We start from the raw sequence: 45,152 nt of genomic DNA, 5'->3' as shown, positions 1-45,152 counted from the left end.
TATCTTTTTTTGTTTCCCTCCGTTTCCGTTGGGACTGCAAAGGTAGAAATCTTTTTTGAACTTCCAAAAAACTTTTGAAGTTTTTTTTCTTTTTCTTTTTTCCGATTTCAGCGCTCAACTCTCGTTAAACCCTTCTTTTTTTCATGATCTCTTCTTTCGAAGTAACCGTCCCTCCCTTGCGGAGTGGTGCAAAGATAGGGAGTTTTTATAATCACTTCCAAGCCTTTTGTTCTTATTTATTTCATTTTGCCGCTAACTCGCTGTGAACTTGGCGGATTCTTTTTGTGAAACAGCATCACGGAGGGCTCCGGGGGACAAAAAAGGCTGGTTATGCGTGGGTCTGTGGTGGAAAGGGAACGGGAAAGCGCGCGCGGATAGCGCTGAAAGGCGGGAGAATGCAGTGGAAAGTCCAAGTATGCGTGGAAACGCGGCGGAAAGGGAGTGGCAAGATTGTGAAAAGGGGCGCAAAAACAGCATCCGCAGGGGCCCCCTACTACCACACCGCAGTAGGGACAGAAAGCGGATATGCACACAGCAGCGCCCCCCCTAAAAAACAGTCGCCCGGAACAGAAAAAAATCCGAGGGGACGGTCTCCAAGTCGGGATAACGGACAGGCGGCGAATAGACAGGCCTAAAAACCGCAGCAAACAAACCCCACCACCATAGAAAAACAGCCCGAAAACAGGGGAGCATCAAGGAAAGGACAAATCCAGAGTTTAGTTAGGGTTTGTTTAGGTTTAGTTTAGGTATTACTTAGGTTTTGTTTAGGTTTTATCTAAACTAAACCTAACTAAATGCTAGCCTAATCGTAGACTACTACTACGTTAATATTGGAACTATCCTTAAAAAATACCGGAAGTGATATCCCTGAAGGCAAAAGCATTCTGTTTCGGAGCCGACCGCCGGCACAGAGAATAGACCCCGGGACTCGGCTGTATCTCAGTCGGACTGCTTCGATACCTGTCTATGCTGTATTCGCGGTGAGTCCGCCTTAAGTCCACGTCTTAGCATGGAAACAGAGGTTTGCAATCCGGAATTACATCGCCCAAGTCTGCACTCAGACACCTTCAAAGCGCGATTTAGGTCTAATTCAGGGGTCGCCAAAAACCGAACCGCAGCGCCAAAAAACACAAAAAAATGCTAAACATGTGGACCAACTCGCTGGAAACGTAGTTTTTTGAAGCAAAAGCATCCAAAAAACTACGGATCAAAAAATATAAATTGAGCTGTTTACTTGGCATAAAAAGGAATATATGCCACTACGACCAATAGCTTTGAATAGTATCCCAAATAGAATTTAAGATATAAACAGAATTAAGAAGAAAATGCATTGAGCCCTGTAATATCCTGACCAGTAATCAATAAATGGATATCGTGAGTTCCTTCATATGTAATAACCGACTCAAGATTCATCATATGTCGCATAATTGGAAAATCTCCGACAATGCCCATTCCTCCCAAAATCTGCCGGGATTCACGCGCAATCTGCAAAGCCATATGCACATTATTCCGTTTGGCCATCGAAATTTGCTGTGGAGTTGCTTTCCCTTCATTCTTTAAAAGCCCCAAACGCCAAGCCAATAACTGTGCCTTCGTAATTTCTGTCAGGAATTCAGCCAATTTTTTCTGTTGCAACTGAAACCCACCAATTGGCCGGTCAAATTGTTGACGCTCCAGAGCATATTGAACAGCCGTTTCATAACAGTCGATCGCCGCTCCTATCACACCCCAAGATATTCCATATCGTGCAGAATTCAAACAAGACAGCGGCCCACGCATCGAATTTACCTCAGGCAATACATTTTCAGCGGGAATAAAGACATCATGGAAAACCAGCTCGCCAGTTTTAGAAGCTCGTAAAGACCACTTATGTAATGTTTCCGGTGTTTCAAAACCATCCATCCCACGTTCAACAATTACCCCTCGCACTTTTCCAGCCTCATCGCGTGCCCACACTACAGCAAGATCACATACTGGTGAGTTTGTAATCCACATCTTAGCACCGTTCAATAAAAAACCACCATTACTCGCTGTCAATCGTGTTTCCATCCCTCCGGGATCAGAACCGTGGTTCGGTTCGGTTAAACCAAAAGAGCCCACAAGTTCCCCGGAAGCAAGTCCTGGCAAATATTTACGGCGTTGCTCCTCGCTACCATAGGTATATATCGGATACATCACCAAAGAAGATTGCACCGAAGCCGCAGAACGAACCGCAGAATCACCGGCCTCCAGTTCCTGCATAATCAAACCATAAGAAATCTGATCTAATCCAGCGCCACCATATTCTACTGGAATATAAGGACCTAAAGCACCTATTGCACCAAGTTTGGGCATCAACCCTTCTATGGCCTGATGTGCCTGTGCTGCATCTTCTATGACTGGTTTTATCTCTGACCGAACAAAATCCCGGACAGCGCGACGGACAAGCTTGTGCTCCTCCGATAAAAGGTCATCCACTTGAAAATAATCAACATTTATTTGTTTCATAATCGTATAGTCTACATTAGCTTCTCTAAGATAATAAAATATTTTCAAACTGAACAATATTCATACATAACTTGTTTAACAGAATTTTATTCCCTATATTTAACATATTCCACGAATAAAATAAACCATTATGATAAAAAAAGAACTTAAAATACTCGGCATAACATCCCAGAATTTAGGCTCGTCAACAGGCCAAAAGTGGTTTTCTGGTGGTGAGGTATTCGAATCTCTATCTCCTGTAGATGGAAAACTCATTGCAAAAGTATCAGGTAGCAGCCAGAAGGATTATGAGGCAGTCATCGGTGAAGCCCAAAACGCGTTCAAAGCGTGGCGACTTATCCCCGCTCCCAAGAGAGGAGACATTATCCGTCAACTAGGCGATAAATTACGAGAATTGAAACCGACACTCGGAAAATTAGTATCCTATGAGATGGGGAAATCCTATCAAGAAGGTATGGGGGAAGTACAAGAAATGATTGACATCTGTGACTTCGCGCTGGGGCTATCCCGACAACTCTATGGCAATACCATTCATTCTGAACGTCCCGGCCATCGCATGTATGACCAATATCATCCTTTGGGTGTGGTTGGTATTATTACCGCCTTCAATTTCCCTGTAGCCGTGTGGGCATGGAATACAGCCATCGCTTTGGTTTGCGGAAACACAGTCGTATGGAAACCCAGTGAGAAAACGCCACTATGTGCCATTGCCTGCCAAAAACTATTAGCAGAAATCCTCCATAACAATGGATTACCTGAAGGCATCTCCAACTTGGTCATGGGCGACAAAGAAGTCGGTGAATGGCTTGCTGCAGACAACCGCATCTCCTTGGTGTCGGCAACAGGATCAACACGGATGGGAAAAGAAGTTGCTGTTACCGTCGCACAACGGCTGGGTAAAACGCTACTGGAACTTGGTGGCAACAATGCGATTATTGTTACCCCAGATGCGGACCTCAATATGACAATCATCGGTGCCGTATTTGGAGCCGTAGGGACAGCAGGACAACGCTGCACCAGCACACGACGACTGATTATCCATGAGAGTATCTACGACAAAGTCAAGAAACAACTGACAAAAGCCTATGGTCAATTAAAAATTGGCGACCCTTTGGATACAAAAAATCATGTAGGACCATTGATTGATAAAGCCGCCGTAAAATCATACTTAAACGCACTAGACAAAATTAAAACACAAGGGGGGAAACTTCTTATTAAAGGAAAAGTACTAGAAGGCAAAGGTTACGAAAGTGGTTGCTATGTACAGCCCGTTATCGCCGAAGTCGAAAATCATTATGAGATCGTACAACACGAAACTTTCGCTCCCATTCTATATTTAATAAAGTATCAAGGCGACATCGACAATGCTATCGCCTTGCAAAATGGTGTCAGCCAAGGCCTGTCCTCAGCTGTGATGACAAACAATCTGAGAGAAGCCGAACTATTTCTCAGCGCCGCCGGATCGGATTGTGGCATAGCAAACGTCAATATCGGTACCTCAGGTGCAGAAATCGGAGGGGCCTTTGGCGGAGAAAAAGATACCGGAGGTGGTAGAGAATCTGGTTCGGATGCATGGAAAGCATATATGCGTCGCCAGACAAATACCATTAATTACACAACAGACTTACCATTGGCACAAGGTATAAAATTTGATTTATAAACCACTCAGATTCTAAATTATGAGCAACGTACATGAAAGACTAAGTAAACATATATTGGCAGACGGGTTTCCACTGGTCATGGATATGGAAAAATCACATGGCTCTTATGTTGTCGATGAAAATGGGGACGAATACCTGGATATGTTTAGCATGTTTGCCTCTATGACTGTTGGCTATAACCATCCCCATCTGGTTAAGCATCGTGAGTTTCTGGGCAAAATGGCAGTCAACAAGCCTGCTATATCGGATATCTACCCCAAAGAATTCGCAGATTTTGTGGATACCTTCGACCGTGTGGCAATACCAAAAGAACTCCCCTATGCATTTTTTATTTCCGGTGGAGCACTGGCCGTGGAAAACGCACTGAAAGCAGCCTTTGATTGGAAAACTAGACTTAATTTCGCTCAGGGCATACAAAAAGAAGCGGGTCAGGTCATCCATTTTAAACAGGCTTTTCATGGTAGATCGGGCTATACGCTCTCCTTAACAAATACGCAGGATCCCCGAAAGTACATGTATTTTCCAAAGTTCAATTGGCCACGTATTGTAAATCCCAAATTAACGTATCCATTAACGCCAGAAAATATCAGCCAAACAATAAGCGTAGAGGAGAAGGCAATCGCAGAGATCAACCAGGCCATCCACGACAATCCCAACGATATTGCCTGCATTATCATTGAACCAATACAGGGCGAGGGTGGAGACAATCATTTTCGGAAAGAATTTTTCCAGCAACTGCGTCAGATCTGCGACAAGAATGAAATTCTCCTGATTTTCGATGAAGTACAAACAGGGCTGGGTATTACCGGAAAAATGTGGGCTTATCAACATTATGATATTATACCGGATGTACTTGCTTTTGGTAAGAAAGCCCAGGTTTGTGGCATATTAGCGAGCAAGGAAAAATTTGATCAAGTGGAACATCATGTGTTCAAAGAATCCAGTCGGATCAACTCCACCTTTGGGGGAGATTTTATAGACATGCTCCGCTTCAAACTAATTCTTGAAGTGATCGAACAGGAAAATCTCTTGGCGAATGCTGCTGAAAAAGGAGCTTATCTTAAGAGTAAACTACAGGAAGCTATGAAAGATAGGCCGCAACTCAGTAACTTAAGGGGGGAAGGATTATTTGTAGCGCTGGATTTTGATTCTGCAGATTCCCGTAACGAATTTATCAAAAGGGCTTATGCCAATAAATTGATCATGCTGGGCTGTGGTGAAAAAAGTATACGATTCAGACCGCATCTTAATATCAGCAAGGAAGATATTGACAAAACGATCATGATCATCGAAAACAGTCTATAAAAAAATGCAGTACTATCGGTGACTAATCCACAAATAGTACTGCATTTTTGAACAATATAGACCAAGGTCATTATTTTCTACAAACATTTGGACGATCTATGTCCACAAGTTCTGATATTCCATATTCATCAAAAAGATCCAATAGGGCATCTGTTCCTTCTTCTAGTTTGAAATCCATCTCTTCCTTATAAACTGGAATCATTGCATAGAAATTAATGATATTACCATCTTTTGTTTGAAGTTCTAAAAATTCCTCATCAAAGCTCAACATTGGAGGCAATAAGAGCATACAGCCAAAACCGGTATTTGCTATTTCTTCGGCCTCCATCCCATTAGGAATAGTATGACCATAGCCTAACCATGTTTTATACTCATGTGGAAAACGCGCTAACCTTTTCAAAAAGTAAACTGGCCAGTAGTTGTTATCATCCTTAAACTCTTCATCTCCTATTTTCCAATCAGCAGGTAGAACAACCATTAACTCGGCACGCTCATAGGCTTCCTTATCGTCTATTTCCTCTGGAACGTTCATGGGAAGGTCGCTCATACCAGAAGTTACCAGGATATTGTATGGATAGTCCGCACTAGGCTTGATCCAGTGTACATCAATATGCACCAATTCGGATATAATTTCGTGAAATACCAGATCTGGTTCAGCGATATATTTTGTCAAATGCTCTTCTATCTCTTCAAGATACACACATTGTACTTCAGGGAATAGATCTTTCGGATCTTTTTCCTCAGGCTGATTTTCATAACGATATATGGTCGAACCGCCGGCGGTAATTTCAACATCTTTCTTTTCAGTGGAAGATTCGTCCTCTCCCCCGCTCATGATTTTTTTGACTTTATCCCAAAATGACATATGAAGTGAATAAATGGTTAATTTCCTAAATTACATTTGCATTTCAATTATTCAATAACAGCAACTACTGGCTGCCGAAATTTTGTTTTGACAGGCTTTCCCTTGACTAAAGCTGGCATCCACTGTGGTGATTTCCGCATTGCCGCCAATACGGCTTTCGCAAATTCGGGGCTTACCTTCTCCCGATTCTCAATTTCAATATTACAAATAGCCCCATCCTCACAAACGATAAAATTAAGAATCGCAGTCTGTTTGGAGCCATATTTTGCATACGCAACACTATCCATAGCTCCGACAGTTCGTGTCAAATCGAGATTATTCTGTAAAAATCTGGACCAGGCCACCACCCCGCCCTTAAAATAAGGAAAATCATCTACCTTTTGGGCTAGACTATCAGCAGGTATGTTACGAACAGCAGCAGTCTGCGCCCGTGAAGTCAAACAAACGATAAAAAGCAGAACTGTTGAAACAGTAATTTTAAATTTTGGTGAATACATACCTGATCCTATCCATAATCATACCATTTTAACGCGTATTTGGAGCAACTTATTACTTTATTTTCTTCAGATTCAATTTATAGGCATATCAACATCCGTGATAAAAGCTCCTTGATCATCCAGTAAAAAGCTAATTGGTTGTTCTGGATTTTTAATAATTTCGAACAAGGTCAAACCCCAAGGTTTCCAGAAATTTTCCAGTACCTGACCGTAGGTCTTATTCTGCCAATGATCGAATATAGGCTTCATAGACATATCCGCTAACGGCATAGGTTCAACATATACTTTCTGAGGAGTATTTAAATAGGTGTAATCCGGCAGGCGGTTAAAAAGGTAAGCAGAGTAGAAATAGCGCGCACACAACTCTTCAAACTGTATGGGGTGAAGCTTTTTCCCTGCAATTGTCTTCAATATGTCTTCATGATAGATATTGTTTGTTGCATTATCCTGAAGGCAGGCAATAACCGCAAAATCTTTCATTCGAATAGAAAAAATCAAGGTATTTATTTCATCGCGATACATAAAAGTATCAGGCGCATTTTCTACTGGTACTACAACAAGGGAAAATGGAAAAGTATTTTCAAATTCCATCGGAACGACCAACGACTGCAACATGGCGTGCAAGTTAGTAAAACGCTGTGCCAGCGCCTGCGAAAAGTTCATATCCTCACCTGAGGCTTTCTGTTGGCGGATTCCAGCAAGAATTTCGTTATAGACAACGCCATAGATAATTTTTGTCATCCATTGAAAAAGTAGCAAAGGATCTAATTGGCTGACCGCTTCGTAGCCCTGCTCAAATGATTGCTCAACGGCGCGCTCCATCTGCTCTATTGCTTCAGCTGTATCAATCGAACATGGAAGCTTGAGTGACTTATAAGTCACTAGATTCTCATCCAACATTTTGAAAGGCTTATCTTCCAATTGAAAAGATTTCATCATCCAAACAGGAAAGACCTGGATGCTCTCCTCCTCAGACTGAAGTTTATTGCCTGTTAAAAAACAAATAGCTGGATCAAACTGAAATTGTTTGAATGGATTATACAAAGTTGTTGCCATAATGCCAGCAAAGTTAATACAAATCAAAAAGGACACAAGAAAAGGAAAACCTTATTACGATATGGTGACTTGTTTATTGAATTTATTTTATTTTCAGAAATTTTTGAAAATTCAAAAACTATATATAAATTTGAGTAAGAAATAAAAATGAAGATGGAATTACAAGAAGCAAAACAGCAATTTATAGATACTTGGGGAGCGTTGGGTTCCGAATGGGGGATCAACAAATCCGTTGCTCAGGTACATGCATTACTCCTTTCTGCGAGCAATCCTATGTCTACAGACGAAATCATGGAGAAGCTGGTTATCTCCAGAGGTAATGCCAACATGAGTATCCGTCAATTGGTCGATTATGGTATTGTTTACAAAAAACATATTGCAGGAGACCGAAAGGAATATTTCGTTGCGGAGAAAGACGTATTAAAATGGGCGATGAAAATTGCTGTTATGCGCAAGCAAAAAGAACTTGATCCTGTCATGGATATTCTCAGAGAAATCAGCAAAAATACCGAGAAAGATAAAACGCCAGAAGGCAAGGAGTTTCATAAGACGGTAAAAGATATCCAGGTATTAACGGATCAACTCGAAACCATCGCAAACAAACTATTCAATACCAGCGGCGGGGATCTGTTACTAAAATTGATCAAACTAATGATGTAATCTTATGAACTTTAATATCCTTGCTTACGCGATATATGGCTTGCTAACCTGCTACATTATCCTTTGGGTAGGTCGCTTGTTTCACAAAAATGGTCGGATTTTTATTCTTTCGTTGTTTAAGAACAACGTTGCTCTAACTGACACGACAAACAATCTATTGCTTATGGGATATTATTTGCTCAATATTGGCTATGCCGTCATTCAATTCAGTTACTGGAAACAAATCCAAACATTTGAGGATCTGATCAGCAGTATTGCATTAAAAACAGGAACATTATTATTTGTACTTGTCTGCATGCACTACTTTAATATGCTTGGCATCTATTTCTTCGCTAAAAAGACAAATTCATTCACTATTAAATCATAATATCATGGGAAATTTAACAGTTATCGGGTATTTTATTTATCTACCCATTGCAATTGCACTGACCTATTATGTTGCGTATGTGCTTTTCAAAAATAGTATCGTGTACATGAATGATATTTTTGCGGGGCGACCGGAAGTCGCCAATGCGACAAACAATCTTTTCCGGATTGGTTTCTACCTCATGAACCTGGGATTTGCTTTGTATATCCTTGAGATCAGCTTATATGAACCGAGTGTACAGGAACTCATTGAGCGGCTCAGTTATAAAATCGGTGGATTCAGCATTTATTTAGGTGTCATGCTTTTTCTGAATATGTTCCTATTCTTCCGGGGCAAAAGAATCGCAAAACAAAGAAGAAATATGCCAGCAACAATTAACGAGTAAAACAGATCTCTAAAAATGGTATTATCATGCCTAAAATAGTTATTGCAGGTGGAACAGGTTTTGTCGGACAATATCTTTCCAAAAGATTCCAAAAAATGGGATATCAGGTGATCCTCGTTGGCAGACAGCAAGGAAATATACCCTGGACCGATACGGATGGTATTTCAGCCGCACTTGAACATGCTGAAATGTTGATCAACCTCGCGGGCAAGTCCGTCAATTGTCGCTACAATGCCAGCAACAAAGCACAAATATTTTCTTCAAGAACAGAGACGACAAGTATTTTAGGTAAGGCAATTGAAAATTGCAGCCATCCTCCTATTCTTTGGTTAAATGCAAGCACCGCAACCATCTACCGTCATGCAGTCGATCGACCAATGACTGAAAGTAGCGGTGAGATCGGAACGGGATTTTCTGTCGAGGTCGCAAAGAAATGGGAGAAGACATTTTTCGATTTCCACTTACCCCATACCAGACAGGTGGCTCTTCGGATGGCTATTGTCCTAGGCGCTGATGGTGGTGTTATACAACCTTTTAAAAATCTTGTTCGCTTCGGTTTAGGTGGAATACAAGGTAACGGTGATCAATATTTTAGCTGGATACATATTGAAGATCTATTCCAGATTATCTTATTTATACAAAAACATCATGAAATAGATGGCATCATAAATTGTGCTGCCCCCAATCCGATTACGAATAAAACCTTTATGGGGACTTTTCGAAGCGTCATGCATCGAAAAATTGGTCTCCCTTCACCGAAATGGTTGTTGGAAATAGGTGCTTTGTTGATCGGGACGGAAACTGAACTTTTATTGAAAAGTCGTTGGGTAATACCAGAAAGATTAACGGAACTTGGTTTTACATTTCAATTTCCAACGATTGGAAAGGCTTTAGACGATATTCTAATCCTGAAATAAACAGCTACGATGTTAGCAACAACGTGGGATAGGCCGACCTATCCCACGTTAACTTTAAAGTTTTCGAATACCAGTGGAGCATTTACAATAACGCCCTCACTGTTTTTAACACCTTTAAACTCTGAGGTCTTCCCTTTTTCCAAAAGATTCTTCATCTCTTTTTCTTCCAGAAAAATACCGTTCAATGTTCGCCAGATCTTAAAATCACAACCGCGGGCATAGTGATCACATTGTGCCACCCGATCATAGAGAAGAATTAAGCCTTTCTCACATTTAGGGCATTTGATTTTCCCCTTTTGTTGTGGTTTGACTTCCTCTTGCGCCAATGAAATTCGCAGTGTCAATAATTCTTTGGTAATTTTCGCCGTGTAGTCCTTTATATGTTTCATAAAAACATCATAAGAAACCTTATTGGCCCGCATTTCCTCCAGCTTTTGCTCCCATTTTCCAGTCAATGTTACCTTCGCAATCGAACGATCTTTGACTAGGTTATACACAGCCAGTCCTTTTTCAGTCGGAATCAGTTTTTTCTTATCCCGTTTGATATAGTCGCGCTGAAATAGTGTCTCTATCGTGGCCGCACGGGTAGCTGGTGTTCCCAAACCGCAGTCTTTCATCGCCTGACGCATTTCATCGTCTTCAATTTCTTTACCGGATGTTTCCATCGCTTTTAGGAGGGAGGCTTCGGTATGGATCGGACGTGCTTTGGTAAAACGCTCCGCAAGTTCCAACGTCAATATTTGCAGTAATTCCTCAGCCAGTAATTTAGGTAACTGCGCATTCTCATTGTCTTGGTCATCGTTGTTCTTATCTTCATCTGGGGCTTCGATCTGCTCGGCAGAAAGACGCCAGCCGTATTGTTTGATGACCGTCCCTTTTGCGATCAGCTCGACACCTTGCGCATCTATCATAACTGTGGTGATATCCTTGATACAGACTTCCGAGAAACTCTCGACCATACGCTTAGCAATCATGTTGTAAATATTTTGCTGTTCTTTCAACATGTGGCCTGGCTTCTCATCAGTAACCAACAACGCATGGTGATCGGTTACCTTTTTATCATCGACAGAACGCTTATTTAACTTTGCCCCGATTAAATTCTTGGCAATAGATGCAATAGATTCCTCTGCATGATCCGAGAGATGCTGAAAAAGTGCTTCTATCTGTTCGAAAACATCCTCGCCGATGTAACGGGATCCTGTACGGGGATAGGTAATAACCTTTTTCTCATAAAGCGTCTGCGCAATACTCAGGGTTTGGTCGGCTGAGTAGCCATATTTTTTGTTCGCATCCTGTTGCAGGGAGGTTAAGTCAAACAATAAAGGGGGTTGTTCCTTTGTCTCTTTGGCTTCTACTTTCGCAACACGCGCATTTGTCCCAACAGTCAATCGGGCGATTGTCTGTTCGGCAACATCTTTTTTATCTATTTTATTTGAAGTAGCTTTAAAGCTTATATTATCTTTCTCAAAGCCTGCCTGGATTTTATAAAATGCCTGCGGCTTAAAATCTTTATTTTCGAGGTATCGCGAGCAGATCATCGCCAAAGTAGGCGTCTGTACCCTTCCCAAAGACAGAAGACCTTTGTTGCCTGCAGCCAAAGTGATTGCCTGTGTGGCATTGATCCCGATCAACCAATCCGATTCTGATCGCGATCGGGCAGACATGTATAAACTATCGTATTCAGTACCCTCTTTTAAATTTGCGAAACCTTCTTTAATGGCCTTATCCGTCTGACTTGAAATCCAAAGCCGTTTAAATGGCACCTTTGAACCCAAGAAGTAGTAGATATTACGAAAGATAAGCTCCCCTTCCCTTCCGGCATCCGTCGCTACAATAATTTCTTCTGCCTGTTCTAATAGTGACTTTATCGTATTGAGCTGTTTGACCGCCCCGGTATCATCCATCTGCTTTCCATCCCGTTTGACTTTCTTCGATTCCAGTTTAAAATTTGCAGGTATGATGGGAAGATTGGAAATCGTCCAGCTATTATAACCGTAAGCCTGAGGTGTACACAATTGAACCAAATGACCAAAAGCATAGGTAAAAGCATAGCCATTTCCGGCGATATAGCCATCTTTGACTTCCTTCGCTCCCATCACACGGGCCAGATCACGAGCCACGGAGGGCTTTTCAGCTATTACAACCTTCATTTTAGCGTATTGAAATTTGAATATTGAGATTTGAGACGCTACCTATACAAGCCTATGGCTTATCAAGCATTTTCATTTTTACTTTTGACAAGACAACTTACAAAAGTAAGCATGATCTTAACAAATCGATAACCAGGATCACTAGTTAACAAACTAAATTGTTCGCAAACCTATTCGATACTCGGAATTGTTATTCCTTTAATCTTACGATAGAGTTCGATGGCATATACATCGGTCATTCCAGAAACAAAATCCAGCACACAACGGATTTTGGAATAGGAGTCCTGTTTGTCTGTATAAAACTGCTCCGGAATCAAAGCAACTAATTTCTTGTCGTAATTATTTTTATTCTTTTTGAGGTATGCTGGTACAAACTCTTTCAACAGGGCATCCATAACACGGTAGCCTGCAATCTCAATCTGGACTACCGTTGGCGCATTATAGATCTTCGCTATAGAAATTTTCGAGATCTTGTTCATTTGCTTTACAATACTGTCATCCAGTGCATCCATCAATGCGGATGAAAAAGTTCCCGATAAAAACTGTTCTTGCTCACGAACAAATACATCGACACAACCTTTGATCAGGGTGTTAATTGCCTTAGCCCGTAAAAGCGCCACACGACTCGGTGTATCAAGCAAACCGTCCAATCGGTCACGGAGATTTTCGGAACCACATAATGGCAACAAAAGTTCTTCTACTTCTTGGTAGGATAATATTTTTAAATGATGCGCATCTTCCAGATCAATGATATTATAACAGATATCGTCGGCCGCTTCGACAAGATACACCAAGGGATGTCTCAAATAACCCTTGGGATTGGAAGGATCTCTTAGTAGCCCTAACTCGTCCGCAATTTTCTCAAAAGCTTTTTGCTCCTCTGTAAAAAAACCATATTTTTTGCGATGATGGCTTTTTTTGACATGCCCATCAATAGCTAAACAAGGATATTTCACAATAGATGCCAATGAGGTATAGGTCAAAGCAAATCCTTTTGGATCTTTTCCCTGAAAAGCGTGAGTCAAAATCCGCAGGGCATTGGCATTACCTTCGAAATGAGTCAGATCTGCCCATTCTTCGGCTGTTACCTGTTCCTGATATTTCCGTCCGTCTCCATCGGTGAAGTAGGTAGATATCGCAGACTCCCCTGAGTGTCCAAATGCAGGGTTCCCCAAATCATGAGAGAGACAAGCCGCTGAGATAATATTTCCAACCTCTTGTAGGAACGGATATTCGGTATCTATATTTGGGTTTTCTTCCTTTACCTGTGCATAGAACATACGGCCGAGTGAACGACCTACACTCGCTACTTCCAAGCTATGTGTCAGCCTATTGTGTACAAACACGGCCCCTGGAAGCGGAAAAACCTGAGTTTTATTCTGTAATCTTCGAAATGGGGAAGAAAAAATCAACCGATCATAATCCCGTTGAAATTCCGATCGAGCCACAAGGTAGCTATCAGCTGTTCTATCTTCATACCCCCAGCGTTTTGCAGAAAGCAAATCTTTCCAGTTCATTTTTTCAGACATAGCGCAAATATACCATTTCTCCAATAATTGGTTTGAACCAAATCTCAAAATGACAAATTTTACAGGCAGCTGTTACCGAGGTCATTTTTATACAGGTTATATTCTGTATCTTTAACTTTCAATACCAATAGGAACAATCATGACTAAATATCAATCACTTATTCCAAAATATTTTGAAGGCATTATAGAGGAAAAAAACACCCATTTACTTTTGTTAAAAAATGAGGGTGGTATGCAGGTGCTCTTAACGGATTATGGCGCGCGCATTGTCAGTATCTTAGTCCCCGACAACAAAGGTAATCTGGTTGATGTAGCCCTAGGCTTTGATTCAATACAGGGCTACCTGGAATCAGACGAAAAATACCATGGCTGTACTGCTGGCCGTTTTGCAAACCGTATTGCAAATGGCAAATTTGAAATTAATGGGAATCAGTATACACTTCCTCAAAATAATGGGATCAATTGTTTGCATGGCGGTATCTCAGGCTTCCACGATAAAGTTTGGGATCGCAGAGTCACCTACCAATCCCATGTAGAATTTTACTATGTTTCCAAAGATGGTGAAGAAGGCTTCCCTGGGAATATAAAAGTAATGGTTTCTTATACACTAACCAGAAACAACGAAATCGTCATCAAATACCACGCGCAATCAGATGCTGACACACATGTTAATTTAACAAATCACACTTATTTCAATCTTGATGGGGAAGGAAGTGGAGATGTATTGCAACAGGTGCTTCAAATAAATTCAGATGAGGTGCTATTTGTTGATGAAAATCAAATACCCAACGCGATCGTACCCGTTGAAGGCACTCCTTTTGACTTTAGAACCCCAAAAAAGATTGCGCAGGATATCACAGAAAATGATGAGCAGCTCATCTCGGCCAAAGGCTACGATCATTGTTATGTCAATAATAAACCAATCTCGCAGCCCTGTGCAACGGTCTATTCAAAAAACACAGGAATACAGCTAGATGTATTCACTACCGAGCCAGGCGTGCAACTTTATACAGGGAATTGGATGACAGGAAACGACATCGGTAAAAGAGGAAATAAATATTTACCCTATGCGGGATTTTGTCTGGAAACACAACATTTCCCCGACAGCCCCAATCAAGGGGAATTTCCTTCAACCTTGTTAAAAGCCGGAGCGCAATTTGATTCAGAAACGCACTTCAAGTTTTCAATAAAGAAATAACAAGAAAGGGTCAAATTCTTAAAGAATTTGACCCTTTCTCCTTGTATTTAGGAGCGTATTCCACTCAGCAAACATGTATCAATTTCATTCGTATACTCAAGGACACAACGCCCCTATTTCACCAATTCTTCTAGGGCCTTTTCTACTTTTTCGAATTCGAAAGTCGCTTTCACCTGCTGAAACATGCGCTGAATCTGATCATTACATAGATTCCCGATACTACCTTCATGTGTATGATTTACTTCTTTCGATGGTTTGAAACGTCCCTCATCAATATCAATACCAATAGTCCGATACGCTTCGCGGAAAGGCACACCTTTGAGCACCTCATTGTTTACAACCTCTACCGAGAATAGATAATCGTATTTGGGATCATCAAGAATATTGTCTTTTACAGAAATATTTGCCAACATAAACGTAGCTATTTCAAGACATTCATTAAGTGACTTAAATGCTGGGAATAGATTTTCTTTCAACAGCTGGAGATCCCTGTGATAACCTGAAGGAAGGTTCGTTGTCATCAAAGCGATTTCATTCGGTAAGGCCTGAATTTTATTACAACGGGACCTAATCAGCTCAAATACATCAGGGTTCTTTTTATGTGGCATTATACTGGACCCCGTTGTCAAATGTGCCGGAAAGGATATAAAACCAAAATTTTGATTGATATATAAGCAGACATCCATCGCAAATTTAGCTAGGGTTGCTGCAATAGAACTCATCCCCTGTGCCAGAATACGCTCGGTCTTTCCTCTCCCCATCTGTGCATAAACCACATTATAATTCAAATCTTCAAAGCCCAATAACTGAGTTGTCATCGTTCTATTTAGTGGAAAAGATGAACCATAGCCAGCGGCAGATCCCAGTGGGTTCTTATTACAGACCTTCCAGGCCGCTTTCATCATTTCGAGGTCATCCACTAAACTTTCTGCATAGGCGCCAAACCACAAACCAAAGGATGAAGGCATCGCAATTTGAAGATGTGTATACCCCGGAATCAAAATATGCTTATAACGCTCACTAAGCTGAATCAATTCATTGAAAAAAGACTCTGTATTCTGAATAATATTTTGGATTTCGGAACGGAAGTATAATTTCAGATCTACGAGTACCTGATCATTGCGGGATCGACCCGAATGAATTTTCTTTCCCGCTTCACCAATACGCTGTGTAAGTAACATTTCAACCTGTGAATGTACATCTTCTACAGAATCTTCAATCTGAAAATCTCCAGCTAAAATTTCTTTATAGATATTTTTCAATTCCTGCTGTACCACAACCAGATCTTCATCTGTCATGAGGTTGATACTATTTAACATACGTGTATGTGCCAAAGAGCCCAATACATCCGCTGCTGCAAGTTGTAGGTCCATTACACGGTCATTACCTACAGTAAATGATTCCACAAATGAATCAACATCTATATTTTTTTGCCAGATTTTCATTAATATATTTTGTTTTATGATAACGAAATTATGATGAGCCAATTATTCATTTCGGTTTAGCTGCTGATCATAGCCCATAATAATTTCCTCAGAATATTTATTTGTATGTCATTACATCCCCGCGTTAAAGACATTTATATGCCTTACAGCGATATTTTCTTCTATCCATCACCCGATCATATGCTATATCCGATTTGTTTTTTGCGTATGAAACAATCATAAGGATCATTATACTATCTGCTGTTCTAAACGATCGATTTGATTACGGATATGTATATATATTATTAACTTGACAAAAATACCAATTGCAAATGGTTATATCAATGCCAAGCTGTTTTAGGTTCAACATTATTCATGGAAAGGGTAAAAAGTAGAATTTTTGACGTAGGAAAAACCCTGTTACAAAAAAAAAACAAATGTTAAAAGTTTGTTAAATGGCGATAAACACATTTTATAAGTAACCACTCACTTTATTTTTAAAACTTATTTTGTCAGTTTTTTAAGTATTCCTATGTTTGTAGTGTAAGGGAGATGAAAAAATAAAAGCCGGTAAGGTTAGTAAATACTTACCACTTTAAATACACCGAATTTTAGAACCAAATATGATAGACCCCAACGTCTTAAAACTTGCAAGAAATTACCTAACCAATTGTGAATCGAAATTTAAAGGCACGTCAAACCAAGATGTGCCTTTTTTCTTATTCATACCACTGGAGTTAGTCAACATGTAGCATATATTCTTGCCTAAAATACTTATCTTTGTGTATCATATTGAGAATATTCAACATAAAACGTATACGATGGGAACAGAAAGCAAGAGACAGCAACGTTTTGCTGGGGTCATTCAACAGGATTTAGCAGCATTATTTCAACGCGATGGCAAGGCATGGGCTCCAGGGGCATTCATTACGGTTACACGTGTTCGAGTTACTCCTGATCTAGCTATCGCACGTGTTTATTTAAGCTTTCTAAACACAAAGACTGCACAGGAAGATATTAAAGCTATCCGTACCAAAACATCTGAGATACGCTATAAGTTGGGATCAAAAATTAAAAACCAGGTAAAAATTGTCCCTCAATTGGACTTTTTCCTTGATGACACCAATGAGTATGTGGAGCACATGGACAAATTATTTGAAGAAATAAGTAAAGAGCCACGCCAACCAGAAGAATAATGTACCTTAAACTGGCTGATCTAAGAATCAATGATATTTGAACTGGATAGCAAAAAGCTTGATTTTCCACATCCGAGCTACGCCGAAAAAGATGGTCTATTGGCCATCGGAGGTGACCTTTCGGCTGAACGGCTATTATTAGCTTATAGCAATGGTATTTTTCCTTGGTTTAGTGATGATAGCCCAATATTATGGTATGCACCTGATCCACGCTTCGTCATTTATCCATCCAAGATAAAGATCAGTAAAAGTATGGCTTCCTGTATACGGAAGAATACATTTTCGATCTCCATAGACCAAAACTTCGAAGAAGTCATCAAGTCCTGTTCTTCGATCAATAGAAAGGATCAAGATGGAACATGGATCACAGAAGACATGATCAGGGCCTATACAGCGCTATATACCATGGGCTACGCCCATTCTGTTGAAGTGTCGCAAGAAGGCGTACTTGTAGGCGGGCTTTATGGCGTTCTGATCAATGGTGTATTTTGTGGTGAAAGCATGTTTTCCAAAGTACCAAATGCATCCAAAGCGGCATTGATCTATCTCGCACAGGAAATAGACCTACAATTGATTGACTGCCAATTCCATACAGCCCATTTGGAGAGCATGGGTGGTGAATACCTTCCCTTATCAGATTATTTAGCAATACTAACAAAAGACCTAAGATATGAACAGTCCCTATAGCAAACATTTCGATATCGACACAGCGATAACTTACTTGACTACACCTGGCTCAGGTCTACTTTCACGTGAAACAAAGCAATGGCGTGCGCAACGGGATCAAGAATTCCATGATTCAAACACAACACTTCGTGAACAACAGGGGGCTGCATTGGATTCCTGCCGAAATACACTTGGACAATTCTTCAATTGTCCGGGAAACAACGTGTTTCTGTCAAGCTGCTTTTCTTTTGCATTCAACGCATTGTTAGCGGGTCTACCTAAACATTATAAGGTCCTACTTTTAAACAATGATTATCCGTCGGTAAATTTCCCGACAATAATCACGGGGTTTGAACATAGCTTCGTCACTATGGACGAGCAGCTTGAGGCTAATATATTGGATGCCATAGCTACTTTTAAGCCAGATGTGCTTATTCTGTCCATTGTTCAGTATATCTCTGGCTTAAAAATAGACCTCTCTTTTATACAGGAATTAAAACATCAGCATCCTGAATTGCTAATTATTGGCGATGGCACACAATTTTTAGGAACCGATTTATTTGATTTTAATACGTCAGGCTTCGACGCCGTGTTAAGTAGCGGATATAAATGGCTTATGGCTGGATTCGGAAATGGTTTTATTCTGTTAAACGATCGGCTTAAAGAAATCCTCTATGCTGACGTACAGAAAAACTACAGTTATCTCAACAATCAATGGATGAATAAATCTGTCGTTCAACTTTGTTTTGAACCGGGGCATTTGGACACTTTAGCTCATGGAACCCTACAACAGTCTCTGATGCAGTTTGAACAATGGGGTTATGCTGAAACAGTTTCATACACACAAGATCTAGTGGCGCAAGCGCGAGTTGAACTGGCCAATAGAGGGCTACTCCTGGATAGCATTATCAATAGACGTCCACAAAGCAATATCTTCAATATACAGATTAACCCAAACAATTTTCAACTCCTGATGGATGAGGGTATAAAATGTTTTCCTCGCGGCACTGGTATCCGTGTTGGATTCCACCTCTACAATGACCATGCAGATCTTGAAAAACTATTACATATTATAGATACAAAAACAAATTAAACATGAAATTTAGAATAGGCGATTTAGTCAGGTTTGTGGATGAACCCATTGAAGGCCACATCACCTCCATGCAAGCCAACAATATTGTAGGAGTAACAGATGAAACTGGGTTCGAAATTCCTGTTCCTATGGACAAGATAACCCTCGTTTTTGGAAATATGCGGCGAGCGGATGACGAGCTTGATCAGCATGCCACGCCATTGACCCCAAACCGGTTTATAGAAAAAGGGATTTTACTGGCCATTTCCGGCGATCACAAAGATGGATTAGCCAAGTTACATATCATCAATGAGACAAGTTATGAACTCCTTGTATCGGTTTCCGAAGCTACAGCAAATAAAGTGAAAGGACTTTTTAGCAATAAAATACCACCACATGATTCCATTCAGTTCTATACAGGAAACTTTGCCAATGTGGGAAAATGGCCGACATTCCGTTTTCAAATCATTAGACATAGCAGCAGTTTGCAGGAACTGACTAATCCGATCAATAAGGAACAGCGTGTCCGTCCAGTGGACCTGACCAATCCAAAGGTGCTTCATGAAATTTTGGATGCAAAAATCTGGTCTTATGAATTGGACAAAATCGAAGAGGATTTAGGACTAGATAAATTAAAGACGCATTTTATACCGCATCGTCCAAACAAAAAATAAGCTAGATAAATTATCTAGCTTATTTTTTTGATGCCTTACTCATTTGTTGCCCCAATCTTCTTTGTGCTCAACAACAACAACAGGATCCCGATTAGGTATACTATCCAGCCCCAACGCATATGGAGTGATTTGGAAAGCAGTTTGTCCGCAAACCCCCAATCAAAATAGTTGTTGATTTTAAACCATACCGCAGAAACACTCACTAGATACCAAACTGCTGCCAACCTGGTCATCCATTGATAGGCGCGTACTGCACGAACAAAAAATAACAATGCTGTTATTCCCAAAATCAGCATAGTGATAAAAAATAAATAGGCGTCCACCTGATAAAGGTTCCAGTTACCTTTAATAGGAACTTTTAAAAATGGAGTCATACTGGACAAAAAACAAATGATAAGTCCAACAATGGCAAAATACTTCCTAATGATGACCATGGTTCAAATTACTTTAAAATTGATACGAATATAAGTTGAATATTGCCACTTATATAACTTGTCCCCAATTTTCTGAAAAATTAATCTATTTTTAAAACGAAATTCTCGTACAGAATTCCGAACAAGGAGCCATACTTCAAAAGATAACAGTAAAGCGAACAATTGAAAGGAATTCGTACCTGAAAGTTTATTTTAAATTTAAGCCGGATATTGAACATGAAAAGAGCGTTTGAAGAAACTGCAGCGGAGCAGGTAACACCGCCAAAATCAAAGAAAAATAGATATATCATTATTGGAATAGTCTTGCTATTGGCCGTACTTGCCGGTGGAGGATATTATACTTTTGTCCTGCGGCAAGACCTTGATGCCATACCTGTAGATAGTGCAGCAACAGCCGTGGACGGATTTGAGAATGCAGATCCAAAAGATCTCGAAGAGGCTGATGGCTGGAGCTCCATTGATGACTACGCCCATTGGAACAATGCCATCTTTACAATCCCTGAATATGATAATATTCCATTACGTTACCGCAGGGGTATTACAAAAATCTTTATGGGGAATAGCTACCTGGAACCTTCCGGTGATAAACCCATCTATAAATTTACCCGCATAAAGGATCGTGCAAAGTCGGTATTCTGTTACGGTAATTTTACTGATCGTCATGACGCAGATAATTGGAACAAAGAAATGGCATTTCTTGTGGAAAAAAATGACTATCAAAGCAGTGCGATCTGGATTATATCAGCAAAAGGAGATATCTTATTCTGGAAAGAATATTCCAGTGAACTTCCCTTGATCAATAGTTTTAAAAAAGGGCAGCAGATTTTTATGGATGAGATGAAATTAGTGCCCGCTCCAGCCGATGGAATTATTGTTAAAAACAAAAGTTCTAAATATGCCTTAATTTACAATAAAGGAACAAAAACTTTCGATACCTATTATCAGTATAGTGACAGTGAAATTAAAGAAGCAACCACTGCTGAAGAGGCCCCTTATATGGAGGAATTGGAAGACATAACGATAGACTCAGCACAAACAAATACAGGCAATAGTGAATAGTTTAATACCTTCGATAGACCGAAATTTTCATCACGCATCAACGTGATGAAAATCATCTAATCGAAAAATAAAATATAACACACTAAAATACAATATATTAACAATAAAAAACATCTATTTAAAATCTTTCTAAATTAATCCCTTTGACAGATTTTTGACACAAGCACAAAGCATTTAAGCTACATTTGTACCGTTAAATATAAGCGAGGGATTAGAGCTTTGAAAAATCTTAAAGTATTAGCGTTTACTCATAAACATGTCGAATTAAAAGATCTAGGTAATCTAGTGATCTGCAATGAGGATTTAGAAAGTCGCCTCATTAGCTTAAAACACAGCCTAGATATTCCGGAGATCTTTTACATTGGTACTTGTAACCGGGTAGAGTTTGTATTTTATGGAGCTCACGAATTGACCAACGAATTTATTGCGGAGTTTATGGGAAAATTGAACTTCTGTGTTCCGCAAGAGCGACTTCAATGTTATTTGGGTCAGGTCAACAAATATGAAGGAATGGATGCCTTACATCATTTACTTCGAATGTCCTGTTCACTTGAAAGCTTGGTTGTTGGAGAAAAAGAAATCTTAGCGCAGGTACGTAGAGCTTATGACCGCTGTAGAGAGGCCGGTTTTACGGGTGATTTCCTTCGTCTAATGATGGACAGATTGGTAAAGACAGCAAAAGAAGTTTATACCTATACTAAAATTTCCAGAAACCCAATTTCTGTTGTCTCCCTTGCCTACCGTAAACTACGTGAATTAAAGTTGGTTGAAAACCCGAGGATCGTCATTATCGGATCAGGGGAAACAAACCAAAACTTAGCGAAATATTTCCAAAAAAATCAAAAAGCCAAATTTGTCGTTTTTAACCGCACGCTTGAAAATGCAAAAGCATTAGCTGAGGAGTTAAACGCTGAGGCTTATCCGCTTGCTAGCATTGGCGAATACAAAGAAGGTTTTGATATTCTGATTACATGTACCGGTGCACCAACATCAATTATTGATAACACGTTGTACCAATCACTATTAAATGGTGAAACCGACAAGAAAATTATCATTGATTTAGCTGTTCCAAATGATATTGATGCCGAAGTAATCAAAAATAACCCAATTCATTACATCGAAGTCAGCAGCCTGCAAGCTATTGCGGAGAAAAATATCCAAGAACGTTATAACGAATTGGACAGTGCAGAAAAAATCATTCAAGACAATATCCAGGAATTCTTACCACTGATCAAACAGCGTCGCGTAGAGGTCGCCATGCGTGAAGTTCCTGAAAAGATTAAAGAAATCAAATCATTTGCTTTAAACGAGGTCTTTGCACAAGAAGTACAGGCATTGACACCTGAAGCAAGAGAAGTATTGGAAAAAGTCATCAACTATATGGAAAAGAAATACATCAAAGTTCCAATGGTAATGGCGAAAGAGATTTTGGTTAAAACACCTGAGACCGAGAAAAACTAATTGCAATCATATCATTGCAATCATTTCCTGACAAAATATAGCTGCTACTTTCTTAACATACGACCAACAATGGTATTCGTATGTGGCTTTCTTTTTGTCGTAGCCCTACCGCTATTCTAATTTTCGGTTTATCAATCATTTCCTTTTAGATAATGACAGTAACGTGTCAACATATTCCACCTATTTATTTATTTTTGCTTCGATAAATGGTATTAAACACATTTTAATAGGTAAAGTAAAATAACGTGAATAGAAAACTAATTATTGGCACCCGGGGAAGTGTTCTTGCAATGTGGCAGGCAAATTTTGTGAAAGACCGACTACAGGAAATCGGTATCGAAGCAGAGTTAAAAGTCATCAAAACTCAAGGTGATATTATTCAGCACCTCCGTCTGGATAAATTGGAAGGTAAAGGATTTTTCACCAAAGAGCTTGAGGAGGAACTTTTGAATGGGACCATTGATTTAGCTGTACACTCACACAAAGATTTACCTACAATCAATCCGCCGGGATTGATTATTGCGGCTGTTTCCGAACGGGAGGATCCTTCCGAATTATTGATTATCCACAAGGATTGTGTAGATATCAAGAAGCGTCTATCCCTAAAACATAATGCAACTGTCGGAACATCTTCCAACCGTAGAAAAGCACAAATATCGGCTTTGCGCCCAGACCTAGAATTCGACGATCTAAGAGGTAACCTCCAAACGAGAATGCAGAAGCTGCGGGACGAGCAATACGATGCGATTGTGCTGGCAAAAGCTGGTATCAGCCGTATCGAAATGGATATCACAGACTTTCATGTCGAAGAAATTCCACCGGTAGAAATTATCCCTGCTCCAGCACAAGGTGTCTTAGCTATTCAGATCCGTGAAGTCGATAAAGAACTCTTTACTGCATTGCAACCATTAAATAACAATGAGGTCGCTAAAACCATTGCAGTAGAACGATTGGTATTGAACAAATTTGACGCTGGATGTCATGCGCCACTCGGATGTTATTGCCGTAAAAGTGGTGATGAATATGAAGCTTGGGCTTCCATTGCCGATACAAGTGAAGACTTTCCCGACCGTGTATACTTGAGAGATACTGATCCAACCCGATTGGCTGAACGTATTTTCAGCAAGTATGCAAAAGATCGTAAGTTGCCGCAATCTGTCTTTATTTCCAGGGAGGTAGACGAAAATTCCTACTTCGCTCGTGCAATGGCCAAACATAATATCACGATCGAAGGCCGTTCATTGATCAAAATATTTCCGATCATCAATAAGTTGGATCCTTTTATCTTAAAACATGTCGATTGGATCATATTTTCAAGTAAGAACGGGATTGAGCATTTCTTCAATCTGGAGCCGCGGTTAAGTAAAAAGACCAAAATTGGCGTTATCGGCCGTGGTTCGGAAGAAATATTACGTAAGTACGATCGCGTAGCGGATTTTTCCGGTGACAGCGAAGGTATTAATATGGATGAAATCGCCAAGAAATTTGCCGAATTGGCAAATGGAGGAACGGTACTTATCCCGCGTGCAAAGGAATCGCTTGAGACTATTCAGAAAGCATTAAGTCCAGAAACTAAAATCATTAATATCCCAGTCTATGAGACTGTATTGGAAGAGGACGTCGATCCATCCAATGCAGAAGTACTGGTATTTACAAGCCCTAGTAATGTAGAAGCTTATTTTGCGGACAATCTTTTAGAACCGGGACAAAAAGTCATCTGCATCGGTCGTTCGACCGGAGCCAAGTTTGATGAGATGAATGTTCCTTATACACTTCCCTATTCACCAGACGAGATCGGTCTCTCAGAGGCTGTTTTTGGCTTAGAATATTAAATAGTATTGCGCAATTAGTATTGAGTAGTTGGCAAACGCATTTACTGCCTTTGCAATTGAACAACACTGGATCACTAGATAATAAATAAATTAAATATAATGTTACAACGTCCGAGAAGAAATCGTAAATCTGCCGTGATTCGCGACATGATTCAAGAGACACGTTTAGACGCGTCGAATTTGATTTTTCCACTTTTTATTGTAGATGGCCAAAATCAAAAAACCGAGGTTAAATCTATGCCGGGTATCTACCGCTATTCAATAGATAATTTATTGAAAGAAGTGGAAAGCTGCCTCAAATTAGGCTTACGTTCATTTGACCTATTTCCCAATATCGAAGAATCATTGAAGGACAAATATGCGACGGAGAGTTACCGCGATGGAAGTTTGTATTTACGCGCCATTGCAGCGGTAAAGAAAAATTTCCCTGAAGCCTGTATTGTTACCGATGTAGCGATGGATCCTTACAGCAGCGATGGTCATGATGGAATTGTCGAAAATGGCGAGATCCTAAACGACGAAACATTGGAAGTATTGGGCAAGATGGCACTCGCACACGCGCAGTCCGGTGCAGATATTATCGCACCATCAGATATGATGGACGGACGCATCGGGTATATTCGTGAACTATTGGATCATAATGGTTTCACAAACGTGTCTTTAATGTCCTATACGGCGAAGTATGCATCAGCATATTATGGTCCTTTCAGAGATGCTTTGGGTTCTGCTCCTAAACACGGGGATAAGAAAACGTATCAGATGAACCCTGCAAATGCAAAGGAAGCACTTATCGAGGCCCAGTTAGACGCGCAAGAAGGTGCAGATTTTCTAATGGTTAAACCGGGGCTTCCATATTTAGATATTGTGAAACTTCTCGCTGATAATTTTGATCTCCCAATCGCGGTGTATAATGTCAGTGGTGAATATGCTATGTTAAAAGCTGCCATTCAAAATGGTTGGCTGGATGAACGTGTGATCTTGGAAACGTTATTAAGTTTCAGACGTGCGGGCGCAACAGCAATTTTATCCTACCACGCCAAAGAAGTTCTGGAAAAAGGTTTTATTTAGGCAAATAAGATCAGGTTTTCGCGCTAAAAACAGCGAATTGCTCAAAGACAAAAGTAAATATTAAAAAGGTTCGAAATTAAATTTTCGAACCTTTTTTGGGGCCACTACTTTTAAACTATTTGACCCCAACATAGTCAAACGAATTATTATAAACATCCATATTATGTTAAAAAGTATTCTTATTAGCAGTTTTTTACTGTCGGGTTCTGCTGCCCATGAGCATCCTATTTACTCACTTCTGGAAGGTGTATGGATCGCCGAGGACGCAAAATTAAAATCGGTAGCATTTAATAAAAATGGTGATGCTTTCTTTACGTTTACAAACTCAAAAGCAGGAAGTCTTAATACCTCAGTACACCAGAAAATCGATAGCCTCATGCTATTAAACCAACAGAAATTTAGTGGTTACCTATTTAGTCCCAATCTATTTGGAAAATACAACGACAACAAAACTCCATTTGAGATTCAAATAAACTCAACAAACGAGATCACTTTATTTATCAATAAACAAGAAATACTATTGCGAAAAAAAGAGGATACCCCAACCTTTAAATAAGGAATATCACTGAATTCTTGATTCCTTACGTTTCCATGAGACTTATCTTGGCAAAAAAAGATAACTTCGCATTCAAATATAATGACTATGCAAGCACCTGATATTTCAAGAGCAAAATCTGCTGAATTATTTGAAAAAGCAAAACAATATTTCCCCGGCGGTGTGAATTCTCCGGTTCGGGCTTTTAAATCTGTATTTGGTACCCCATTATTTATAGAACGAGGTGACAAAGCACGTCTTTGGGATGCCGACGGCAATGAGTTCATCGATTTCTGCTGTTCGTGGGGTCCTTTGATTTTGGGACACAATAACGATCAAGTTCGCGAGGCCGTTGCCGCACAATTAGGTAAAGGGTTGAGTTTTGGCGCACCTACTGCTCTGGAAAATCAACTTGCCGAATTGATTATTGAAAAAAATAAGTATATCGAAAAAATCCGCTTCGTCAGTTCAGGAACCGAGGCTGTGATGTCTGCAATCCGCTTGGCAAGAGGATATACCAAACGCGATAAGATTATCAAATTTGACGGATGTTACCATGGTCATTCGGATTCGCTTTTAGTGAAGGCTGGTTCTGGATTGGTTACTTTCGGAGAAACTTCTTCGGCAGGCGTTCCCAAAGCTTTTGCAGAGGAAACAATCGTCATCGAGTTAAATGACAAAGACGCGCTGAGAGCTGCTTTTACAGAATTTAAAGATCAAATTGCTGCAGTAATCATTGAAGGTATTCCAGCCAACAATGGTCTATTAATGCAATCCAAGGAATACATGCATTTCCTACGTGATATCACAAAAGAAAATGGGAGTATGCTAATCATGGATGAGGTAATCACCGGATTCCGGATCGGTTTTGAAGGGGCTTCTGCATACTACGAAATCCAGCCAGATATTATCACCTATGGCAAGATTATAGGCGGTGGTATGCCAGTGGGAGCCTATGGAGCATCCAAAGAGCTTATGGCATGTATATCACCTGACGGTGCCGTTTATCAAGCTGGTACCTTGTCAGGGAACCCTGTAGCCATGGCGGCAGGTATTGCAGCCTTGACTATTTTGGCGCAAGATGATTTCTACACAAACTTAAATGCGAAAACCGCGGCATTCGTTCAGGATCTTCGTGATTATATCGCTGAAAAAGGCTATCAAGTACAGTTATTCCATGTTGCCTCTATTTTCTGGTTTGCATTTACAGAGCAAGAAGATATCAAGAAAGCAAGTGAAATTGATCACGCTTCCATGGAATCATACAAAATCATGCACCGTGAACTCCTGAATAGAGGGGTTTATTTCGGTCCTTCGGGCTATGAAGTTGGTTTTGTTTCCGCTGCACATACCGACGCGGATTTAAATACCGCCAAGAAGCATATTTTCGATGCCTTGGACATCGTCTTTCATTCATAAAAGGAAAGTATAATAAACGATGCCCCAAAAACTATTTTAGTTCTTGGGGCATTTATATGCTGTTTAATCAAGAATCGCTGTCTGAGCTAAAGCTCCTGTTGAACTACAGTATGGGTATCAGCCAATTTAGTGGCGAGTTTTTTATCCTTCGATTTTATCTTATTCAATCCCTGAACAAGCTCATCCAGTGAAAACTTACCTTTTATATCCATAAATACACTTTCATCTCCTTCATCATGGACCAATAGCGAAACCCGGCTGATCACATTATCTTTATCAATGCGCGCATTAATCGAGATCTCCTCCCCTTCACTGTTGATCACCAGTAGTTCCTCAAATTTGTTCTTCTTTAAAAACTTATGGTAATCTTCCAATATCAACATATTCTTTTCACGATCATTGTTTGATAATGTCATCATCCTGAATTTTTTCAACTTTTTGACGATGCCCGCCATGACCTGTGCATCCTCGTCGTTCTCATCCTGCAATGCCTTTTTGATAAATGGTTTTGTCAACCACATCGGCAAATTAATGGCAACGATCTCTGCATTATTCGAAACATTGGATCCCCTGACGAAATCCATGTTGGAGCCTTTTTTGATGATGCAGGATTGCAATGAAAATAGCACTCCAATTAGGCATAACAATGTTAGTAATCTTTTCATAATATCTACTTTTTATTGTTATTCTGTTTGTCCTTATTCACTTTGTTGTTTCCCTCATTAACCAAGTTAGTCACGTCTTTCAAAGGTATTGCCCCATCAAGAATCATAAATAAATTTTGTCCATCTCCATTTATTGTAAGCAACAAATTGTTTAGGATATCTGCATTCGCAGACATATTCTCCACCATGAATCGAATATCTTGACCTTCACTGTTGAGCGACATAAGTTCCTCATATTTTAAATTTGAAACCGCACCACGAATGATACCTGTCAAGTCCTTATCTTCACCATCTTCTACAATCAACATACGTAAAGATTTAACATTCTTGAGTAGTGGCGTAATCGTTTCCATATCCTCATCATCAATTTTTAAATTCCCCAACAATTTGAACATAGGGGCGCCAATTTTAAGCGTCGTTACTCCTTTTTTCCCTTGATATTGCTCGAAAAGTTTATCTAACTTGGAAATCTGTGCGTTTGCCATACTTGCTACAAGTAATAGGCAAGCTATTAATAATCCTTTCATACTATTTTAGTTAATCGATATTGACATTTGTTTTATATTCATTGCTTTATCTACTCCATTTTCCAGATTATTTGCCAATAATCCCAATGAACGGAGCGTCAGTTCTACAGCCTCCTCTTCGTTGGCAACAGGTTTACCGTTCAATACAACATAATCCGCTTGATAGCCTTCCTCCATTTGTTGTAAAGATTGAATAACCTTCTTCTTTTTCGCCATTATTCTATTTGATCGTACACGCTGATTGGAACGCGTCGAAGTATTTGCCGTGAGCATTGCACTTCGTTTCCTGTCTCTGCTTGCCACCGTCTCCACATCCGAATGAACTGTTGCTTCACTGTTCTCCGTCACCACCTTCGTCGACGGTCTTTGAGGCTCTTTCAGTTCTTTATTAGCAAGTACCGACGGCTGTGTTGCTGGCTCTTGATTCAGATAAAAGGTTAATCCCATAACCGCCAGGAGAATTGCCGCAGCTGCATATTTTATCCAGATATTGTCTCGCCATCGGATGATTTTCTGATCTGCTTTGACTTGATTTTCAAAATCCTCAAACGACCAATCCATTTTCACATCCTTTTCCTGATCCAATAGCTGAAAGAACAGTTCATCCGATTTTTTCAGTTCCCTTTCTTCCTCCGATGACGACTTGCCATCAAAGTATTTATCTTTCAATTCCTCTAATCTTCTGTTTTTCATCATTACAAATTTGAGTATCACTATTAATGATAGCTATTGGATCTATTTTTTATTTGAATAAATCCGGGAGCTTTCATAATCAAATAATTTTGTCAACTGTTCCTTTACTTTCTGTCTGGCCCGCATTAGATTAACTCTAACAGCAGACTCCCCCATTTCCAGCACTTCACCGATCTCCTCTATATCATAATCCTCCACATCGCGTAGGTGCATTACAAGACGCTGCTTCTCAGGCAGCGAGTTGATCATCTCTAAAATTATTTCTTTCGTATTTCCAACAGCATTTTCTGTTGTTGAAATAATCTGATGGTGTTCGGCAAAATCTGTACGGACTTTATCTCTTTTTATCCGATTTAGTGCTTCATTTTTAACACTCTGCATGCAAAATGCCTCCAAATTCTTATATTGATACAATTTATCTTTCCCCTGCCATAGACGCATCATCACATTTTGAACCGCATCAAACGCCTCATCCTCATCAACCAAGATCCGTTTCGCAAAGCGAAATAGCTTATCCTTATGGACGAAAACGGTATTCTTAAATTGCTCTTGGTTCATTTTAGTATTTAGTATTGAGATGTTAGATTTGAGATTTTGATCGTACAAACCTTCAGCTTACCTAATTTTTCTTTATTCGTTATAAATACAAGCTATATCATTTCCTTTACCATTTTTGCATTCTATATAAGCAAGACATCTCAAGCTTTCTATTTATTACATCTAATATGAATAATTTTTTTAAAATATTTATTTGTTCAAATAATAGGTTCTAATTGTTCTGGACTGTTAGGTGCTTTCAAGAACTATTAAACAAGTTTTATTGCAACTGAATATAACATATGCCTACAATCAAAACCTTGTTTTACCATTACTACAAACAAAAGATCCCGTACTATTGTTATTTAAGATGCTGAGTGTTAAAAATTTAAACAAAAGATCATGAAATACTACAGAATTACCGGCATTACCGCCGCATTAACTTTATTAATCGGAGCTATTGGATGTAATAATTCAACCAAAAAGGGCTCCGACCATACAGATTCAATGGGTGGTCCCGATACAAGTATTGCACAGAAAATGGATTCTATTTCCGTTAGTCCAATTGCAGATTCAAAACAATTTCCAGGAGCGAGTCTAGGAATCTCTTCCATAAGCGCTGAAAAAGTAGGTACAGACTCCGCAAAAGTTACCGTGAAATATAATGTTAGCAACTTTAAGCTTACTGAAATGACAACGGACGAGCATGCAGCTCACATGGCAAACTCACATGATGGACAGCACATCCATTTTATTTTGGACAATAAACCATATACTGCATTATATAAACCGGAACACAGTGTCACTTTAGCTTTAAATTCAGAGCATTATCTCCTATCGTTTTTGTCGCGGTCTTATCACGAATCCATTAAAACAGCTGAGGCCTCAAAATTGATTAAATTCAAGATAGATGCAACGGGTAAATTGACACAGGAGCCGACACCTAAAGAAGCATCCTTATTCTATTCTCGTCCAAAAGGAGAATACAAAGGTGATGAAACCAAAAATGTCCTTTTAGATTTCTATCTGGTCAACACAAGTATTGCTCCGGACGGTAACAAGATTAACGCGGATATTAACGGTCAAACTTTTACTTTGGACAAATGGGGTCCCTATGAGATTAAGGGCTTACCTATGGGGAATAACAAAGTAAAATTAACCTTGGTAGATAAAGAGGGAAATGCCGTTACCGGCGATAATGTATCGGTAGAACGAGATATTAAACTCTCCGAAAAATAGTCATTTAAAAGTAAGCGCCTGATATTAAAATATCAGGCGCTTACTTTTTGTAACAGTACATTAGTGGATCATTGTATTACCATCTTAGCTACGGTAATTTCTCAAAATCAATTTTCGGTGCAGTATTTTTATTGACAAGGTCAAACTTGCTGCCCGGTTTAACAATCTCATTAAAGAAGCCTCCATTCCTTAAAAAGTAGCCATTTTTTGTTGTTCCCCCCATAGCATCAATACGTTGATGAGCACGGTAGGTATTATCAACACTAAATGAAGCGGATTGAACAGGGCGCCATTGACCGTCATAAACCCATTGATTTTTAAATTCCACCTGTCTTCCTAGATATCCCTGATTCGGACTAAAATTCTCTAGGAAACTATGAAATCTTTTTAAATATGTATTTGTTTGCGGACGTTTGAAACTGGCGATTACATTCCATGCATTTTCCTCAGGTACAAAAAACCAGGCAGTATAGTCTGTATTTCCTTTTCCATCTGGGACACCCTTCAACAAGAATTTATAGGTTTCACCCGCTTTCCAGAAATATTTACGGTAACTCTGCCCACCGGATCCCTCGTTGCCAAATTCTCCTGTATGCACGTCTTTTCCTTTCTTCAATAAATGGATTTTTTGATCTTCTGGGATACTTTTCGGATCATCCGTATGGAAGGGGCTCCAAACCGAAAAAAGAATACGTCGTTCGGTCTCCGAGTTCACCTGTATCCCGAAGTAGCCCTCTCCAAAACCATTGGCCATAAAATATGAACCGATTTTATCTTCTCCTTTTGGTACAGTTACCTCATTGTAATAATAGCTGACATTCCCTTCACTCGGTATCGTATAATTTAAGTGACAGGAAGGACCACGACGTGACCAATAGTAATAATCAGGATCATTTGAGTAGGTAAGACCTTCAGATGCAGCCTCTCCACTAACGATTAATTCCGTTACATCAGCAAAGGTATCACCCGACTTACTTAATCCTTTTAAATTCACCTGCACGTAGCCAGGTGTTTTGACATCAATAGACAAGGCCGCTGTTTCGGATAGCTCAGTCCCTTTGATATCTAAGGAGCTCTTTTTTCCTAGGGCAGAAATCTCTATTTTAGAGGAATTCCCAGCATCAGCTTTTGCTTTGAGCTTCAATTCAAGGTTTCCGGTTTTCTCTGTTCTGAAATATACCGATGCAATGCTTTGATCACTCGACCACTTCACCAATCCATTGCGCCCTGAAATTTCCGCACCACCATCTTGTCCGGTAGTAATAAAAGCATTGCCCGCGAGCGGAACGGAATAAACTTTCGTAGAGGTCTGCGCATTAACACCTAATGAAAGGCAAGATAAGGCACCTATGAAGAGGTGCTTGATAAAGAATTTTCTTTTCATCTGTTTAATTTTTTTTTCATCTTTTGTCGTTTGGCTTGGCTACTTATGTCGCCTAAGCCGCCAAGGTTTTATAGCAGTTGAAGGATATCAATCCAACTTATTTTCGAACATAAACCGTCCTATATCAATTACATTGATATAAGCGTGAATTTATATTGGTTCCTGAAAAATGTATTACTTTTATGAAGATAAAACTTAGATTGTGATGAAAAGAAACCAAATGTACATCAATCGATTGTGTAAAAAAAACAGTAATAAATCAATGCCTATTCATGTAAGCCGAGTTCGGCAACCATCTTCTGATAATTATTCAGAAAATACTTATAGAGTTTAAACTGTTCTGTTTCTTCATATTCCACCTGTTGCAAGCCGAATTCAGACACGGTATAAATCTCTGCATCTGGATAAGCCAGCAAAATTGGCGAATGGGTAGCAATAATAAATTGAGACTTATTGTTGACCAATTGATTCATTCTCGTTAGTAGCCGAAATTGGCTATTGATGGAAAGTGCTGATTCAGGCTCGTCAAGTAGATACAGTCCACGTCCTGAAAAGCGTTTGTGCATTAAATTAAGAAAACTCTCCCCATGAGAGCATTCATGCAATGAGCCTCCATAATTTGTCTCAAGAGCTCCCAGATCATCTTCAAATATATCATCAACCTCTGTCGCTACATTATAAAAGCTCTCGGCTCGTAAGAAAAACCCATCATTTTCACGAAAAGCTGTTCTTATGACCTGCAGGTCATTAAAAAGTTCGGAATGGGAGTCTTTCGTATGGAAATTAAAGTTTTTAGTTCCTCCTTCGGGATTGAAACCAGCATTAATGGCAATAGCTTCCACCAAGGTGGACTTACCCGAACCATTCTCGCCAATGATAAAGGTTACGGGGGATCTAAAACGCAATTCATTCAAATTCAATATTGAAGCAATATTAAATGGATAAGCTATTCGATCCTCGATTGGTTTTGTATTTCTTATGGAATGAATATAGTGCATAGCAAGTGATCGTAATGAAATACTAAGCTTTCCGAAATGCCTGTACAACGTAATAGATCAGAGGAAAAAAAATAAATCCCAGTGTCAACGGCAGAAACCATTCGCCCAACCCCTCTGAAGTTCCTGCTGAATTTGGAATAGCCTTGAAAGTGATTACACCAAAAATAACTACAACAATAAATTTCAAATACCGTATCATAGACCTTGCGTTCGCATATTGCCGGAAGGCATTTTCTTCAGTTATCCGAACCGGATAGTTAAAAATATGTGGAAATCGATTTAGGATAGTCATCCCTATAAATAGTATTGTGGCAATAATTGGTAAAGCAAAAATAGTTTCTTTCCCACCAAAATTATCCGCATTTCCTGCAGTATTATAATGCACGGGAATAGTTTCGGGGAGTTTATAATAATTTATAGCAACCAGATACCATAACGTGAATAAGGACAGGTAACCAATTAATTCCAATATGATATCGCCGAGCGTCGGTATGAGTTTTATACGTGGTCTTTTTTCCATTTTGAAATTGGTTATCGCTACATTGATTTGGCTAAACAAGATCGAATAAAACTCGATTTTATACTCACTAAGTTAAGAAACATACGGTAACAATACAATGCATAAACCGACGGCTAACTACCTCAATATTCCATTAAAATTGGCCTAATACCTGAACAGTCATTGAGCGTATCCACATTATTCTTTATACAAACCGCAACGGGAATAAAAAAAGTGAAGCGGTTATCCCCTTCACTTTTCCACACAGTGTTAACAACTATGTTGATAACTGTATTTTATAGAGTTTTTACCCATCCCGCTTATTCACATTCTGTTAATACAGCTGTTGAATAAGTCATAAATAACTAAAAACCAACACTCTTTAAATTTAACCCTGTACGCTCATTCAATCCGAACATTAAGTTCATGTTTTGCACAGCTTGTCCAGATGCCCCTTTCAACAAATTATCTGTAGCATTTAAGATTAGCAACTTATTCCCATGTTTCTCCAAATGGATAATACTTTTATTGGTATTTACAACTTGTTTGAGGTCGATATTGCTGCGGCTAACGTGCGTAAATGGATGTGTTGCATAATACGCTTCGTATAACTCGTAAGCTTGTTCCTCCGTTAAATCGGAGTCTACATAAATCGCTGAGAAAATTCCCCTTGCAAAATCACCACGCTGTGGAACGAAATTTATCTTTTCAGCAGCCCGCGCTAACAACGAATCACCAGATGCTGGCAAAAATCCACTTTGTAATTGATCCAAAGACTCCGAAATTTCCTGTAGGTGTTGATGTTCGAAAGACTTGTATGCAGAAAGATTGTTGTTACGCCAAGAGAAGTGCGTGGTCGCACCAGGCTTCTGTCCGGCACCAGTAGATCCGGTCGTTGCATTGACATGAATCTGATTAGGCAATAACCCTTTATTCGCCAATGGCAATAATGCCAATTGAATATTAGTGGCAAAACAACCCGGATTGGCAATATACTGTGCAGATCTGATCGCTTCCTTGTTTAGTTCTGGAAGTCCATATATAAACTGCTGTCCTTGGTATAATGTATTTGCCCGAAGACGATAATCCTGCGAAAGGTCAATAATCTTTACAGCTGATGCTACCGGATTCGCGTCTAAAAACTTACGTGCATCACCATGTCCTACACATAGAAACAAGACGTCAATGTCGCTATGAAAGTCAGAAGAGAAGGTCAGTTCTGTATCACCGAACAGATCATTGTGAACTTCATATAATTTGTTTCCTGCGTTAGATGCACTATTAGCAAACACAATATCTACTTCAGGATGATAAATCAATACCCGCAATAATTCTCCGCCCGTATATCCTGCTGAACCAACGATTCCTACTTTTATCATATTTTCTATTTCGTATTGAGTAGCTAGTATTAAGACTCTACTTCTGTAAGCCTGTGGCTTACAGAAGTATCTTTATTCCTTTATTTTTGATTTACTTTATGCCAGATAATAGTCTGGTTTCCGAAAATTTTCGAGAAACCTTTCACATCATCACCCGTATAGCCTTTATTCATCTCACCGTAGCTACCGAATTTATTGGACATTAAATCGTGCTCCGACTCAATACCAATCACCACAAAACGATAAGGATGTAATTCCACGATCACACGGCCCGTTACAGTGTCTTGTGAAGACTGTAAGAATGCTTCAATATCCCGCATCACAGGATCGTGCATCTGTCCTTCGTGCATATAATTTCCATAGAAAGCAGCGATTTGATCTTTCCAAGATAATTGCCATTTAGTCAGCGTATGTTTTTCCAAGGTGTGGTGTGCCTTAATTAAAATCACTGAAGCTGCAGCTTCAAAACCTACACGACCTTTGATACCAATAATTGTATCACCTACGTGAATATCACGACCGATGCCATAAGGTTGCGCAATTGCTTGCAATTCCTGAATGACTTTCACAGATGCCATTTTCTCTCCGTTTAAGGCAACTGGCTCCCCTTTTTCAAAATCTATCGTGATCTGTTGGGGTTCTGAAGAAGTCACTGGCGTTGGCCATGCTGATTCCGGTAGATATTGATTGGATGTCAATGTTTCTGCTCCACCTACAGAAGTACCCCAAAGACCTTTATTGATCGAATACTTTGCTTTTTCTGCCGAATATTCAACACCATGTTTATTCAAGTATTCTATTTCCGCTTCACGAGATAACTGTAGATCACGGATAGGTGTAATAATTTCAACGCCTGGTATCAAGGTTTGGAAAATCATGTCAAAACGTACCTGGTCATTTCCAGCACCAGTAGAACCATGTGCCACACATTCAGCTCCGATTTTCTTCGCATAGTTTGCAATGGCAGTAGCCTGACATACACGTTCAGCGGATACTGACAATGGGTATGTTGCATTTTTCAACACGTTACCAAAGATCAAGTATTTAATAGTTTCGCGGTAATAGTCTGCTGTTTCGTCAATCGCTGTATGTGATTTCACGCCTAATGCATAAGCACGTGCTTCAATATTCTTCAATTCTTCATCCGAAAAACCACCTGTATTTACGACGACGGAATGAACCTCTAAACCTAAATCTTGCGTCAGATAAATACAACAAAACGAAGTATCTAATCCTCCGCTGAATGCTAAAACTACTTTTTTCATTGAGATAAATTGTTTTTAATGTGGTGAAACGATTATGAACCAATCCGGTTCTATTCAAACCTTAAATTGACCGTTTCATCCCCTGTTCATTATTTATTTTCAATGGCTGCTACGCCAGTTGACATGCTATGTATGATTCTTATTAAAATCCTTTGGCAACTTTATTATGCTTTGGAAAATTGACCGCAATAAACTTATTTGCCGACTTCCAAAACTTTGCCTGTATACGTTTTAATAACGATTGTTTTTGTGTGATTCTTTCCAAACGCTCCTTTGCCTCATGCTTGCGCTGAATCTTTTCTCTCAGTTCACGTTCTTTTTCTTCTGGATCCCAAAGCATAGCGGTACACATGCAGTTCTTACGATCTTTGCTCATTAAAATCTCGTAATTAACACAGCTCTGGCATCCTTTCCAAAATTCGTCATCGGTCGTCAATTCTGAATAAGGTACCGGCTCGTATCCCAGCTCTGAATTAATTTTCATGACAGCAAAACCCGTAGTCAGACCAAATATCTTCGCTTTGGGATATTGCTCACGAGACAAATCAAACACCCTTTTCTTAATGGCCTTTGCCAAACCAACTTTTCGAAATTCGGGATTGACAATAAGTCCTGAATTTGCGACGTAATCACCGTGGCCCCAAGTTTCAATATAGCAAAACCCTGCCCATCGACCGTCTTTATGCAAAGCAATCACTGCTTTACCTTCATTCATTTTCTTGGCAACATACTCTGGTTTACGACGTGCAATACCAGTACCACGAGCCTTTGCAGACTCGAACATTTCGTTGCAAATAACCTCCGCATAGTGCGCATGCTCAGGTTTAGCTGGAATAATTAAAAAATCTGATATAGTCATTGACTTACGACCCTAATAATAAAACAACAACTATTGCTGCGTTTTGTTACTGAATAAATAAAATAATGGATTCAAAAAACCATCGGACAATCATGGTTTTGCTTGGAAAGATTCACTACCTCAAATCAAGCCCGAGGTAGTATGGGTCGTCGGAAGCGTAAAACAGGCATTTCTACGAAAATGAAAGCACAGAAGACCTTTCTCATAAACTTCTCAAAAGTTTGAGTATAAGAATAGTCGTTCTTTTTGCTCTGTTTCATTTTTATTTCTCTGTCAATTGTTTCTGACGATGCAAATGTATAAAAATATTTTTTTCTTTTCCACAATATTATCATGGATTTTTTGCAAAAATTAAAAAATTACAATCAAGCATCAAAACCGCCCTGCAACCTTCATTTTCAAGCAATTAATCAACTATAACTGGGGCATGCCCACACAGTACAACCGATATTAATTTGACAATAAAACTGATAAAGGTTTAAGGCTTTGTCAATTGAAAAGCTGTGTTTTTTCTATGGGTTCGTTATTTTTAGACAAAAACGATACTTTTGTATACATCATTTAGAGGAAAATAGCATGTCACCGAGTTTAATTTTCTATATTATTTTTGCTGTGCCCTATATCATCTTTATGTATTGGCTTGTCAAACAGGACAAACGTAAATATGCTTGGGGGCTTGCAATCATTACCATAGTTGCCATATTGGCGATCTACGTATCGCAGAAAGCAAGCAAAGTTGCGATGGACAACTATCAACAACATCAAATCGATTCTCGAGAAATCGAACGTGAAGAACGTTTACAAAAACAACAGGACAGCATTAATCATGCTCAACAATAAAAAAGCGGCAAAAGCCGCTTTTTTATTGTTGTCATCATATTCTATTTTAGTGGTTGATCCCTTCCAGTTTAAACAGAAAGGCATATTCCATCGCAATTTCTTTCAGATAGTCAAATCTGCCCGAGGCACCTCCATGTCCATAATCCATATCCGTCTTCAAGAGTAAAACGGAATCCCCAGTTTTGACCGTCCGTAATTTCGCAACCCATTTGGCGGGCTCAAAATATTGAACCTGACTATCGTGCAATCCCGTTGTAACCAGTAGATTTGGATATTCTTGCGGTTCGACATTCTCATAAGGTGAATAATTTTTCATATAAAAATAAGCATCGGATTCATTTGGGTTACCCCATTCATCATACTCATTTGTTGTTAATGGTATTGTCTCATCCAACATCGTATTCACAACATCCACAAATGGCACCTGTGCTATAATCCCCTGATATTGCGCCGCTGCAATATTTGCAACTACGCCCATCAGAAGTCCTCCAGCACTGCCTCCTTGCGCATAAAGGTGGTCTGGCGATGTATAACGCTGTTCAATAAGATACTTCCCACAATCCACAAAATCATAAAAAGTATTCATTTTATGCATCATCTTCCCATCCTCATACCACTGACGCCCCATTTCTTCGCCACCACGGATATGTGCCAATGCATATATAAAACCGCGATCCAATAAACTCAAGCGATTGCTGGAAAAACTGGGATCCATAGAGGCTCCATAAGAACCATAGGCATATTGCAATAAAGGAGCCGTGCCATCTAATTGAGTTCCCTCCTTATAAACAAGAGAAATAGGCACCCTTACTCCATCCCTCGCCACGGCGTAGATACGTTCAGTCTTATAGGCATTCTGGTCATAGCCGCCCAAAACTTCCTGTTGTTTCAGCAATGTTTTGCTGCGATCCCCCATATTATACTCATATACGGAACTAGGTGTTACCAATGAAGTATATCCGTAACGCAATTTTTCGGAATTATATTCAACATTTATCCCTGGATATACTGTATAGGCCACCTCTCCAAAATCCAGATAATGCTGCTCTTGGCTGTTCAGGTCATAAATTGCCAACTGTGTCAATCCATCTTTTCGTTCAGCTATTGCCAAAAATGACCTGAATTCCTCAATATCGCTTACGAGGACATCTGGCCGATGGTCTATAAATGTGGTCCAATGTTCCCGATCTGTTTTGTCCAATGGACATTGCATAATTCGGAAATTAATCGCGTCATCATTCGTCAATATTAAAAAACGATCCTGCAAAGGAACTACGGTATAAAGCACATCGTTTCGGCGTGGTTGAAACACCTTAAAATCATTATTGGGAAGATCGGCATCCAACAACCATATTTCGGAGGACAGGGTACCTTCCGAACTGATAATAATGTATTTACCATTTTTTGATTTACCAACTGCGATATAATTTGTGTTATCTTTTTCCTCATACACAGACACATCTGTGGAAACATCGGTTCCCAGTGTATGCCGCATAATTTTTTCACTCAGTAATGTTACTGGGTTCTTGGCTGTATAAAACAGGGTCTGGTTATCATTCCCCCAAATTGCAGCACCTTCGGTATTAACGATCCGATCGGGGTAGATCTCACCTGTCTCTAGATTCTTGATATATACCGTGTATTCCCTTCGGGAAACCGTATCCACACTAAAAGCCAACAAGCGATTGTCAGGACTGATCGAAAAGCCTTTTGCTGCATAATAGGCATAACCTTCTGCGAGATGATCAATATCCAATAATAGCTCTTCGTCAGCATCCAAGGTCCCTTTCTTCCGGCAAAATTTGAAATATTGATTACCTTCCTCTGTTCTACTGTAATAATAGTAACCATTTTTAAAATAGGGTACCGACTCATCTGTTTCCTTGATACGGGATTTCATCTCCCGGAATAAATCTTCCTGAAAAGATTCTGTCTCCTTTAACATCGCGGCAGTATAGGTATTCTCCGCAGTCAGATAGTCGATAACTTCTGCTGATCGTTGTCCTTTTTTGAAATAGTCAATCATCCAGTAATAATCGTCAATGACAGTATCTCCATGAATTTGTCTTTTGCGTGGATGTGCTGCTGCTATCGGGGCCGAAACTTCGGGCCACTGTATATTTTTGTTATGTTGCATATATTAATATGAATGCGCTAAATCTCTTTTTTTGAATAAAAACAAATACGACCTGTACTTTGCTATTCCATCCCCCCAGAACATTGAATTTAATGCATTTCTAGAGAAATAGCAAAAATATATAAACAGGAATAGATTGACTGTAATATCCCCTTCATTTTGAAATATATTATAAGCCGATCTATTCTGTCTCCTTCATTATCTACATAAAAAGTCACTTTTAATAAAAATTAACAATTCAACAGGGCCAATAATACTATATTTGCTACTGTGCTAGGAGAAAATTTTATGAATTTAAAGAAATCACTATATCTGATTGCCTTGGGTGCTTTGCCGATGACCTCGTTTGCTCAGGCTGAGGCTGTTCCTCTGAATTGGTATAACTTAGATTACAACACGGATGGTGTAATGGGTATCAGTACGGAGAAAGCGTATAAAACTTTATTAAAGGGGAAAAAATCAACACCCGTTATTGTCGGTGTATTAGACGGTGGTGTGGATGTTTTCCACGAAGATCTGAAGGATGTCGTTTGGATCAATACAAAAGACAGTGTTTCCAATGGGAAAGATGCTGATGGTAATGGCTATATCAATGACAAATATGGCTGGAACTTTATTGGAAACGCCGATGGAAAAGATGTTCAATTTGACAATCTGGAATTAACAAGGCAATTGCGGATTTTAGATAAAAAATTCGCCCATGTCACCCCAACCACTGAGTTGAATGAAGCAGACAGAAAGGCTTTTTTGGTGTATCAAGAAATGGTGGCAAAATACAAGAATAAGCTCGAAGAAGCCAAAATGGGCCAATTTTCCTATGATGCCCTTAAACGCAACTTGGACGCCGTCGTTCGTGAAATAGGTAAAAAACCAGAGGAAATCACATTGGCCGATCTAGAGAATTTCAACCCAAAATCGAACAATCAACGTATTGCTCTTGGTTATGCAAAAGACGAAATTCAAACGAATGGCTTTGTCAAATTTTTTGATGATATCACCGAGGGGGCGAAGTATTTCAACAATCAAGTTGACTACCATTTAAATAAAGAGTATGACTCCCGTCCCATTATTGGCGACAATTACGAGGATGCTTCTGAACGTCATTACGGAAATGCGGATGTAAAGGGACCTGACGCGCTCCATGGAAGCCATGTTGCGGGTATCATCGCTGCTAAACGCAACAATAATATTGGTATAAACGGTGTTGCAGACAATGTCAAGATACTGACAGTACGCTTAGTACCGGATGGCGATGAACGGGACAAAGATGTCGCAAATGCGATCCGTTATGCAGTAGATAATGGAGCGAAAGTGCTCAACATGAGCTTCGGAAAAAGCTATTCACACAACAAGCAGACCGTGGATGATGCTGTTAAGTACGCTGAATCCAAAGATGTCTTACTGGTACATGCTGCTGGAAATGATAGTGAGGATAATGATGTGGAACCCAATTTTCCAATGAAATACTATACGAATGCGAAGGGGGACACCACAGGAATAGCAAATAACTGGATCACTGTTGGCGCAAGTGGTTTACACCCGGACAACGAACTTCTGGCAGATTTTTCCAATTATGGCAAAAAAACAGTTGATGTTTTTGCTCCCGGGGTTCGGATTAATTCCACTATTCCAGATTCAAAATATAAAGAAGAACAAGGTACGAGTATGGCTGCCCCTGTCGTTGCGGGACTAGCAGCTATGATACGATCATATTACCCCAACCTTTCTGCAGCAGAAACCAAGCAGATCATTCTAGAATCTGTTGTAAAACCGGAACAAACGGTCCAGGTAAAAATTAGTGAAGAGGCTACAAAAACAGTCAGATTTGCGGATATTTCTGTAACTGGAGGGATTGTCAATGCATATAACGCCATCATAAAGGCCGAAGAATTTAGTAGTAAAAAGAAAAAATAAATAATATTCTCATTTTTTGTATACCAAAATCATCTTTTGTCCGTTTAATTAATTAACTTACAGGGACAAAACTTAAGATGCTTATGGTAGAAAACTTTACCCAATCAGAAAACGAAGTTCAAAATTTACTAACCCAAAACGAAAAGGTAATGACTGATGAGGATATAGAAAATGAATTGAAGCTTCAATTACCCAAAATGTTGCTTAATCCAAGCAAGAAATGTATTGCGAATATCATGACATATTCCAAACAAATGGAAAAAAGAAAGGCCTAATCTTGAGATTAGGCCTTATTTATTGGAATACAAACGCCCTGCGCCAAGTCGACAAATAATGTCTCAGCACTCCTAAAACAAGCGATGGGCCTCTCGTTATGCAAACGACTATCACAATCTATTTATACTGTAAAAAATAAATTTGATAAGCACTGAGTAAGCTGCAAGTTTTCTTTTTTAATGGAAATTTTGGCTAGTTTTGGAATGATGTTAAAACAAGAACGATACAAGGCTTTTGTGGAATATTTCTCCAAAAATAATCCCGATGCGCAGACAGAGCTCGACTATAGTAATCCTTATGAATTACTTGTGGCTGTTATCCTATCTGCCCAATGCACAGACAAGAGAATTAATCAGGTTACGCCAAAGCTATTTGAACGTTACCCGGATGCACATACTTTAGCAGCTTCTAGCGTCGATGAAGTATTTAGTTATATCCGCTCGGTAAGCTATCCCAATAACAAAGCCAAGCATCTGGTAGGAATGGCACGAATGCTTATTGAAAAATTTAACAATATCGTGCCTGAGCAGATTGAAGATTTGGTCAAGCTCCCTGGCGTAGGTAGAAAAACGGCCAATGTCATTTCGTCTGTGGTATATCATAACCCTGCGATGGCCGTCGATACCCATGTATTCCGTGTGGCTAACCGACTTGGCTTAACCTACCGTGCAACAACGCCATTGGCTGTAGAGAAACAATTAGTCAAAAATCTCCCGAAAGAAACCATTGCTGTTGCGCACCATTGGTTGATCTTACATGGACGATATATTTGTCTAGCCCGAAAACCACTCTGCGAAAAATGCCCGATTACCTACATGTGTAAATACTTTGAGAAAACCCATCACATAAAGAGTGCTCCAAGCGCGACAGAAATAAAAAACTAATTTTTTTAGTGAAAATATTTGGTTTATTATTTTTTATTTTTAATTTTGATAAATATATACTAAAAATATGAGCAACACAGATAAGTTAAAAGCGTTACAGCTGACGTTAGATAAATTGGAAAAGAGCTTTGGAAAAGGTTCGATTATGAAATTAGGAGATACAGCTGTTGAGCCTATCGAGGCGATTTCTACAGGATCCTTAGGATTGGATATTGCTTTGGGAATTGGCGGTGTTCCAAAAGGACGTATCATTGAAATATATGGACCTGAATCTTCGGGTAAAACGACATTAGCAACACACATTGTCGCTGAAGCACAGAAAAAAGGTGGTATTGCAGCAATTATTGATGCGGAACACGCTTTTGACAAATATTATGCACAAAAGCTTGGTGTTGATGTTGAGAACCTATTAATTTCTCAGCCAGATAATGGTGAACAAGGTTTAGAAATTGCAGACAATTTAATTCGCTCAGGTGCCATTGATGTTATCGTCATTGACTCTGTAGCTGCATTAGTACCTAAAGGTGAGATTGAAGGTGAAATGGGTGATTCAAAAATGGGTCTTCAAGCCCGTTTAATGTCTCAAGCATTACGTAAATTGACCGGAACAATTTCCAAAACAAACTGTTGTTGTATTTTCATCAACCAATTACGTGAAAAAATTGGTGTGATGTTCGGTAACCCAGAAACAACAACTGGTGGTAACGCATTGAAGTTCTATGCTTCTGTACGTTTGGATATCCGTCGTACATCACAGATTAAAGATTCTGACGAGGTATCTGGTAACCGTGTAAAAGTGAAAATTGTAAAAAATAAAGTAGCACCTCCATTCCGTATCGCGGAGTTTGATATCATCTTTGGTGAAGGTATCTCAAAAGTCGGTGAAATCATTGACTTAGGTGTTGAATATGGCATCATCAAAAAAGCGGGTTCTTGGTTTAGCTATGGTGAAACCAAATTAGGACAAGGTAGAGATGCTGTAAAAGCCCTATTGTTTGACAATCCAGATCTAATGGATGAACTTGAGGCAAAAATCCGTACTGAAGTAACAGGAGAAGATCCGATGCTTCATGTAGAGGAAAATGAAGACTAGTTGCTGTAAAAATTAGTATAATGTAGGTAGCCATCCTTTTTGGGAT

43 protein-coding genes are annotated in these 45,152 nt (G+C 39.5%); 24 read left to right on the top strand and 19 right to left on the bottom strand.

Annotated features, from left to right (window positions below; genetic code table 11):
• Positions 1-284: 284 nt before the first annotated feature.
• Positions 285-635 carry a hypothetical protein gene (locus ABFX33_RS26675; RefSeq protein WP_346089313.1) on the top strand — a complete coding sequence of 117 codons (351 nt, stop codon included), beginning with the start codon at positions 285-287 and terminating at the stop codon, positions 633-635.
• Positions 636-1,314: 679 nt separating this feature from the next.
• On the opposite strand, the gene ABFX33_RS26670 is transcribed toward ABFX33_RS26675, so the two are convergent.
• A complete protein-coding gene (locus tag ABFX33_RS26670) occupies positions 1,315-2,487 on the bottom strand; it encodes an acyl-CoA dehydrogenase family protein (RefSeq protein ID WP_257094454.1) in 1,173 nt (390 codons plus the stop codon).
• 130 nt (positions 2,488-2,617) lie between these two features.
• Here ABFX33_RS26670 and amaB point away from each other — a divergent pair, with 130 nt between their 5' ends.
• Positions 2,618-4,147 (top strand): L-piperidine-6-carboxylate dehydrogenase, encoded by a 1,530-nt coding sequence (gene amaB, locus ABFX33_RS26665; protein WP_346089310.1) that lies wholly within the window; start codon positions 2,618-2,620, stop codon positions 4,145-4,147.
• A 19-nt stretch (positions 4,148-4,166) separates the two neighbouring features.
• Positions 4,167-5,453, top strand: coding sequence for an L-lysine 6-transaminase (gene lat, locus ABFX33_RS26660; RefSeq protein WP_346089308.1), 1,287 nt, complete (start codon positions 4,167-4,169; stop codon positions 5,451-5,453).
• Between the two features lie 70 nt (positions 5,454-5,523).
• Here lat and ABFX33_RS26655 read toward each other — a convergent pair whose 3' ends face one another.
• From ABFX33_RS26655 to ABFX33_RS26645, 3 genes are all read right to left on the bottom strand, one after another.
• Complete coding sequence (locus ABFX33_RS26655) at positions 5,524-6,318, bottom strand: suppressor of fused domain protein (RefSeq protein ID WP_346089307.1); 795 nt, start codon at positions 6,316-6,318, stop codon at positions 5,524-5,526.
• Positions 6,319-6,365: 47 nt separating this feature from the next.
• The gene (locus ABFX33_RS26650) at positions 6,366-6,815 is read right to left on the bottom strand and encodes an energy transducer TonB (protein ID WP_346089305.1); all 450 of its coding nucleotides are present in this window, start codon (positions 6,813-6,815) and stop codon (positions 6,366-6,368) included.
• Positions 6,816-6,887: 72 nt separating this feature from the next.
• Positions 6,888-7,871 carry a hypothetical protein gene (locus ABFX33_RS26645; protein WP_120261662.1) on the bottom strand — a complete coding sequence of 328 codons (984 nt, stop codon included), beginning with the start codon at positions 7,869-7,871 and terminating at the stop codon, positions 6,888-6,890.
• 153 nt (positions 7,872-8,024) lie between these two features.
• Between ABFX33_RS26645 and ABFX33_RS26640 the strand changes: the two genes are divergently transcribed.
• Genes ABFX33_RS26640 through ABFX33_RS26625 form a run of 4 tightly spaced genes read left to right on the top strand, consistent with a single transcriptional unit; the run spans position 8,025 to position 10,200 of the window.
• Positions 8,025-8,531 carry a GbsR/MarR family transcriptional regulator gene (locus ABFX33_RS26640; RefSeq protein ID WP_120261913.1) on the top strand — a complete coding sequence of 169 codons (507 nt, stop codon included), beginning with the start codon at positions 8,025-8,027 and terminating at the stop codon, positions 8,529-8,531.
• A gap of 4 nt (positions 8,532-8,535) precedes the next feature.
• Entirely contained in the window at positions 8,536-8,898 is a 363-nt protein-coding gene (locus tag ABFX33_RS26635; RefSeq protein ID WP_257094470.1) for a hypothetical protein, read from the top strand.
• 4 nt (positions 8,899-8,902) lie between these two features.
• A complete protein-coding gene (locus tag ABFX33_RS26630; RefSeq protein ID WP_120261664.1) occupies positions 8,903-9,283 on the top strand; it encodes a hypothetical protein in 381 nt (126 codons plus the stop codon).
• A 26-nt stretch (positions 9,284-9,309) separates the two neighbouring features.
• Entirely contained in the window at positions 9,310-10,200 is an 891-nt protein-coding gene (locus ABFX33_RS26625; protein WP_346089303.1) for a TIGR01777 family oxidoreductase, read from the top strand.
• Positions 10,201-10,238: 38 nt separating this feature from the next.
• Here the strand turns inward: ABFX33_RS26625 and ABFX33_RS26620 are convergent, their stop codons facing one another.
• Positions 10,239-12,350 (bottom strand): type IA DNA topoisomerase, encoded by a 2,112-nt coding sequence (locus ABFX33_RS26620; protein WP_346089302.1) that lies wholly within the window; start codon positions 12,348-12,350, stop codon positions 10,239-10,241.
• Positions 12,351-12,520: 170 nt separating this feature from the next.
• The gene (locus tag ABFX33_RS26615; protein WP_346089300.1) at positions 12,521-13,879 is read right to left on the bottom strand and encodes a deoxyguanosinetriphosphate triphosphohydrolase; all 1,359 of its coding nucleotides are present in this window, start codon (positions 13,877-13,879) and stop codon (positions 12,521-12,523) included.
• 139 nt (positions 13,880-14,018) lie between these two features.
• On the opposite strand from ABFX33_RS26615, the gene ABFX33_RS26610 reads away from it, so the two are divergent.
• Complete coding sequence (locus ABFX33_RS26610; RefSeq protein ID WP_346089298.1) at positions 14,019-15,077, top strand: aldose epimerase family protein; 1,059 nt, start codon at positions 14,019-14,021, stop codon at positions 15,075-15,077.
• A 113-nt stretch (positions 15,078-15,190) separates the two neighbouring features.
• Here the strand turns inward: ABFX33_RS26610 and argH are convergent, their stop codons facing one another.
• Positions 15,191-16,522 carry an argininosuccinate lyase gene (argH, locus tag ABFX33_RS26605; protein ID WP_120261669.1) on the bottom strand — a complete coding sequence of 444 codons (1,332 nt, stop codon included), beginning with the start codon at positions 16,520-16,522 and terminating at the stop codon, positions 15,191-15,193.
• A gap of 800 nt (positions 16,523-17,322) precedes the next feature.
• Here argH and rbfA point away from each other — a divergent pair.
• Genes rbfA through ABFX33_RS26585 form a run of 4 tightly spaced genes read left to right on the top strand, consistent with a single transcriptional unit; the run spans position 17,323 to position 20,109 of the window.
• Positions 17,323-17,697, top strand: coding sequence for a 30S ribosome-binding factor RbfA (rbfA, locus tag ABFX33_RS26600; protein WP_120261670.1), 375 nt, complete (start codon positions 17,323-17,325; stop codon positions 17,695-17,697).
• Between the two features lie 30 nt (positions 17,698-17,727).
• Positions 17,728-18,384, top strand: coding sequence for a leucyl/phenylalanyl-tRNA--protein transferase (gene aat, locus ABFX33_RS26595; RefSeq protein WP_346089296.1), 657 nt, complete (start codon positions 17,728-17,730; stop codon positions 18,382-18,384).
• Complete coding sequence (locus tag ABFX33_RS26590; RefSeq protein ID WP_346089295.1) at positions 18,368-19,456, top strand: aminotransferase class V-fold PLP-dependent enzyme; 1,089 nt, start codon at positions 18,368-18,370, stop codon at positions 19,454-19,456. The genes aat and ABFX33_RS26590 overlap by 17 nt, the downstream gene beginning before the upstream one ends.
• Before the next feature lie 2 nt (positions 19,457-19,458).
• On the top strand, positions 19,459-20,109 hold the full coding sequence (locus ABFX33_RS26585; RefSeq protein WP_120261673.1) for a hypothetical protein: 651 nt from the start codon (positions 19,459-19,461) through the stop codon (positions 20,107-20,109).
• A gap of 35 nt (positions 20,110-20,144) precedes the next feature.
• Here the strand turns inward: ABFX33_RS26585 and ABFX33_RS26580 are convergent, their stop codons facing one another.
• Positions 20,145-20,543 (bottom strand): hypothetical protein, encoded by a 399-nt coding sequence (locus tag ABFX33_RS26580; protein ID WP_346089293.1) that lies wholly within the window; start codon positions 20,541-20,543, stop codon positions 20,145-20,147.
• 216 nt (positions 20,544-20,759) lie between these two features.
• On the opposite strand from ABFX33_RS26580, the gene ABFX33_RS26575 reads away from it, so the two are divergent.
• From ABFX33_RS26575 to hemL, 6 genes are all read left to right on the top strand, one after another.
• Entirely contained in the window at positions 20,760-21,602 is an 843-nt protein-coding gene (locus tag ABFX33_RS26575) for a flagellar basal body-associated FliL family protein (protein ID WP_346089292.1), read from the top strand.
• A gap of 219 nt (positions 21,603-21,821) precedes the next feature.
• Positions 21,822-23,063: a glutamyl-tRNA reductase gene (gene hemA, locus ABFX33_RS26570; RefSeq protein ID WP_259186939.1), complete on the top strand. Its 1,242-nt coding sequence runs from the start codon at positions 21,822-21,824 to the stop codon at positions 23,061-23,063.
• 245 nt (positions 23,064-23,308) lie between these two features.
• Positions 23,309-24,895: a hydroxymethylbilane synthase gene (hemC, locus tag ABFX33_RS26565; protein ID WP_121124517.1), complete on the top strand. Its 1,587-nt coding sequence runs from the start codon at positions 23,309-23,311 to the stop codon at positions 24,893-24,895.
• Positions 24,896-24,994: 99 nt separating this feature from the next.
• Entirely contained in the window at positions 24,995-25,963 is a 969-nt protein-coding gene (gene hemB / locus ABFX33_RS26560) for a porphobilinogen synthase (RefSeq protein WP_120261678.1), read from the top strand.
• Positions 25,964-26,126: 163 nt separating this feature from the next.
• The gene (locus ABFX33_RS26555) at positions 26,127-26,519 is read left to right on the top strand and encodes a hypothetical protein (protein WP_346089289.1); all 393 of its coding nucleotides are present in this window, start codon (positions 26,127-26,129) and stop codon (positions 26,517-26,519) included.
• An 87-nt stretch (positions 26,520-26,606) separates the two neighbouring features.
• A complete protein-coding gene (gene hemL, locus ABFX33_RS26550; protein ID WP_346089288.1) occupies positions 26,607-27,917 on the top strand; it encodes a glutamate-1-semialdehyde 2,1-aminomutase in 1,311 nt (436 codons plus the stop codon).
• Positions 27,918-28,003: 86 nt separating this feature from the next.
• Here hemL and ABFX33_RS26545 read toward each other — a convergent pair whose 3' ends face one another.
• The 4 genes from ABFX33_RS26545 to ABFX33_RS26530 are packed head-to-tail and all read right to left on the bottom strand — an operon-like array spanning position 28,004 to position 30,360.
• A complete protein-coding gene (locus ABFX33_RS26545) occupies positions 28,004-28,582 on the bottom strand; it encodes a DUF4252 domain-containing protein (protein ID WP_120261680.1) in 579 nt (192 codons plus the stop codon).
• Positions 28,583-28,587: 5 nt separating this feature from the next.
• Positions 28,588-29,109 (bottom strand): DUF4252 domain-containing protein, encoded by a 522-nt coding sequence (locus ABFX33_RS26540; protein ID WP_346089286.1) that lies wholly within the window; start codon positions 29,107-29,109, stop codon positions 28,588-28,590.
• A gap of 6 nt (positions 29,110-29,115) precedes the next feature.
• Positions 29,116-29,802, bottom strand: coding sequence for a hypothetical protein (locus ABFX33_RS26535; RefSeq protein ID WP_120261682.1), 687 nt, complete (start codon positions 29,800-29,802; stop codon positions 29,116-29,118).
• Between the two features lie 42 nt (positions 29,803-29,844).
• The gene (locus tag ABFX33_RS26530; RefSeq protein WP_120261683.1) at positions 29,845-30,360 is read right to left on the bottom strand and encodes an RNA polymerase sigma factor; all 516 of its coding nucleotides are present in this window, start codon (positions 30,358-30,360) and stop codon (positions 29,845-29,847) included.
• Positions 30,361-30,741: 381 nt separating this feature from the next.
• Between ABFX33_RS26530 and ABFX33_RS26525 the strand changes: the two genes are divergently transcribed.
• Positions 30,742-31,578: a hypothetical protein gene (locus tag ABFX33_RS26525; RefSeq protein ID WP_346089284.1), complete on the top strand. Its 837-nt coding sequence runs from the start codon at positions 30,742-30,744 to the stop codon at positions 31,576-31,578.
• An 88-nt stretch (positions 31,579-31,666) separates the two neighbouring features.
• On the opposite strand, the gene ABFX33_RS26520 is transcribed toward ABFX33_RS26525, so the two are convergent.
• From ABFX33_RS26520 to ABFX33_RS26495, 6 genes are all read right to left on the bottom strand, one after another.
• On the bottom strand, positions 31,667-32,962 hold the full coding sequence (locus ABFX33_RS26520; protein WP_346089282.1) for a DUF3472 domain-containing protein: 1,296 nt from the start codon (positions 32,960-32,962) through the stop codon (positions 31,667-31,669).
• Positions 32,963-33,228: 266 nt separating this feature from the next.
• Positions 33,229-33,960, bottom strand: coding sequence for an AAA family ATPase (locus ABFX33_RS26515; RefSeq protein ID WP_346089281.1), 732 nt, complete (start codon positions 33,958-33,960; stop codon positions 33,229-33,231).
• A 22-nt stretch (positions 33,961-33,982) separates the two neighbouring features.
• On the bottom strand, positions 33,983-34,480 hold the full coding sequence (locus tag ABFX33_RS26510) for a DUF1648 domain-containing protein (RefSeq protein ID WP_346089280.1): 498 nt from the start codon (positions 34,478-34,480) through the stop codon (positions 33,983-33,985).
• Between the two features lie 344 nt (positions 34,481-34,824).
• Complete coding sequence (gene argC / locus ABFX33_RS26505; protein ID WP_346089279.1) at positions 34,825-35,838, bottom strand: N-acetyl-gamma-glutamyl-phosphate reductase; 1,014 nt, start codon at positions 35,836-35,838, stop codon at positions 34,825-34,827.
• An 80-nt stretch (positions 35,839-35,918) separates the two neighbouring features.
• Positions 35,919-37,103 carry an argininosuccinate synthase gene (gene argG / locus ABFX33_RS26500; RefSeq protein ID WP_120261690.1) on the bottom strand — a complete coding sequence of 395 codons (1,185 nt, stop codon included), beginning with the start codon at positions 37,101-37,103 and terminating at the stop codon, positions 35,919-35,921.
• A gap of 142 nt (positions 37,104-37,245) precedes the next feature.
• On the bottom strand, positions 37,246-37,962 hold the full coding sequence (locus ABFX33_RS26495) for a GNAT family N-acetyltransferase (RefSeq protein ID WP_120261691.1): 717 nt from the start codon (positions 37,960-37,962) through the stop codon (positions 37,246-37,248).
• A gap of 576 nt (positions 37,963-38,538) precedes the next feature.
• Here ABFX33_RS26495 and ABFX33_RS26490 point away from each other — a divergent pair.
• Positions 38,539-38,802, top strand: coding sequence for a hypothetical protein (locus ABFX33_RS26490; protein WP_120261693.1), 264 nt, complete (start codon positions 38,539-38,541; stop codon positions 38,800-38,802).
• 46 nt (positions 38,803-38,848) lie between these two features.
• On the opposite strand, the gene ABFX33_RS26485 is transcribed toward ABFX33_RS26490, so the two are convergent.
• The gene (locus tag ABFX33_RS26485) at positions 38,849-40,939 is read right to left on the bottom strand and encodes a S9 family peptidase (protein ID WP_346089276.1); all 2,091 of its coding nucleotides are present in this window, start codon (positions 40,937-40,939) and stop codon (positions 38,849-38,851) included.
• A gap of 288 nt (positions 40,940-41,227) precedes the next feature.
• Between ABFX33_RS26485 and ABFX33_RS26480 the strand changes: the two genes are divergently transcribed.
• The 4 genes from ABFX33_RS26480 to recA all read left to right on the top strand — a co-directional run bounded on the left by ABFX33_RS26480 (position 41,228) and on the right by recA (position 45,106).
• Positions 41,228-42,853 (top strand): S8 family peptidase, encoded by a 1,626-nt coding sequence (locus ABFX33_RS26480; protein WP_346089275.1) that lies wholly within the window; start codon positions 41,228-41,230, stop codon positions 42,851-42,853.
• 83 nt (positions 42,854-42,936) lie between these two features.
• On the top strand, positions 42,937-43,128 hold the full coding sequence (locus tag ABFX33_RS26475; protein ID WP_346089274.1) for a hypothetical protein: 192 nt from the start codon (positions 42,937-42,939) through the stop codon (positions 43,126-43,128).
• A gap of 207 nt (positions 43,129-43,335) precedes the next feature.
• On the top strand, positions 43,336-44,013 hold the full coding sequence (gene nth, locus ABFX33_RS26470) for an endonuclease III (RefSeq protein ID WP_257096991.1): 678 nt from the start codon (positions 43,336-43,338) through the stop codon (positions 44,011-44,013).
• A 67-nt stretch (positions 44,014-44,080) separates the two neighbouring features.
• The gene (gene recA / locus ABFX33_RS26465) at positions 44,081-45,106 is read left to right on the top strand and encodes a recombinase RecA (protein ID WP_108636164.1); all 1,026 of its coding nucleotides are present in this window, start codon (positions 44,081-44,083) and stop codon (positions 45,104-45,106) included.
• Positions 45,107-45,152 lie beyond the last annotated feature (46 nt).

Source organism: Sphingobacterium ginsenosidimutans, from assembly GCF_039536865.1.
Lineage (GTDB): Bacteria > Bacteroidota > Bacteroidia > Sphingobacteriales > Sphingobacteriaceae > Sphingobacterium > Sphingobacterium detergens.
The sequence above is the reverse complement of the archived record's forward strand: the minus strand, read 5'-3'. Positions and strand labels throughout refer to the sequence as shown.

Coding starts and splice junctions, on each gene's coding strand:
- ABFX33_RS26670 (WP_257094454.1), bottom strand. CDS start 2,487: ATGAAACAAATAAATGTTGATTATTTTCAAGTGGATGACCTTTTATCG.
- amaB (WP_346089310.1), top strand. CDS start 2,618: ATGATAAAAAAAGAACTTAAAATACTCGGCATAACATCCCAGAATTTA.
- lat (WP_346089308.1), top strand. CDS start 4,167: ATGAGCAACGTACATGAAAGACTAAGTAAACATATATTGGCAGACGGG.
- ABFX33_RS26655 (WP_346089307.1), bottom strand. CDS start 6,318: ATGTCATTTTGGGATAAAGTCAAAAAAATCATGAGCGGGGGAGAGGAC.
- ABFX33_RS26650 (WP_346089305.1), bottom strand. CDS start 6,815: ATGTATTCACCAAAATTTAAAATTACTGTTTCAACAGTTCTGCTTTTT.
- ABFX33_RS26645 (WP_120261662.1), bottom strand. CDS start 7,871: ATGGCAACAACTTTGTATAATCCATTCAAACAATTTCAGTTTGATCCA.
- ABFX33_RS26640 (WP_120261913.1), top strand. CDS start 8,025: ATGGAATTACAAGAAGCAAAACAGCAATTTATAGATACTTGGGGAGCG.
- ABFX33_RS26635 (WP_257094470.1), top strand. CDS start 8,536: ATGAACTTTAATATCCTTGCTTACGCGATATATGGCTTGCTAACCTGC.
- ABFX33_RS26630 (WP_120261664.1), top strand. CDS start 8,903: ATGGGAAATTTAACAGTTATCGGGTATTTTATTTATCTACCCATTGCA.
- ABFX33_RS26625 (WP_346089303.1), top strand. CDS start 9,310: ATGCCTAAAATAGTTATTGCAGGTGGAACAGGTTTTGTCGGACAATAT.
- ABFX33_RS26620 (WP_346089302.1), bottom strand. CDS start 12,350: ATGAAGGTTGTAATAGCTGAAAAGCCCTCCGTGGCTCGTGATCTGGCC.
- ABFX33_RS26615 (WP_346089300.1), bottom strand. CDS start 13,879: ATGTCTGAAAAAATGAACTGGAAAGATTTGCTTTCTGCAAAACGCTGG.
- ABFX33_RS26610 (WP_346089298.1), top strand. CDS start 14,019: ATGACTAAATATCAATCACTTATTCCAAAATATTTTGAAGGCATTATA.
- argH (WP_120261669.1), bottom strand. CDS start 16,522: ATGAAAATCTGGCAAAAAAATATAGATGTTGATTCATTTGTGGAATCA.
- rbfA (WP_120261670.1), top strand. CDS start 17,323: ATGGGAACAGAAAGCAAGAGACAGCAACGTTTTGCTGGGGTCATTCAA.
- aat (WP_346089296.1), top strand. CDS start 17,728: ATGATATTTGAACTGGATAGCAAAAAGCTTGATTTTCCACATCCGAGC.
- ABFX33_RS26590 (WP_346089295.1), top strand. CDS start 18,368: ATGAACAGTCCCTATAGCAAACATTTCGATATCGACACAGCGATAACT.
- ABFX33_RS26585 (WP_120261673.1), top strand. CDS start 19,459: ATGAAATTTAGAATAGGCGATTTAGTCAGGTTTGTGGATGAACCCATT.
- ABFX33_RS26580 (WP_346089293.1), bottom strand. CDS start 20,543: ATGGTCATCATTAGGAAGTATTTTGCCATTGTTGGACTTATCATTTGT.
- ABFX33_RS26575 (WP_346089292.1), top strand. CDS start 20,760: ATGAAAAGAGCGTTTGAAGAAACTGCAGCGGAGCAGGTAACACCGCCA.
- hemB (WP_120261678.1), top strand. CDS start 24,995: ATGTTACAACGTCCGAGAAGAAATCGTAAATCTGCCGTGATTCGCGAC.
- ABFX33_RS26555 (WP_346089289.1), top strand. CDS start 26,127: ATGTTAAAAAGTATTCTTATTAGCAGTTTTTTACTGTCGGGTTCTGCT.
- hemL (WP_346089288.1), top strand. CDS start 26,607: ATGCAAGCACCTGATATTTCAAGAGCAAAATCTGCTGAATTATTTGAA.
- ABFX33_RS26545 (WP_120261680.1), bottom strand. CDS start 28,582: ATGAAAAGATTACTAACATTGTTATGCCTAATTGGAGTGCTATTTTCA.
- ABFX33_RS26540 (WP_346089286.1), bottom strand. CDS start 29,109: ATGAAAGGATTATTAATAGCTTGCCTATTACTTGTAGCAAGTATGGCA.
- ABFX33_RS26535 (WP_120261682.1), bottom strand. CDS start 29,802: ATGAAAAACAGAAGATTAGAGGAATTGAAAGATAAATACTTTGATGGC.
- ABFX33_RS26530 (WP_120261683.1), bottom strand. CDS start 30,360: ATGAACCAAGAGCAATTTAAGAATACCGTTTTCGTCCATAAGGATAAG.
- ABFX33_RS26525 (WP_346089284.1), top strand. CDS start 30,742: ATGAAATACTACAGAATTACCGGCATTACCGCCGCATTAACTTTATTA.
- ABFX33_RS26520 (WP_346089282.1), bottom strand. CDS start 32,962: ATGAAAAGAAAATTCTTTATCAAGCACCTCTTCATAGGTGCCTTATCT.
- ABFX33_RS26515 (WP_346089281.1), bottom strand. CDS start 33,960: ATGCACTATATTCATTCCATAAGAAATACAAAACCAATCGAGGATCGA.
- ABFX33_RS26510 (WP_346089280.1), bottom strand. CDS start 34,480: ATGGAAAAAAGACCACGTATAAAACTCATACCGACGCTCGGCGATATC.
- argC (WP_346089279.1), bottom strand. CDS start 35,838: ATGATAAAAGTAGGAATCGTTGGTTCAGCAGGATATACGGGCGGAGAA.
- argG (WP_120261690.1), bottom strand. CDS start 37,103: ATGAAAAAAGTAGTTTTAGCATTCAGCGGAGGATTAGATACTTCGTTT.
- ABFX33_RS26495 (WP_120261691.1), bottom strand. CDS start 37,962: ATGACTATATCAGATTTTTTAATTATTCCAGCTAAACCTGAGCATGCG.
- ABFX33_RS26490 (WP_120261693.1), top strand. CDS start 38,539: ATGTCACCGAGTTTAATTTTCTATATTATTTTTGCTGTGCCCTATATC.
- ABFX33_RS26485 (WP_346089276.1), bottom strand. CDS start 40,939: ATGCAACATAACAAAAATATACAGTGGCCCGAAGTTTCGGCCCCGATA.
- ABFX33_RS26480 (WP_346089275.1), top strand. CDS start 41,228: ATGAATTTAAAGAAATCACTATATCTGATTGCCTTGGGTGCTTTGCCG.
- ABFX33_RS26475 (WP_346089274.1), top strand. CDS start 42,937: ATGGTAGAAAACTTTACCCAATCAGAAAACGAAGTTCAAAATTTACTA.
- nth (WP_257096991.1), top strand. CDS start 43,336: ATGTTAAAACAAGAACGATACAAGGCTTTTGTGGAATATTTCTCCAAA.
- recA (WP_108636164.1), top strand. CDS start 44,081: ATGAGCAACACAGATAAGTTAAAAGCGTTACAGCTGACGTTAGATAAA.